Raw genomic sequence first — 57,671 nt, 5'->3', positions numbered from 1 at the left:
AAAAGTCGCGGAGATGAGACGACATCTGATCGCAAAAAGTCGCGGAGATGAGACGAAAAGGAAGAGACTCCACGTTAGGCTCTCATGGAACTTTGTAGAAGCGACCTACGGGCATAGCTATGTTCTCAATTGCTGCTCGAACACTCTTGATGTGTTGGATCGAGTGGTTGCTGAGAATCTGGGTATTCTCTGGGGTATCTGCCAGATACCTTGTGCGTCAATTCTCGAACAGGAGTAGCCATGTCGGCAAACAACGGTGAGGACTTGGTGGCAATGTCGGTGAGGGTCCCGGACGACCCCACAGGCGAGCTCCGCCAGGCCGTCATCGATGAACTGAAGGAGGGCGGCATCCCCGTCCACGTGGCGACCGTCCATGTGACCATCACGCCGGCACCTTCCGGTGAGACGGAGAGCACCGAGTAACGGCGACGCTTCGCAAGATGCTGTTGGCGAGTGGACCAGAAAGATTGGTCCACTCGCCAACAGTCCTTGTCAGCCCCTTTCATGGCATTGTCTCCGCAATCTTTCCTCTGCATACCAACAGCAGCATCCTCCAGAGGTAGAAACGATACCGATAGGCGCACTTGAGAGTGCTCATACCTCTTCTTTACAAGGGCATAACGGAACACGATACTTGTGACGATGAACCTTTCGGCGTCGTTAGTCACCAACAAATGACACCAACATTGTGGATTTCATTACGATGAATACTGCAATACTATCCATACCTTGGGTATGGCTCCAGACTTAAAGTTCTGTTAAAAAGGCAGGGTAGCCGCTTGAAAAGCTATCCTGCCTGCCATCCTTTGGCATTTATATCCCTGTTGCGTTTAGCACTATAGAACGACCAAGAAGGAGCGCAATACCTATGATAAGACCATGCCCTGAATGTGGTGGTCAACGAGTCCGGGTTGCAGTTGGGACACCTACTGATAGAGCTTTGGGGAATGCCCCTCTCGAACTGAAGCAAGAAGAAAGGAAGGTTCCTTTTCTCACCGCCATTAAAGGGGACAAAATCAACTATTCCGGGACCACAGCCCTCACGTGTACGCAGTGTGGATATACGGCTCTTTACGCTACACATCCCCACAAACTCATACCAGATGCGTAACTTCCGTTCTCCGAAATTGACCCAAACATGGACAAACCATGCTCAGCATTCGGTTCCTGCTTCACTGCAGAGAGCAAGCCTTTCGCTCGTCTGACCCCTGCTCCACAGGCGTCACTTCCCGCAGAACGTGCGGTACGCTCTTTTCATCAGGCCAATGCCGCCAAATTCCTGGCGGCATTATAGTCTCGATCCAGTGTCCTTCCACACTCCAGGCAGGCAAAAATCCGATCAGAGAGCATCAGCGCCTCATTGACCCATCCATAACACGAACACGTTTTTGGGGAGGGCTCCTCAAGTAGGCAGAGTAGAAAGTGGTAGGCTCAGGAATGTGGTATATATATTACTACAAGCGTACCCTTTTGCTGAGGGATAAAATCAGCATAACGGTCCTCTGCGCCGCTGAGGTGTGCTGACTCGCTCCCGCTTCCACAGCCTGGCTCCGCTTCTAAGCGTGGAAGACTGGTTGAAGAGAGAAGACGTTGGTGAGCTTGTCGCTACTCAGGAAGTCATGGCATGCGTGTGTGACACCATGCATCTGACGTTGTACTGTTTACCATCTCTCTTTGAAGATGGTGAATGTTCGGCCTGCTTCAAGCAGGAGAAGGAGCAAATCCCTACAAGAAAGAAAACCCATGAAAGGGGTTAGCAATGAGCATTATCTTTGCTCCAGAACTGACAGATTTGTTCAGCGTAGGGCCCGTGTCGATTACGGACATCGATCGCCTACATGGCGACCCCAACATTCCAGTATCCAGGTTGGAGGAGCCGTACGAGTTCTTCTTCTGGAAGGGTTTGTTGAAGGTTGCCTGCCTGAACGGCAGCACAATCAGGATTGTCCTTGGCGCTCGTGCCAATTTGCCGCAGGGCATCGCGCTCGAAGTAGAACGGCTGAGGGCAGATCTGAAGGCGCACAAGAGGCAGGACCAGGCGCTCTACCGTTTGATTGGCATGTCAAAGTCAGCTCAGGGCGGTACACTGGAGCTGCATCTTGTCCTATCCTCGTACGCGGAGCAGATGATTCTCAGGAAGCACTACTGGACCGAGAGAGGCAAGCACCTCGACAGGGACCGGATAACCTCTCACCCAGGTGGGATCGGCACGAACGTGATGCTCCGCACCAAGGACGGGAAGTTCGTCTTCGCGGACTACCCCGATCCTGGTATGCCGCCGGATTCGTTGAGCATTGTCCCGGTGGCGCTTACCAGCGAGGACGTGGATGCGGATGGAATTCCCGACCTCAAGGCTTGCGCTCTGCGCGGGCTTGAAACCAGACTCGGTGTTCCAGCTGAGGCGGTTGAACGCATGGAGCAGGTACTGGTCGGCACGGTCCGCTCAGGTACCTGCGATGTACTACAGGTTGCAGACACCGGACTTACTGGGTCTGAGATCGAGCGACTCCATGCTGTCCTACCAGAGCCGAAGAGGCTGACGCGGCTCCGCATCGTTTCGGGCAATCCGGAAGCGGTTGCCCGGCTCTTCATGACTCGTCTCCCTGGTGGAGGGAGCTACCCATTCCCCACATCGGCGGCGGTTGCTCTGGTTTACCAGGTGCTCGTCGACAAATGGGGCCAGGAAGCGACAGATGCTGCCATCTTGCAACGGAAGACACCAGCGTTCCTGAACGGGACGCAACGCCAGTACGATGAATGGAATAGCTAATCCTTAACGTCAAAGCAGGCCCTCAGAAGATTTCAGGGGGTCTGCTTTGGCGTCAGCGCAATATGCCAGGATCAATTTTCACCCCTGATACGTAAAGGCATAGGAAAATACTGAAACTGATCCGAATCTCGATACATTCTGTTGTTAGAGCAGATAGGTTTCCCAAGCTTGTGCCAGGCGCTTCATTCCCTCTTGAAGTATCTCTTCATTGAGAAGAAAAGGTAAGCGGACATACTGCTGATGAGAAGCATCAACCGAGAATAGCGTTCCTGGACAGATTATCACACCAGAACGGAGCGCAACCTGTGCAAATTCAGGCGCATTGCCGCTTGGTATACGGAGCCACAGAAAATAGCCGCCATCAGGTTGCTGCCAGGTCCAGTCTGGCAACAGAGTTGAGAGTAGCCTCGTCATAACTTGTAATTTATGTTGAAGTTCGTGCCGCCTGTCTTGCCGAATATGATCCATATGCTGGAGAACCTGCAAAGCGAGCGATTGAGAAGGCAGGCCAGAGCCTAAATCGGCTGTTTCTTTGAGATGGACCAGTCGCTCAATAACTGGCTGAGGACCGCGTACCCAGCCTACCCTGAGGCCTGACCAGAAGAGTTTATTGAGCGAGCCAATCGAGAGCACGGTGGCTCTGGTATCAAAAGCTGCGATGGGAGGAAGGCCTTCTTTTTCTAATAAGACGTCCGCGAACGTAAGATCCTCTAACACAGGTAATTTTGCCTCCATTGACAGGTTTGCGATGGCCTGCCGAACGCTGAGGGGCATCATCATACCCGTTGGGTTTTGGAAGGTTGGGGAGACGATCAATAAGCGTGGAGATGCTTCCCGCACCTGCTTGCGGAGTGCCCATCGATTGATACCAGTTGTGTCTATCGTCAGGGGGAGAAGTTGTGCTCGAAGCTGCTGGAGCACATCTATCGTTCCGAAGTAGGTAGGATTTTCGAGCAAGACGCGTTCTCCTCTTTGGAGATAGAGTGTCGCAATCAGCGAGATCGCTTGTTGCGCTCCCGTTGTCACCAGAATCTGTTCTTCTGACGTTGGCAGATTCCAACGGCGATAATAAGAGGCAATAGCCTGGCGCAAAGGGAGCCACCCTTGAGGGGCGTACCCTCGTTGTGACATCAATTGCTCGATATCAGAACCTGAAAGGTGAAAGAGAGAAGCTGGCATTGCTGTAAGAGGGCCAGGAGTGCCTACAGAAAAATCGATGAGTTGCTCTTCTTGTGCTAGAGAAAGATGCCAGGGGGACTTGAATGAAGTAGAAGGAATTGGGGAGGCATACGTTCGTCCAAATGGCAATGAACAGACAAAGGCACCACTTCCCTGCTTGAGCTCAATCCAGCGCCCCTGCTCCAGAAGTCGATAAGCTGAGACTACCGTGCTACGGCTAATTGCAAGCGCCTCAGCCAGCCTACGTTCAGCAGGTAGGCGTGTCCCTGGTGCAATATCCCCGCGCAAAATGAGTGAGTGAAGTGCAGAGGTCAGACGACGATACAATGGTCCCTGCCCCGTTGTCCAGGGGCCAAGTAGATGTACAAGTTGCTGTTTATCCATTCTTCATACCAATTATGTTTGAATTGGATCTATTTTTTCGGTCCATTCCCTTTTATAGTGGATTGCATTTTTTCTGGAGGACATGTCAGAGACCCTACGCCTGAAGGGCGAGGGCTTGTCCCTCGTCGGAAGACGGAGACGAGAGGCCGTCTGAGGGCGGTCCACCAGCCAAGGATGTACCGAGGCTGACAAGGTGTTTCGCAGCAATGTTGCGAGAGGCGTTCACATCAGCATTCACGCTGAACCCACAGACACGAGCCGAGGAAGAGGCTTTGAGAACGGCGATTCTGGCGCGCCTGGTGTCCGCAACGCGAGCAGGTCTGGCTGGTGTGACGAGGGTCCACCTTCACCACACTGATCCCCTTCTCTTGTGCTTTGTAGGTGAGCAAGGTATGAAATTGCGCAAAGCTCCATGAGTGGAGACGGCGTTGCCCTTCTCCCTTGCGCATGCGAGCACGAGCGCGAATGTGCGTCAGGTTCTCAAGCACGATAGTCGAACCAGGAGCGGCATGCTGCACGATGCGTTTGGAGAGGACATGGTCATGGTCTTTGCGTTGCCGAAACAGTTTGCCAGAGAGCCTGCGCAGGTGGCACTTCGCGCTCTTGGTGCCTTTGGCTTGCAATTTGCGACGCAAACGGAAGATGCGGCGCTCTTGCTCTTTCCAGCGCCGCTCCCCCAAGAAGTGGCGAGTGGGGATCACCGCAGGATGGGTGAGACCAAGATCAACGCCAATCACCTCTTCAGAAGGGGAGATAACAGGATCAGGGAGGCTCACCACCACATGCAGCGTATACCTGCCATTGCGAAAACAGAGGTCAGCACTACACACCTTGCCGCCAACATACTTCTGGGCATGGGCGGGAATGGCAAAGGGAAGGTGCACACGCCCCGCGATGGTGGCAAGGCTACAGGTGCGTGTCTCCCACTTGACCCAATAGGAACGAGCATCGTAGCGGATAGGACAGAGACGCGAATGCGGAGCACCTGTTTTGCGCCCCTTGTTGAGTTTTCACGGCTTCAGTGGCTTTGACACGAGCGGCACACACCAGTTGCGATGGCAGATGGGGATGCTGCGCACGCAGATCATAGTAGGTGCGCTTATGCAGCTCACGCTGTTGCTACACCCCGTGTGAAAGCCCTCGTGAGTCACAGCATTGCGCGCAAGCGGTGTGTTGGTGCAACGTCTGCTGCAAAAGGGCCGCTTGCTTATCGGTGGGATGCAGATGTAAAACACGTGTTCTATCCATGCAAGCAGTCTCTCATAGAGAACCTGCTTTGTCAAGGAGATGGGCTTTCCACTGCCCTCTGCACCCAGAGAAAGGAACGCTTCTTTCCTCCCCATGTCTGTAAGGACAGCGGTATCCAGAAGCGGAGATTTTGATGAATTATCCAGCAAGAGCCGAGAATGTGATCATGCAGAGAGGTTCACGGACCATCGGTTGCGTTTCTCCCTTTGTCTTGAAAGTAGAACAAATACACCAGAAAATCACTCCTTTGGCAAGGGGATACCTGTCACTATTTGTCATTCTCTGTCTAGAGAAAAGAAAACTATTTATAACCCCTTCCTCTCTGCAAGTAGAGAGGAAGGGGTGTCTTGTACATCACGTATTAGCAATGGCCCAGAGCGTGCCAGGTTTGCCGGCCTACAATTCCGTCTGAATCAAGACCGTAATAATCTTGGAAGTCAAACACAGCCTGTTGCGTTAGGACACCAAATTGCCCATCTACAGCAAGGGGAAATGGATCGCCATTGCTATTTTCCTTCACCCATTTTTTAAAGCCACTGCTCGGGGTATTATACCAATAATTGAGTGACTGCTGCGCCAGCTTCACAGCTGAGGAAGGATTCTTTTGCCCCCATGCGATTACTGGTAATGGACAAGAATACGAAGGTGACATTGTTGTATTTGGGACGGCATGCGTCGTTGTTTCTTCTGATGTCGCATGAGGATTCATGCTCAGAGTTGAGGCATGTGCTGAATGTGCAGAGGCGAAGGCACTGAATGAAAACAGTGCGGCCAGAAGAAGTGCACCACACAACATCATTTTTACTGCTTTTTGCATCATTGTTCCTCCTTGATTGTGAAACATCAGAACGATCGGGGGTTAAAACAAGTTTCTTGAAGAGTGGACAAGTCTCCCTTTCCGTTGACATCTGTTGCTCTTGCGTTCATCCCTCGTTTCTGCTAGAATTGCTCCTCGTACGGTGAGTTACACCGGAATGTACGCCTGTGGAGATCCTGTAAGACCTGGTAGATCCAGGCAGGTTGTTCGTTGAAGCAGGAACCGAACACCAGATATGGCTTGTCCCTCTTTGGGTAAGTTTCGGATAACGGATGTTCACTCCCAAAGTATAGTAGAAAAGAGCATTATTTCCCAGGACAGAGACCGGACACTTTCCGGCCAGATTTCTTTTTCTCTCTTGTCAGACCTGCTCTCTCTGGATCATTTCCCACGGAAAAGAGCCCATCGAGAAAAAATGGAGAGCCTGCGGTGGGAGTATGTGTGAAGGTGGGTAGATTTTGAGACTCATTAGCCCTTTTGATGAGGATAGCTTGAGGGAGTCATCAAAAAAAACCTCCGAGGTGTGGATGAAAGAGCAAAACTCATGTTCATATGTGGAGGTCTTTTTCATGCTATCACAATATGCAACCATCGCTTTGTCGTCGCAATCTTAGGCATCAACGACACCAATGTCTCAGAAGCTCAACCTGCTTCTTCCTCAATCCTCGCTTTGTATTGAGCGTGCTTGGAAAGAAGAAGGCGGCCTCTGGATTTCTGCTCATGCTTTCCCGCCCGAAGCTCTCTGCCACATTTCCAGCAGGCCGGCCTCCCAATGTATCTATAGTCGGTATCATCGCATGTTTGAGGATCTTCCATAAGGTTCGACAGATTGGCGTGGATGACTTTGGTGCGACACGAAGTTACATGTGTAGCCATAAGGACTCTCGAAAGGAGTATCTTACCTGGAGCCCTGCCTCCAGTGCCCTACCAGCCTGCATTGGAGTGTCCCTTCACACACTATGTCGGCTTGTGCGGTACTAAACATCGACTTGAGGAGCCAACATCCTCATCTCTTTTTCCAGGCTTACACGCTCGCTTACAATCAAGTAATATGTTGCCTGGCAACGCCTTACGCGTGTCTTTCCCCACGTTGCAAAAAAGACTTGCCCCACCCGTGCGTGTTGGATACAGAGTAATCATCACGATCTGATCAGCTCTAGCGGGAAGGGTGCGGCGCGTTTTTGCGTAAGAAACAATGGGGTGATTCTGCTTGCAGAGATATCCTGGGGATACCCACTTCTCGTCTTGCTTGCTCTTCGCATGTAAATTGGAGAAAAAATGCTGTAGGATCAAAATAAGAAAAATTACATCATTCATGCAAATTGACCATTAGGTGGCCGGTTGCTGTCCTCGTAAAAACGTCCTTTTTCTTCTACACTAAAGACATGCAGTGCTTGGAGTCCTGGCTGCTACAGCAGCTAGACCATTTTACTGCTCTCAAGCATAAACAAAACAGAAGTTTTTAAGGAAGGACTCGTCTCACTTGCTAAAAAATTATCAGGTCGGAATCTGGTGTAAACGAGCTGCCTGGATACAACTCGTTCTTCACCTTGTTTACATGATTATACAGTTTTCACTCGTGCTTGTTGGTCGCATTTCCCCCTTGTCATCAGCAGAACTATGGAGTGAGGTTCAAATTCTCATTTCCACAGCAAGCACAACACTCTTCGATTTCTTCATTCTCTATGCAGCAGGTGTGGCCGTTGAGCACCTTGTACCTTCCATACCGAGCGTGAGGACTGATGAAGACGATGAAGACGAAATGTCAGATTAGGGCAAAAAGAAGAGCTGTGGCTGTCGCATGTATTGTTCCCTCATAATGGACACATGGAGAGGCTACTTGGTATTGAGAAGGGATCCTCAAGCACCTCAGTACGACTGACCTGCTGAGATCCACCAAGATATCGACATCTCTTCTTTCCTGGCTTTCCACCTCGGGCCTGTCTGGAGAAGAACCTTTTTACTCCCAAGCGCTTTTGGCGTTGTTTCTTATATGATCTCATTTTGACGCGCCATGAGAGGGAATAGAACAGAGAAAAGGCTGAACGATACAAATGCAACTCTTACCAGTGCTTCTCATTCTCTTGGTATCCCTGATCATTCCACTTGTATGGATATGGTCGTTCTGGATTTTTCGCCAAAATAAGAAGGCAGGAAGCGGAAATACGTTCTCACAAGGACCGCGCTATCGCGATGGGGCCATCACCTACTCACTGTATCGCGGTAGACGCACGAACATAGAGCTTGATCTTCCAACAGGCCATAGCCCTCGCTATGGTCGCCGCCATCCTTCCAAGCAGCACAAGCCCACAAAACCATGGATGAAATAAGGTCCTCTTTGATGATCAACTGTATTTTGGGTTGCCCAAAGATGAATAGCTGAAATCTGTATAAGAGGAAAAACTCATTGCAGGCTTTGCCACAAACAACATTTCTTAGATAAGCACGTTGTGCTACCCGTTCTCTCCATGGTAAATGCCTCGAAATATGGTTCTGGCCCACTCCTGGTGATAAGGTCTTCAATAGACTGCTAACCGTCAAAAACTTGAACACAAACAATGGGAGAGCGCAATACTATAAGCTCATCATTCACCAAATTTGAGACAGAACCCTTTCATCGTAAGACAGGAAAACAGGCAATCAGTGAGGAGATGATGAGTATTTGGTGAGTTATGGATGTGGTCTTTTCCCCTTTTCTGCACTAGTCTTGGGGAGACTGAAAAAACATGCTCTCTTTTGCTATCTCACACAGAGTGAGGCTTGCTTCAAGAAACATCGCACACTCTCATCCCGTTGCCCCCTCTGCGATCGATTCGCGTTCTGGGAGTGATCGAAAAGAGCATCATGACACATGTATTCTCACCAAGAAAGGAATCTCATCTTTGTATGCATATTCAAAAATACCTTTTGTCCTTCCTTCATTGGCGCACCCTGTTGTCTCTCGGCATGTGTCTCCTTGTATTGTGCCTGTCAGCATGTGAAACCAAGAGCAATGTCCCTCAAAGCGCTTCGACGCCAACGGGAACCCATACTTCTCCATCTACTCCTGATACAAGAGGAACGGCATCCCCCAAGCCACTCTCTTTTCAGAGCCAGAACACTGGGGACGGAACGGGTATCCTCTGGTCGCCTGATGGCTCGAAAATCGCCATCTTTGGCTCCAACTTGGACACGCCAAACGTCCTGGAGGTGTGGAATGCTCAGAGCAGAACGCTGGTCTGGAGAACGAGAACTGATCGTACTGATGCTTCCTTTTATCGTGTGAGCTGGTCGCCCGATGGCAAGAAGATCACCGCCGTCGTCGACTTCAATCTTTCCCCCCACGTCCAAACGTGGGATGCCACGACTGGGCATCTCCTCTGGCAAAAGGCGTATCAGCACACTGAACCAGTGCCAGTCGAGATCATTTGGTCTCCTAATGGGAAGCTTCTCGCTGTCAACACCGGAACCCAAACAGCTCCTTCTGGCTGGGGAGTGAGCATCTTTGATGGAGGGACCGGGCATCTGCTCGCCTTTAACGGGAAGCTCTCGAAATTCCCTAATGGGACAAGCATCGCTTGGTCGCCAGATTCTACAACGATCGCTGCAACCAGCGAGAGCGTCTCGCTGTGGAACGTGAGCCGTGGCATGACAACCACCATAGTACCTGCAATAGCTCAACGGCAGAATGCTATTTCCTGGTCGCATGATGGATCAGCAGTGGCCTTCGGATCTCATGGCGTTTTCCGGGTACTCGATGTTGTTACCATGACCACGCGTTGTACGGCGACCTACGCCCCTGGAGATAGCAATCCTATGGGCAGTATTGCGTGGTCAGCCAATGATCAGAGCATCTTCACAGAAAGTGTTGATCTGATGATGATCTTCAATGCCTCCAACTGCACCATACAACGAGCCTCCACCTATAATACTGCCAAAACTACTCTCAGCGCGACCGTAGTGCAATGCTCTCCTGATGCCAAATGGGTTGCTTTTGTAAGTAAGGAGCCGACAGTACGCGTATATGACGTTCCCAAAGGAATTTTTGCCTTGCATTTTGTGGATCCCACTCAGAAGACGGTGGTCAGTATCACCTGGTCCCCCAATAGTCGCTTGCTGGCGTCCATCGATGTTGGCGGCACCATCATGATCTGGGGACTCAAGTAGGAGTTCCGCTACATACGCTCTCGGAAGCGATATGACATTCGATCCTTGTGGCCCAATCAGTTTCCACAAGTCGTAGACCAGCAGGCACGTGTTTCTTGGCATAATGTCTTGCCCTGTGGGTTTCCACATTTTCTGCAGGGATGATTGTCACGTGTACATGCTCCTGACAATGAGGGCCGTATAATGCTGGTTTCATGGGTATTTCCTCTTCCATAGAAGAACCACTACAAGAAGACACATCGAGAACGTGATAGTGCCAAAGAACAGGAAAAAAATATGAACCAATCTCTTGCAAAGGTCCTGGAGAGCTATCCCCGAATTCCTCTGACGCGTTTGCCCACACCACTCCAAGCATTACCATCGCTGAGTGCAAAACTTGGTCCACGCCTCTACATCAAACGGGACGATTTGACCGATCTCACATTTGGGGGAGACAAGCCACGTAAATTAGAATACGAAGTGGCACGTGCACTGGCGCAAAGTGCTGACACTCTTGTGACTTGCGGCAGCTCACAAAGCAACCATGCGCGATTAACGACGGCGGCCGCTCGCAAGGTTGGCATGGATTGCGTCGTGATTCTGAGCCGTGATCAGTATCAGCAGTTGCAGGGCAATCTCCTGACGGTCTACTTGATGGGTGCCCATGTCCATCTCGTTGAGACATTCAATCATTGGGATCTGGAGCCACATGTTCAGAACGTCTGCCAGTCACTACGTGCCCAGGGGAGAAAACCCTATGTCATCCCTGTCAGTGGAACAACTCCGCATAGCTGCCTTGGGTATATCCGTTGTGGGCTTGAGATCGCTCGTCAGATGGAAGAACAAGAGCTCCGGGTAGACGCAATCTATATCCCCTTTGGAACTGGTGGCATCTTTACAGCCTTACTTCTCTCTCTACGAGAACAAGGTATTACCTGTCCTCTTATTGGCATCAGTGTCAATCAACAGCGGGCATCCTGTTATGAAAAGCTGGAAACATGGTGGAAAGCGCTCTGTTCTTTGCTTCATTGTGATCCAGGATGCTCACGTGGTGAATTTGAGATTCATGATGAGTTTATCGGTCGTGAATATGGCGATCCTACAGAAGAGTGCTTAGATGCTCTTCTGCTGATGGGGCAAACTGAGGGCATTCTCCTTGATCCCGTCTACTCAGGTAAAATGATGGCAGGTTTTCTGGCTCACCAAGCCGCAGGACGGTGGTCGGCTGAGCAGCAGATTCTTTTGTTACATTCGGGCGGAGCCCCAGCTCTCTTTGCCTATGCCGACGAACTAGGTAGACATCTCAAGAAACGTGGTGTCGATATACACTCCTAGGAAAACTGAAGGCCTGGATCTCCTGGAATGCGATCTGCGTCTCCTGCGAAACACCTGTCTCATTAAGAAAAGTACAAGCACTCTCACCGTACCTGAAGAGTTCGCCTCGTCTGCCGCATACCTCGCAAATGCACCAGCCCAAATGTGTGCTCTGCCCACGCTTCGGCATTCAATACGATCTTAGTGTACGTTTCCCTATTCTCGCATATCGTAAAATGCAAGTAAAAAGACAGTCCTTCAGACGTGTGGTATCTGAGAGTGTGGCTAGCGCAATTACAGAAGATCGAGCGAGAAAGCCCTGCTCATTGATGGCTGATTCTTATCCACATTTTACAAGAAAGCGAGCGATGCATCCCTGCTCATGGATGGCAGGGATGCATCGCCGTTCCTTGAATGGCTGAGGGGAGGGGCGGATCCTCGCAACGGTGGATGTTTGGGCACTTGACGAGAGGTCGCCATGCTGCTATTCTATGGAACATCTGGTCTAGATACAAAGTGCCATGCACAGGAGAGATGGGAGAATGAAGCGTCAGGCTGCAAACACCCACACACAAACGACCACCATCCGCACCCCCACGTTCCTGCTTGGACTGCCCCTCGTGGTGAACCAGGGGCAGTCCAAGCGCCTGCGCGCCCATCTGGAAGCGGCCCGTCAGCTCTCCAATGCCATCCTCTCCCTGGGACAACAACGTCTGCGCCGTATGCGGGCTGATCCCGCCTGGCAGGAGGCCCGCTCCCTTTCTCGCACCCACAAGGCAGAACGAGCGGCGGCCTTCTCCGCTTTACGCACAGCTCATGGCTTCACCGAAGCCGCCCTGCATCAAGCGGTCAAAGGCTTGCGCGTGGGCTGGATCGCCGAGCACATTGAGGCGGTACTCGCCCAAACGCTGGCGAGCCGCGCCTACCGTACCCTCAATCGTGTCTGCCTCGGCAACGCCAGGCGGGTCCGTTTCAAGAGCCGAGGGAGGGGGTTCTCCAGTATTGAGAACAAGCGCAATGACACTGGTCTGCGCTTTGTCCTGCAGCCACCCGAGAAGGGAAACGCAGGGTTCCTGCTCTGGAACGGGGACCGTCTCCCAGCCCTCATCAATTGGCAGGATGAAGTGGTGGCTCATGGCCTGAGACACCGCATCAAGTACGCCCGCCTCATCCAACGTCCTGCCAGCAGCAAGAGAGCAGCAGGCGCCGATGCAGAGGGCAACCGCTACTGTGTGCAGCTCGTCCTGGAGGGCATCCCACACCGCAAGCCCAAACACACGGTGAGGCAAGGGATCGTTGGCGCTGACCTGGGTCCCTCAACCCTGGCGCTTGTTCCCCAGGAGGGGGAGGCCAGTCTGCAGGTGTTCTGCGCGGAACTGGCTCCTGATGAGAGAGCCATTCGTCGCTTGCAACGGCAGATGGATCGGCAAAGGCGAGCAGGTAATCCGGAGCACTACGACGAGAAGGGACGCATCAGGAAGCAGGGCACCAAGAAGCGACAGTGGAAACAGAGCAAGCGCTCTTTGGCCACCCGACGACGCAAGGCGAGCAAGGAGCGCAAGCTGGCGGCGCATCGTAAGAGCCTGCATGGTCGTAAGGTCCATGAGGTACTGGCACTGGGCAAGACCATCATCCTCGAAAAGATTTCCTACAAGGCATGGCAAAAGCAGTTTGGCAAGGTGCGATCCGTTTCGTCGAAATCGAGAAGATCGAGGGATGACGAGCTCGCGAACACGAGACAACTTGTTGCCTGATGAGAGGTGTAATTCCTCTCTCCTCTGGTGATGAGGAAACAGCATAAACCCTGGAGTAGCGACTGGTCATCAATCTCCAAAGCGGGTTTAAATGAGGATAAGACAGGAGTCTGCCCTGTTGATCTCTTCTAGCAGGCTATTACGGTCAGCAGTTCGTCTAACAAGACGGATGAAACGAATGCATGAAAGAACCATCGTTAACTGTACCAAGCCTACGCAGAATAAGAGGCTTGCCCAAAAAGGGAACATGAACTGGAGAAGGGATTTTTGCCGCTCTTCTCATCACCCAAAGAGTTCATCGGTGGATAGTGCAGACCTACGATAGCGCAAAACAGGTAACAGGAACGGAATAACCAGGTCAAGGCTCTCAAGGGAGGTCGATACCATGAGCAGGTGCCAACCGTATGCCTCTCCTGGCGAGATCGCTTAAAAAGCGAATGCCTGGAGTAACGTCCAGGATATGCTGACGTAAGCGCGGTAGTACAGAAGGAAAAGGCACAAGTACGATGGCAGAGAGGAAAGCATCCAGGATCAAAACCTCAAAGAAGGCCAATGACCCTGAGAGTGAGGCTTGGAGCAGCATTCCCTGGCGCAAGCTAGAGAAACATTGCTTCCGCATCCAAAAGCGCATTTTCCGAGCGAGTCAACAAGGCAACCAAAGAGCAGTACAGAAACTTCAGAAACTGCTGATCAAGTCGGAAGCAGCCCGAACCCTGGCGGTACGAAAGGTGACGCAGGATAATCAGGGAAAAAAGACGGCTGGGATTGACGGAGTAAAATCAGTCAAACCGGCACAAAGACTTGATCTTGTGAAACACATCCATCCTCAACAATGGCCCGAAAAATCGCCCCCCGTCCGAAGAATCCACATTCCGAAACCGGGAAAGCAAGAGAAAAGGCCATTAGGCATTCCCGTTCTCTCGGAGCGAGCGCGACAAATGCTCGTCAAACTTGCCCTTGAACCAGAATGGGAGGCCAAGTTCGAGATCAATAGTTATGGTTTTCGTCCCGGTCGTTCCTGCCATGACGCGATCGATGCAATCTTTATCAGCATCAAACACAAAGGAAAATTTGTGCTAGATGCTGATATTGCAGGTTGTTTTGACAACATCAACCATGAAGAACTGATAAGGAAACTTACGACCTATCCACAACTGACTCAGGCGATCACAACATGGTTAAAAGCGGGTGCGATTGAAAATGAAATGTTTGTGAAAACAGAAGCAGGAACTCCGCAAGGAGGAGTAATTTCTCCATTACTGGCAAATATTGCATTACACGGACTAGAAACGACCATAACAAGCGCATATAAGCCCAAGGAGGGTATTCCTCAAGTCATCCGATATGCTGATGATTTTGTGGTGTTACACCCGACAGAGGAAGGAGTAAAGAAAGCCCAGACACTAGCCATACAGTGGTTACAAACCATAGGGTTAGAGCTAAAACCAAGTAAAACAAAAATCGCCCATACACTCAAAGCACGAGGAGGTCCAGCTGGATTTGACTTTCTGGGCTTCACCATCCGACAATTTCCCGTAGGGAAAACGCACACGGGGAAGAATGGACACGGAAAACCTCTCGGGTTTAAAACCATTATTAAGCCAGAGAAAGAAAAAGTCAAACGACACCTCCGAGACATTCAACAAGTGGTACGATCACTGAAAGGAGCACCACAAGAGAAGCTTATTGCGGAGTTAAATCCTAAAATCGTAGGATGGTCAAGATACTATCAAACGGTGGTCTCGAAAGAGACCTACCAGAAATGCGATCATCTGGTCTACCAAAAACTGCGTTCATGGGCAAAATTCAGGCATCCACACAAGAACACACAATGGAGAACGGAAAAATACTGGAAAACAGTAGGAGAACGCCATTGGGTCTTTGGGAATGGAGAACTCAACCTGAAAAACCACCGCGACACAGTAATCAAAAGGCATGTGAAAGTCAAAGGAGCAGCAAGCCCTTACGATGGAAACTTGGTCTATTGGAGCCAGCGAATAGCAAACCATTCCATGACAAAAGGCAAACTCGCAAAGCTCTTACGAAAACAACAGGGCAAATGTAGGTGGTGTGAACTCATATTTCGAGAGGGTGACCTGATAGAAATTGACCACATCGATTGCAATCACAGCAACGATGTACTGCACAATCTCATGGCAATTCATCGACACTGCCATGACGAAAGACACGCGAGGTTGCAAAAGACGAGCATCAATGACAATGACTGTACAACTGAGGAGCCGTGTGAGGTGAAAATCTCAAGCACGGTTCTGAAGCCGAGCAGAGGAGGTGACTCCTCTGCTTAGGTTAATAGCGTGGGACTGCGAGCACCAGGGATGTTTGTAGCATTTTTGAGGCGCACCGCCGTGCCCCTCTGGGGGTTGCAAGCACGGGCGGCACTCTGGTGGAAGTTCCCACACGCACCACGGCACTGAGCCAGTGGTGTCATGGCTGCGGCACAAAGGTCAAGAAGCCGCTCTCTGAACGATGGCACCAGTGCGAGTGTGGCGTGGGTCCCGTGCAACGTGATCTCTATTCGGCGTTTCTGGCCGCCTATCTTGATCCAGCAGATCCCATTCCCTCGTGTGCCCGATACGCGTGCGTATTGGGAAGGTGCGGAAGCGCGCCTGCGGGCAGCACACGAGTGTCTCATCCAACGTGCGAGAGAGGGGCAGGACCTGCCCCAAAGCTTGGGTCTGACCCGAGCCAGAGCGCGTCTGCCCGAAAGTCGAGGCGAACCACCACAAGAGCCTGCCTTCCTGCTTCGGCAAGGAAGATGGGAAGCGTGGGACGAACGCCTGGAACCCCCGCTGTTTTAGCACACGGGGAGCTTCAGAATTGGATTGGGTGAAAGCAGGTATCTGGTGCCTTATTATGGTTGAGCGTATGACGTCCTTTTCCAGAAAGACTGCTATATTACTGTATAAGGAGAGGGCGGACCCCACCACCCATGCGCCTGAAAAGGACTCGGCATTCCTCCCCGCGCATGAATGCGGGGTCTCCTGCCTCGATTTGATGAAGAGAGGATTCTTTTGTTTTTATGCGAGCAGACCGGATAATCGCAACTCTAAAACAGCAGGCGGACGCGCAAGCCGTTCAAAAGATGGCGAAGTTTGGCGTACAACCAGCCCTGGCTCTGGGTATTTCCATCCCGACCTTGCGCAAGCTGGCAAAAGAACATGGCAAAGATCAGACGCTAGCATTAGCCCTCTGGGATTCGGGTATCCACGAAGCACGAATTCTTGCCTCGATGGTAGCTGAACCACACCGTGTTTCTCCCCAACTCATGGATCGCTGGGCCAACGATTTTGATGCGTGGGATGTCTGCGATCAGGTGTGTGGAAATCTCTTCGATAAAACACCATATGCGTATCAAAAAGCGGCGCAGTGGTGTCATGAGGAGAGAGAATTTGTCAGAAGAGCAGGCTTTGTCATGATGGCTGAGTTGGCAGTCCATGATAAACAAGCCTCTGATGAAGCCTTTATCCCCTTTTTCCCCCTCATCAAGCAGTACGCATGGGATGAGAGAAATTTCGTTAAAAAAGCCGTCAATTGGGCATTACGACAAATAGGCAAACGAAATAAGCACCTTTATGCCATTGCCATAGAATGTGCTCACGAGATTCAGTGTATGGACGGACCTGCCGCACAATGGATAGCCAGGGATGCGCTCAGAGAATTGCTTGCGCGGGCTGACAAGGATTGATATGAGCCGTTTCCTCCTGGAATTGCTCAATTGCCTGTTATAACCGAGATGTGGGGGAGCATGTCGGAGGAAAATCGTGCAATGATATCTCGGCGTATTGGACAGACCCCCTCCGTCGAGATCAGCAACCTCCCCTGGCACGCTTCCTTCTTTGATGGTTTCCACATCCTACCACTTGTAGCCAGCAGAGGTTTTTTATGCAGCACAAACCACACATTTGGGTTCGTCGGCCACCATTATTAATCCAGATTTAACAGCTTATTGGAAGCAAGATTTATAACCGGCCTCGTACCCTCTATGCTCGCCGTATGCATAGCCACGATCATACTCAGTTTGATTTGCGGAACCAAACACTGTTGACGTTGGTGGGTTATATCTTTTGGCCTCACAGTCAGCGACACCCGCCTGGTGGCCTGCCCACTCGCCTTTCAGGTAGATCTCATATAATTTGCCCTGGCTTCCCCCATTGCACACTAGCTTTTAGCGATAAAACATGCTAGTATGACTAGTAACACATTGGTCTGGTTCAACCAGTAGCCTCCGCCGCTGCCCGCTTTCTACGCCGCCACAAACGCGACGAGCGAGCAAGCGCGAGCATGAACCCCTGACGCGATGTGGTGGCACCATGCACAGGAAGCGGTTACAGGAACCCTTCCGCGACCCGTAAGGGAGAGCCATGACCCCTGAGGAACAAGAGGCGCTCGAGGACGCGCAGTACGCGAAGCAGGTCTGGGACGCACTCGGCGACGAGGAGACCCTGGACATCAAATTCAGCGACAACAAGGTCAAGGCGGCGAACAGGGCACTCCGAGAGGTGAACGCTGGCTACCACCTGGTGGTGGTCACCAAGGCGGGGGAACGCACCGTCGCCTTCCACGATGGCGACGGTGGCTGATCGCACCACACATCACTTCAGGCAAGGGCGGCCCCGGAGAGCTCTCTCCGGGGCCGCCCCGCGTTCTCTTCTCCCAAGTCCTTCTCATGTGTGCTACCTGTCTCAAGAGTGGACGAGAAAGTCTTTGTTTGGTGCTTTTCCGCTCAATTTGTCGCCAGAGATTTTTCCGATCCTAAGGCCGCTATAATGATATCTGCTAAACATGATGCAAGTTTTCCATCAGGATCAAGATCGGGATCAAAAACGGTAACTTCTAGCCCTATCGCCAAATTGGTTCTGAGGAGGAGTTTGAGCAGAAGGGTCAGTTCTTCAATTGTCAACCCTCCTGGGGTCGGAGTATCCACTGCTGGCATGAGTGCAGGGTCAAGGACATCAGCATCGAGGTGAATCCAATAGCCCTCAATGGAGCGTTGCTTGAATGTTTCTTGCGCCAGACATGCAACGTGAGCTGGACCTTTCTGCCGAAAGTGTGCAGCGTTAATGGTAGTCATGCCAATTTGTTGGGCTTCCGTCGCATATTCATCATCAGACCGAAAGCCGATGGCTACCACATCGCTGTCCACCACCAGCGGTCCCCATCCCTCCAGATTCGCCAAGGTTGATCCTCCCCGTCCTGTGACCAGAGCTAAATCTTCTCCTGCTGCTCCTCCAAGAGCCTCAGCATTTCCCGGATGGCGAAAGTCGAGGTGACCATCGATGAAGATGAGGCCATAACGGCCGATGCGTCGCAGCGCGAGCATGGGGCCAAGGAGAATGCTGCAATCCCCTCCGAGAACGAGTGGGAATTCCCCTGCCAGACAATGGGGTTGGATCCGATCAGCCAGGCTCTGAGCATAGGTGGCAAGAGCCGAAGCGTTCCGTACAGTTTTGCCATCCCAATCGGGGAGATAGCGGGGAGGAGTGACAACCCCTGCATCGCGGGCACCGAGCCGGGCAAGCAGGCCTTGGTCGCGTAGGGCGCCAGCAAGCTTGTAGACTCCCGGTACGACTCCAGGTTGTGGTGGGCGAAGACCAAGATTAGAAGGGGCATCGAGAACGATAATCGGTTTATGCATCATCAAAATCCTTTCGAGAATGGAAATGAGTCGATATTGTGCTGACCTTTTTATTCGGAAACTTCGAATCAGCAGCCCAATTCTGTTCTGCCTTCGATGAATGACGGCACTATTTCTGTTCCCGCTCTCCTATAAAAGCAGTTATCTCACTCATACAACAACGACAAGCCTTCCTCTGACGTCTTGCTACCTTGAAAGCGCTCATACAAGTCGCCTCATAGTGAGAAACACACAAGGAGCAGATTCTCAGGACTCCTTATGAGTTTCTGTGCTCTCAGTTCTGACACTACCACCCGAAAGCCATTGGACCAACTGTTGTATATTGCCAGTGCTGCTCCATCTCTTTCCTTTCTGGAGTGGACAGGCTTCACTGGAAAAGGTCTCTTAATGCAAGTCACTTGCAAATTTTGAGACAACGCTACCCGATCAGACCCCACCATTCATTGCAAATGACTTGTATTGATCAAAACAAACAGAGCGATTCGTTTGCTGAGATGCATGCCCGTGGTTCTCATGGTGGACATTGGTGTTCGAGAAAGAAACGTTTGCCAGGAAAAGCCCTCGCCTGAACCGAACTCATCCTATCGATTCACCTCAACCGTCAAGACCCATCCCATATAAAGCGAGTAGGGCAACGCAGACAAAATCCCGGGCAAGGTCCAATAGATCCCGCTCTCTTTATTGAGCAACAGCAGGACACCTCCAACGATAAATGGCACTGTGATGAGTTGACTCAGCAGAAGCATGCCAAGTACGCCATACCATGTCTGACCCTCAAAAAAACCATCCTTATGTGCGTGCTTGAACTGATGCATAGTCACAATGCTCATGACGATCCAACAGATCAGGCCGATTCCCCCGATTTCGGCCCCTAGCGCCACCAGCGGCTGCTCAGGGATGAGCATGAATAAGGAGACGATGAGCACCTCTATCAACGTCAGCAGGCTCACCCAGGCTCCTCGTGAGACAACGGTTCTCTCCAGCAACTTTTGTAAATTAATCGAGATGCCGACAAAAATCAGCCCAGCCAGAACCGCCGCCGCCCCTCCCGCAGTCACAAAAAAACTTTCCCACGCTGTCATACGCTACTTTCTCCCATTTTCCTGTGTCTTTTCTCGAACATTGTTCTCCTCCGTATTCCTTCCCTCTTCGTACTCTCTTAAACTTCGTTTGCCAGGTACATGTCTGCGGTGGGAGGAGTAAGGAGTGCAGAGGCACTGACGCCTCGCTGCACTTCCTCTTTTGCTTCCCTTTGACTGAAGTCTGACTGATCACGAGGCAGAGACATGGTTGCTGCTCTTGTCTGTCCTCAACGAGGGGGGATTGGATTTCAGCGATTTCATCACCGCATTCGCGAAGACACGGCGCGGCAGCATGCGCCAGATGATGCTCATCATGACGTTAAACGCCCCAGGAATCGCAAAACTGCGTCCGCGTTCCAGATTCTTGAGGGCGAACGCGACCACTTCGTCCGTTGTCATGGTCGGTCCTGGAGCCGAAGGGTTGCCCGAGGCGTGTATAAAGTTTGTCTTGACCTCGCCAGGACAAAGCGCCATCACGCGGACGCCATCGTCCTTGTACTCAGCCGCTAAGGTCTCTGAGAACGAGAGGACGAAGGATTTGGAGGCCGGATAGACAGCCATATAGGGAATCGACGCAAAGGCTGAGATGGAGGCGAGGTTGATAATAGCCCCCTCACCGCGTGCAGTCATGGCAGGGAGAAAGGCACGGGTCAAGTCAACCACACTCGCCACGTTGACCATGACCTGCGCGTGATGCCGTTGCGAGTCCACGTCTGTAAAATGCCCATAGGAGCCAAAACCCGCATTGTTGATCAACATATCAACCACGAGCCCGCGTGCCTGCACTTCGTGCGCAATCGCGGATGCAGTATACTCCTGACTCAAATCAGCGGGAATAACCTCGGCCCGCACTCCATAGGTGTGGGTGAGCTTCTGCGCGAGTTCGCGGAGGTGTGTTTCGGTGCGTGCGACGAGAATGACATGCATTCCACGCGCTGCCAACGCATGAGCGAAGGCTTCTCCAATGCCCGATGACGCGCCTGTAATCAACGCCATCTTGCCTGCATAAGTGTACATCAATACTCTCCTTGTGGTTTTAGCAGAACGTCTTCCAATGCTCAAGGGATGCTCTTTTTGGTCTTCGTATGGCGCGAAAGTATCATTGCTCCTCCTGGGTTGATGAAAACTCGTCTGCCTCCAGGGAGAGCAAGACGAGGCCAAGACTGCGAATTTTAAGGAGCACCCGGTAGAGTGCCGCTTGATCAACCAATGATCCGTACAGCGCAGTTGTATCAGGACCATGAGGAGCAATCTGAAGATCTTCGAACCATTCTTGCCAGGAGGGGTCCAGGTGTCCTTTGATCCACATGCGATAACGTATCGTGAGCGCCTCCTTCCTTCGTGCGTGGATGCTTGGAGTATAGAGCACAAAGGGGTGAGTTGCCCTCACCTTATGGAATGATTCTGCGTGGGTGAGGGGAAATGGCGAGAGGATCAGGAAGAGGAGAGCAGAGACCAGCGCCGCGCGACCTCGCTGGCTTCGATTCGGTTACGAACACCCAGCTTGCGATAGAGATTCTGGACATGCGTTTTCACGGTATTGACTGAGATCACCAATTCACGCGCAATCTCTGGGTTGGAGCGCCCAGCGACCAGCAAATGGAAGACTCGTTGTTCCTGATCGCTCAGTGGTTCCAGGGACAGCGACTCCCCTCGAAGAGGAGCAGTCTCTTCGGCAGATCGGGTACCAGGCTCCTGGACAAAGGCGCGCAGGAGGGTTCGTACAAAGGCGATCAGGGATGCCTCACGGAGTTCTGGCAGCACTGTTTTGAGCAGGGAGTGCATCGCTGGGCCTTCATCGAGAAAGACACGCTGAAAATTTTCAGGTTGCGCCAGCCTCAACGCCTCTGTAAGAGAGCCTTTGGCCTGTACAGGTTTGTGGCAGGCAACGTGGGCCAGAGCCTCCAGAAGCTGGATTTCCAGCACGCTGCGTCTGCGCCCTTGAGCCCGGGCTTGCTCTTTCCAGGGGATCAACTCGTTCAATACGGTTTCCCCTTTCTGTTGCGCAAGGTGCAAACGCGCGAGGAGCAGTGCTTCCTCTTGTTGTTGCAACAGTGGCAGGCCTTGCTCCTGGTTGAGCGTACGGGGATCAAACGTGTGTTCCTTTTCTTGTGCCCATTGTTCGACCGCCGACAGATCGCGATGTGCCAGTTGCAATCGTGCACGGCAGGTGCGAATCGCTCTCAGAGACCAGGGGAAGCGAGTATGTGTCTCCCAACGCAAAAGGAGATCCAGAGCCTGAGTGGTCTCGCCACACGCTTGCAACAGGCGAGCCTGGATAAGTGCGCCCGATGCCAGAACGTGGATCTCTGCCTCTGGCTTGTCTCGGAGTGCCAGCGCCGCCGACAGATACCGCTGAGTGTTGGAAAGTTCATTGCGTTCATACGAAAGTTGCGCCAGACAATGATACGCCCAGGAAGAGAAGAACGGCTCTGTGCTTCCTGTTTCCAGCAGCAATTGCTGGCGGGAAACCTCCTGATCTTCATCAAGGTGGGTAAGAGCCTGGTGGATGTAGTATTCTGCCCGGCGCAACTCTCCTCGTTCCAGGCAGACCCTACCCAGCCAGAGGGACGCTGCGAACGCGGAGGCAAGCGAATTGAGGCTTCTAAATCTCCTGGACGCTTCGAGAAAGCACTGCCAGGCGAGAGAGACCTCACCTCCAAGTAAGGCTTCGAATCCTTTCAACAGCAGGTGATCAGGATACATAAAACTTCGCTCTGTCAGCAGTGATTGTGCCTGATGTCCCAATGCCAACAGACGCTCGGCATCGTCTTGAAAGAAGGCCAGGTCGGTGTGCAGTTGCAATGCTTCTCCAAGTTGTTCCCACTGCCTGCTTGCCTCGAAGCCTCGCTCTGCCCATTGCAGCAATGACTCGACACGAACCCACAAGCCCAATGAACGGCGATCCGTGGTAAACATGAGCGCGAGCGCATGCTGAAAACAGAGGTCTGGTTGGGCTTGCAGCACCTTCTCCGGCATGCGCCTCAACCAGGAGCGTAGCAGATGATATTCATTGCGAAAGGTGTTGGGAACCAGAAATTGACCGATCAAGGTCGCCGCGCGGGCAAACTCATCGCACTCCAGCGCTGCTTCAATGGCTTCTGGGAGCATGTGCTGGTGTTCATACCACGCACTGGCTTTGCTCCTGAGTGAACGAAGCTCGGCTGCTCCCAGGCGAAGATGTGCTTCATGCTGCATAGCCTGTGCCCAGAGGGCATGATAACGGTACCACTGCCTGTGCTCATCGAGAGGTTGCAGGAAGAGGTTAGCTCGTTCCACCTGTTCGAGCAGGCGAGCACTCTCCTCTTTTCCCCTCACTGCATCGCAAAGCGAGGCACTGAGAGGATTGAGCCAGCTCGTCTGCAACAAAAAGTCTTGCAATTCTGCTGGCAGGCTGGCGAGGATTTCTTCTCGCAGGTAATCGAGCAGGAAGCGCTGGCTCCCACTTAGTGTTCGCACATAGACGGAAGGATCAGGGCTTTTTTTGAGCACGAGGGCGGCGAGTTGGAGTCCGGCAATCCAGCCCTCAGTGCGCGTTTCCAGCAACGCGATATCGGCCTCTGAGAGAATGAGTCCCACACGTTGGGTGAGAAAAGAGTGCGTTTCTTCCCGCGTAAAGCGCAGATCGGTATCGCGGATCTCTTCCAGATGGCCACGCACACGAAGGCGGGCGAGGGGGAGGTCTGGATCGATCCGACTAGCAAGCAAGAGATGCACGTATGGAGGCAGGTGCTCCAACCAGAAGGTCAGGGACGCATGAATCATGGACTCGTCGATCACATGATAGTCATCCAGGATCAGCAGGATGGGCGAGGTGGTTTCAGCATGCTGGTCAGCCAGTTCATTGAGCAAGGTCGTTACACTCAGAGAAAGCGACTCAGGACCGTGCAGGAGGGCGAGCGCACGCGCTCCAATTTCCGGACGACATCGACGAAGTGCTGCAATGATCGAGATCCAGAAGCGCATGGGATCATTGTCCAAGGGTTCCAACGAGAGCCAGGCTACGGCCTCTTGATGGCTGTGGGCCCATGTTGAGAGCAGGGTCGTCTTTCCCCAGCCTGCGGAGGCAGACAGTATGGTCAACGGGCGAGTGAGGGCGCTCTCCAGGATGGAGAGGAGACGTTCCCGGTTGACAAGTGTGGCTGGCAAACGGGGAGGAGCAAGCCTGGTTATCGCCATCATCACGCGTGCCTCGGTGTCGATACGCCCCTGTTCTCCCTGGCTGAAAGGAACGTCTTTCTCAGCAGACTGGCTCTGCAAATAAGGAAGCGGGGAAGACGTGTGGGTGGGTGGTGGAAGCGGTCTCTGTTCGCTTTCCTGCAGCGCCTGTGCTATCTCCTCTAAGCGCTCCAGTGTCAGCGTTGTACTTGTTCCAAGATAGCGCTTTCTGTTCCGGCCAGAGCTGGTGCGATAGGCATACCAGTAGCCAGTCCCACGAGCCCGGAACTCTTTGAGCACGTTCAGGTGCCCATGTTGGCCTTGGAAGGAAAAGGAGGAATGGGTCATTAACCAGGCGCGCCACGCTTCCTCGTTTTCAGGAATGATGAGCTGCGATGGATGGTTTGGAGTATCTAAAAGATAGAGTTGGTGCTCTGCAGACCAGAGCAGCACATGAGCTGGTAGCTTGGGCATAGACTCCTTCCATGTCCACAACGGATCTCCTCCCCAACTCCCCAACATGGGGGGAGTATAGCAGAAGCACGATGCGCCTGCAAGCCTGCGAGTGCTCTCCTTTTCGTATGCATGTATTCTTGCTAGAGTTGCATGCCAATATCTCCACTACAGCAGCAAACATGTCATAGAGGAAATTGCCCTAATCTTCTCTTCTATAACATCTCAGCTTCATTTAATGGAAAATACATAGTGAGGCCAAATCAAACGACAAACATAGCCCAAAAGCGCGAGCGGGCAGGAGAGCCACCTCATGAGAGATGGTCCCCTGCCCGTTCACTTCAGAGCGTTTAACTGGTTGAGTGCAGTGGCTCAGCGATCGAACGTTTCCAACACCCCGATCTGCGTATTGAAGGAGCAAGCGACCGTTATCCGAAACTGACCCAAATATGGACAAGCCATATCTCGCGTTCGGTTCCTGCTTCAACGAACAGCTTGCCTGGATAGACCAGGTCTTACAGGATCTCCACAGGCGTGAATTCCGGTGTAACTCACCGTACAAGAAGGAATTCTAGCAGAAACGAGGGACGAATGCAAGAGCAACATATGTCAATAGAAAGGAATATTTGTCTACTACTCAAGAAACTTGTTTTAACCCCCGGGTAAGCACTGACGAACTCCGTCTGAGCCTCACGAGCGAGGTCGTTACCTACCTGCCTCAGCACCCTCAAGACGTTTGGGCCAGCGAGGTCCCCGAAATCGTCAACCCTGATCGGGCTCGACATCTTCTCGGTTTCAAACGGGTGCTGCCTGCTCCGGCTTTCGACCTTAATGATGGCGATCGCGTGACCTGACTTTCCCTTGTTGTCTCGGGCGAACTGCTGCAGCTCCCGCAGCAATTGCCCTTCCACAGGGAAAGAGAGCATGACATGTCCTCCTGTCGGCGCTCCTATACGGACTAAGAACCTACGATGCGTGATGCACCCGGTTCCCAGAACACTCCCTCGTTGCTCAATATCAGCGACGACGAGTAATCAGGGAATCGGAATTATACGCGCTATAGGACTCATGCCACTTCTTGTATTGCAACTCCTTTCAGAAACACTCTGTTTGGGTGCTATTCTTTTCTTCCGACCCAGGAGCCCCACTGATGCTTGCAGATCGCCAAGATTGCGCTCCAACGGGTCTGACAACCAGGCGCGGCAAAGAAACGATGCACGAATTATTGTGTTGAGTATAGCAGGCAGCCACAGGTGAAGCAAGGGAAAATAGGGAATATACCTCAGATGGATCAATGTACTTCGAAGATCGGGATGAGAAGCGAGATGAACATCCATTTCCCTTGCCCTCTTTCCTCTTGAAAGTGTATAGAGAAAGGCATGGGGCACTTCGACTGAGACGAGCGATGAGCAGACGACGTGCGCCACTTAACCCGTTGCTCGATCCCTCTCAGAGAGAGGAGAAGCTCGGAGGAAATGACTTCTAGGTCACTCAGCCTACCTGGCGGCGAGAGCTAAAGGGGAATTTAGCATGCTGAGAAAGCGGAAAAGTGCGTGAAGACGCTGAAGCCTTGTTCCGCAAGACCCGCTTGATATGGTGAGGGCTGATTGCTCAAACCTTAGCTTCCAGCGATGAAAGCGTACATCTCCCGATGACAGCGTCTCTACTGCGGGACCACTTCCATAGGGTGTCAAAGTCGTCGGCACCTGAACCTTCCGGGGAGTGAGCGATGAGGAATGACTTCACTGAAGGGAGCGTAAGCAGAAAGGGAGGTATCCGAAATGGAGAGCGCCACAACTGGAAGCATACTCACCCTTAGGGGAATCAAGCACTGGAGAGCGAGGTGTTCGGAAACGGACACGCCTCGTTCGGAGGAGGGCCGCGGGAAAAGGGCTGCAACCGCAGTACCTCGCCTGCGGCTTATCCTACTTATTGCCACCTGCTGTGCTGCTGAAGGAGGTTCATCTGGAGAGACAAGCGGCCAACGCATCTCGCGGTTCCTCCTGTCTCCTCCGCGATGTCTCAACGCACTGACACACGAAAAAGAACTACTACGGGGACGAACCAGAACCCGGTCACCTGCCAACTCGCTTGCGAGTCAGCATTGTTTCTCGTTGATGACGACCGATAGACTCAGGCTCCCGGTATAGCACAAAGAGATGGCGCGTCTGCGCGCAAAAAAGCTTGCTGCACCCCAGGGCAATGGGTGCGCCACAACTTTTTGCGCCGAACTCATCAAGAGCAGACAATGGCTTTCAAAGAGATGAGCGATTGTTCGCCCTGTTCGGTGACGTACTCGGTACCCCAGACAGAAATATCTGGGCGCGTAGGAAGCCGTTCGGAGGCTACGACACTTCCGAATTTAGTACCGGACGAGGGTCGGGAGTACCAAGAGGTGTGATGCCAGGAAATGAATACCCAGATTGTGCTAGCAAGAGTCTATACTGCTTGGCAGCAAGAGAGGTCTCTTTCAGCAGCACGAGTTCGCGTCGCAGGACAGCAGAAGCGTGGCAGGTGAAGGAGGCCAGGGAGAGAGGATTGCAGACGTTTGCTCAGATCGCGTGCTGTATGCGGAGAGCGAACAGAGGAAGCAAGAATCCCTCCGAGTGGTCCCCTCGCAACCGCTAGAGGGACACCGACGATGATTCTGGGAGGAATCGTGACTGGAACCGGGAAGAGCGAACTGGACGACTATGCAGCCTGGAATTTCGCAGGAGATTGTTCGATGTTCCTCGACTCTTACGAGCGCGGGGAGTTGTCGGCAGCGGGTCTCAAAGCGATGCTCGAGGGCCGCTACGAGTTGATTTTCGGGAAGTCGGGATATGAGGCAGCCGTTCAGAGGACCGGCAATAAGGGCTTCGCGCCGATCCTCAAGGAAGTGCTCGAGGTGCCCCGCGTCCGCGCGACGACGCTCCTGAATAAGCTCCTGGAGCGGATCGGAGAGTAGTAACACCCAAGACGCACCGGAAGAGGCCGTGGTGGCCTCCTCCGGTGCGTCGCTCCCCTCTTTCTTCACCTCGCGTGTGTGAAGGCCCCTGTGGGTCGCCCGAGGGCTCTGTGTGCGATGGTGCAGCTCTTCTCGCTCTCGCCCTTGCCTTTCCTACGTTCCTGCTTCCTTCTCAACCCTCTTCGAACCCCTCCAATCCGGTGAGAAGTCTCTACCTCTTTCAGCTTCACTCTGCCTCACGCAAAAAAAGACTCTGTTGGCGAATAGCATTGGCGGAGAGAAAGAGAAAGATGGTAAAATCGCTGAAGAAAGGTGAAAAGCCAGCAAGATGGGCAAAATGTGAAGAAGAACGTTCATGTCCCTGCAACCTCAATCACTGCCAGCCATTCCCGAAGAAACCGCTCGCGTCGCCAGAAGCCTCTTTCCAAAGGGGAATCGGTACATGTGGTTACGTGACGAATTGGGTGCACTTTCTCATGACGAGCAGTTCACTTCACTCTCCCCCAATACTGGCCAATTCGCCGAGCAACCGTGGAGGCTAGCTCTGATAAGCATCATTCAATATATGGAGAATTATTCGGATCGTCAGGTAGCTGAGGCGGTGAAAACGCGTATTGATTTCAAATACCTCTTAAGTTTAGAATTGACTGATCCGGGATGTGATTATTCCGTGTTGAGTGAATTTCGTAGCCGTGTCCTCAAAGGTGGCTTAGAAGAGATCTTTCTCACCACTCTTCTCTCGATCTGCCGAGAGCGGGGCTGGTTGAAAGAAAGAGGAAAACAGCGCACGGATTCCACCCATATTGAAGCGGCCATTCGCACCATGAACCGGATCGAGTGTGCTGGAGAAACATTACGAGCCGCCCTCAATAGCCTTGCTGTCGTGGTGCCAGACTGGCTGCGTGCTCACGCTCCACAAGCCTGGTATGATCGCTATGGCCTGCGTATCCAGGATTTTCGCATGCCCAGAGAGACCACCAAACTGCAAGCGCTGGTGGAGCAAATTGGGCAAGATGGATGACAGATAGTGAGCTGGATACGAGAGGCGGATGCTCCCTCTTGGTTGCGAGATATTCCGGCGGTGGAAATTCTGCGGCGCGTCTGGCTCCAACAATTTTGGATTGAGGAGGGTAGGATACGATGGCGCTCAAATGACAACACGCCTCCTTCATCCCTTCTGATCGCTTCCCATATGACACCCAAGCACACCTCAACATCAAACGCTCGACCGTGTGGACTGGGTATAAAACTCATCTGACGGAAACCTATGATGATGTCTCTCCCCACCTGATTCTCCATGTGGAAACGACAGCGGCTACAACACAAGATATGGAAATGACAAGCGTCATTCATCAGAAATTGGAGCGCGCAACAGCTTCTTCCATCAGAACATCTGATGGACACAGGATATGTGGATGGAGAGCATCTCGTGACGTGCCAGAGAAGCTATGGAGTGGAGGTCATTGGACCAGTTGCTGTGAATGGGAGCTGGCAGTCAAAATCTCCAGAAGGATTGGAGAACACGCAATTTCTGATTGATTGGGAAAAGAAGATGGTGACCTGTCCGCAAGGGAAAACAAGCAAGAAATGGACTGTGAAACAAGACAAAACCGTCTCAGATGTCATTCGTGCCCAATGCGAACAAAAAAGATTGTCTGGCTTGTCCGGTTCGTTCACAGTGTACCCGCGCAGCAGTCAATCCACGGCAAATCGTCTTTCGCCAACAGGAACATCATGAAGCTATCCAAGCTGCTCGAAAGCGTCAAACAACGAGAGAATTCAAAGAGCGCTATGCCAAACGATCCGGGATCGAGGGCACCATTTCTCAAGGAGTACGCACTTTCGGTCTTCGGACTTCCCGTTATCTTGGCACAGAAAAAACGCATCTTCAACATGTTCTGATTGCCACGGCTATGAATGTGGCTCGCCTCTTTCAATGGCAAATGGGGCAGACGCCTTCTCAACATCCCATTTCTCGCTTTGCTGCCCTTGCTCTTTAAACCATTCGCCAACAGAGTCAAAAAATGTGTCGCACCCCAGGGCAATGGGTGCGCCACAACTTTTTGCAACCAGTGAGCACATCAGGATGGTTCGAGCTTGCTTTCGTCCAACAGTCCTTCTATACTAAGTGGACGAGTATTTCGGTTGTCACCATCGAAGGACGTGAGTTTGCGGCTTGCGCGCAGGCTTAAAGGTGACCGGGTTGGTTCATCCCCGCTGGTTTCCCGCGTGTGTCTTGATCGTTGAGACCTCGCGGAGGACACAGGCGCACCAGGAGAGGACAGTAGTCATACCTCTCACAAGATGAACCCCTTCAACATGCGCTCCCAGAGGCATGAAGAAAGAGAGACCACCGATTGCTCAGTGTCAGTACGTCCCAGTTCTGTCCGTCCAACTCAAAGGAGGAGATCGCGATGAGCGATCGCCAGGAAGTTGCACGATACGTCCGCGAACTTGCCGGGAGCCCCCTTGCCACGCAGGCTGCGACCCTGCTTCGGTTGGTGAGCATGCCGAACATCGCCGAAGAGGAAATCAAGCTCCTCGCCCAGTTGCTGGTCGAGTCCCTGACCGGCAACAATGCGATCGAGATGCTCATCAGCGCGTTGGCGCCCATGTGGGACAACCCGCAGGTCGAGGAACTCGTCAAGCAGATGATCGTGGCCATGCCCGAGGATCGAGCCGAGCGGCTCTTCCAGGCGATGGATGCGAGGATGCCCTTCGGCCTGCGAGTGCTGCGGGCGCGGAACCGGAGCTAGCGACCATGGGCGGAGCGGCTTCACGCCGACCATTTCCGCTCAGTCTTCGCTGAGTAAGACACTGTGCAAGAGGAGCGTGAGCGGACTCGCGACGTGCATACGCCAATCTGGCGCGTGCATGGCGCGGTCCGCTCGCGTTTTTTGATTCAGACGATTTGGGCTTGACGCTCACGATAGGTTCGTTGGCGTCATCAACCAGAACAGTACTCTCTGTTGTCCTCCGCGTCGATCTTTGTGTGACAGACTATCGTCGCATCTTTCCTATTGCCCGAACAAGCTCGACGCAAAAACGTGTGGCGCACCCCAGGGCAATCGTCACAGAATCACGAGCTGACCAAACCGTTGACATGCAGAAGATGGACGCACCTCTCTCATGTCTATGCTCGTCGAAGCAACAAGCTCCCTCATGCTACTTTTGCGATGCATGTTGCTGGAAGAATGTAGTCACAACCTGCTGGGTCTGCGCTGCATCAGGACTCAGCCAGAAACCAAGATGATCCTCATTGACCATCCAGTAGTGCTGCGCACCCGGAATGTGCGAAGCCGCGTAGACGCCGTCAGCAAAGGGCACATCGCCGTCCAGAGTGCCATGAACAATCAGGCTCGGTATTGTAATCTTCTCAAAAGGAAACGACTGCATCGCCAGCGATTGCGCTGCATCATTGTTGGTGCCCACCGTGCGTTGCTCATAGGGAAAAGTAGTATTGAAAAATGCCTCGAAGAGTTGCCGCATATGCGGCGTCTGCATGATGTAGGAGACACGCTGTGCTTTCTGCTCGCTGGAAAAGTGCGCAGTTTCGTCCAGAGTCCCAGCCACAACGGACTGCAGCGAGATCTGTGCTGTCAATTTTGCCAGTTTCTGTCCAATGGTATTGAGAAAAGCTGTCCGGAGTCCTGAGCCACCAAAGTTCCCCCGGGCTTGGGCCGGCTCACGTTGTCTATCGCTACTAGCCCCCAGACCCTCTGTGGGTAGCGCTCTGCGAACGCATAGGCCACAGGGCCAGCGGCTGAAGCTGATAGGATGCCTACCTTCTTGATCTTGAGTGTGTCGAGCAGGGCAGCGAACAGATCAGCCTGCTCCTCCAACGTTTTACCGCTTGAAAGCGGGGTACCCAGGTAGCCTGGTCGCGAAGGACTCAAGATTCTGAACTCCTTCTCTTGCAGAAAGCTGGCAAACAGTCGGCCCTGGTCAGCTCCTCCGAGTCCGGCATGCAGCGAGAGCACAACTGGTCCCTGTGTTCCATACAGGTCATATTGCACCGGGCCACGGACCGTGGTCACGGTTCGCAGATTGAGCTGGACGCCAGGCAAGAGGGCCTGGTGTGGACCGACTTCAAATCCTCCGTCCCATAGGAGCAGCCCAAGAAGAAAAAGCGTTGGAGCGCCTACCAGAATGCTTACCCCAACAAGAATGATCGTTTTCAAGGGCCGCCTTACCGCCCGCTGTGTGTCCTTCTTTTTTATGTCTCTCATGTTTCGGTTGTTCTGCTCCTCCTCATCATGTGACGAGGACGACCACGTTCACGCCGCCTCGTCAGAGAAGCATATCCTTTCTGTGTAAACTGGAGAAGCAGAAGGCCTTACCTGGCTCTCAGGTGTGGCCGTATTTTGTCTCCAGCTTGTTCTATTTGCTAGAATCACTGTACCTGGGTCCGACGGGACAGACAAGAACGCAATTTTATGTAACCGAGATTAACCCGCATCTCCTTGAGGAGGACGTCAAACAGATGCCAAGAGCGAAGAAGACCGCGATCTGCCCACTCGGAGGAGCAGGGGTTGGCGGCAAATGGATGTTCTGGATCATGTATCACTTACTCGCTACTCCCAGACGGTTTAGCGAATTGCAGCGGCTTCTCCCCAAAGCGAGTCGGCAGATGCTCACGCTGCAATTGCGACAGTTAGAGCGGATGGGGATGATTCATCGGCAGGTCTATGTCCAGATGCCCCCAAAGGTGGAATACTCGCTGACGATGATGGGACACAGTCAGGAACCGATCCTGAGGCACCTGGAGGCGTGGAATAAGTGGTATGGCGCGCAGATGGGCCAGGAGCAAGACTGGTTAACGAAGCTGGGAGGGCGATGGAAGGTCTGGATACTTCATCATTTATTTCGCGGAAACAAGAGCTTTGGCGAACTACAGCAGCTTCTTACACCGATCAGTAATCGGGTGTTAGCGCTGCAATTGCGGGAGCTGGAACAGATGGGGCTCCTGCATCGTCACGTCGCTGAACAAGGTTCTCCAAAGACACAATACATCTTAACCGAACTGGGACAACAGTCCCAGCCGCTCTGTCGCCAGCTCTATGCCTGGGGGAAATGGACCAGCGAGCAGATTGGCGTGGAGTTTGATTGGCCGGTGAGTCACCAGACCCCGTAGCGAAAGCGAGGGGCTTGCACCTCACCTCCCTCACCCCCAAGGGATCAGAGGTGGACGCAAGAGGACGGGTGACAGGTCGCTTCACCCAAGCGATACTCCCTTTGGGGGAGTCGCCCCACACGGAAGAGGAAACACAGGTTGAGCGAGCGTACAGGGCGTTGGCCCTCATGCCAGTCCGTGCATGATATGCATCGTGCGAGCAGGGAAGCCTCTTTTACCACAATCAGTTTCTCATACACTTCGCTCCATACTCATGTATAGATGTATGCTCTCACAAAGCGGACACCACCGAAAGCGGGAAGTTCCCCACTCTCTCCACCCAAAGAGAGGAGCACCTTCGCAGACCAATGGCTCTCCACTGCAGGCGAAATGTCTCACGAATGTCACTCAATGACCTGGGCAAACCAGTCTTCTTCTTGTATCCTTTTAGGAGGGGCTATGCTTTTATGCATAATGTAGTGCTATTTACATGTTTTTCTGTTTGTACACCAATGAAAGGAAGCCGCCTGAATGACCAAGCACCAGCAACCCCAGCACCTCCCCTCCTCCCCGCCTCTGGGCCTGCAGAAAGGGTGGGGATCCTCTCGGCTGGCCCTGCTCTCTCAGACTTCCATCATCACAGCCTCTCGTGGCCAGCCGAGCGCTGACGCGCTGTTGCGCTGTTGCGGACAGACTCCTGCCGACACGAACCTGCTGCTCTCGTCGCCTCCTATACCTGGGGCTGTCCCCATAAGGGAGACTCTACCGGCAGCAGAGGCGGCATCTGACTCTTCCTCCCTCTCTCAAGCCCTGCTTCCCATGCTGGCACCCAAGCTTCAGGTTCCTCGGCTCCCTCCCTCTCTCCTGCCACGTCCACGCCTGTTCAAACGGCTGGAGAGCGGACTCTCTGGCAAACTCACTCTCATCTCGGCCCCAGCTGGCTACGGCAAGACCACCTTGGTAAGCCACTGGATCGCCCAGCGGCAGCAGCTCCAGGAGCCGTTGCCTTTTGCCTGGCTCTCCCTGGACCCAGACGACAATGATCCGATCCGTTTCTGGCACTACGTCACCATAGCCTGCCAGCCCTTGTTGGCCGAGCGTGGTCACGCTGCCCTGACAAGACTCTGCCCACAAGCTTCCTTTGCCTCCTCTTCCCTGGAATTAGCGCTCAGGACGCTGCTCAATGACCTGGCGACGCTGCCGCACCAGAGCACACTGATCCTGAATGATTATCAGGTGATCAGTCATCTGCAGATCCACTCGACCTTGACCTTTGTCCTGGATCACCTGCCAAGGACGATCCACCTGATCCTCCTCACCCACGGAGATCCTCCGCTTCCTCTCGCGCGGTGGCGGGCGCACGGTGAGCTTAGTGAGTTGCGTGCTGACGACTTGCGTTTCACGGCGGAAGAGACGACCACCACACTCTCGCAAGCGCTGTCCTATGAGCCATCACCGCAGAGTATCAGCAGCCTTGATAGCCACCTGCAAGGTTGGGTGGCCGGGCTCCACTTCCTCACGCTCGTACTCCAGAGATGCCGGAGCAGGGAGCAGGTCGAGTATATCCTCTCCACCTGCTCCGGTCGCCACCGCCCCCTGCTGGAATTCTTCGTGACCGAGGTGCTCTGCAGGCAGCCGGAAGAAGTACAGCGCTTTGTGCTGCAGACGAGTATCCTCAATCGTTTCTCCAGCTCTCTGTACAATGCCGTCACTGAGCGCCAGGATGGCAAGTACCTGCTGACTACCGTGGAGCAGGCCGGGCTGTTCCTGCAAGCGCTCGATGACTCACAGCAGTGGTATCGCTATCATCCACTCTTCGCGCAGGCCATGCGCACCGAGGCGCACCACCGCTTCGGGGAAGCCGCTCTGCATGCGTGGTCTGCAAGAGCCAGCCGCTGGTATGAGCGGCAGCGCATGCTCGCCGATGCAGTAGAAATGGCCTTACAGGCCCAGGAGTTTGAACGGGTCGCGACCCTCATTGAACAGCAGCTCACCCCGCATTACGAGGATCAAGAGAACAACGAGTCACCTCTCCTGGGGAACTTGATCAGTGCTTTACCCGAGCAGGTAGTTAGGCAACATCCTCGCCTGTGTGTGCACATAGCCTGGCGCTTGTTGTTCTCCAGGGTAGAACATCCCGCGAGCCGTCCTACGACCCTGGACCAGATCGAGCGCCTACTCACGTGGGCACAAGAGGGCTGGCAGACGCTGGACGAGCCCTGTGGACGTGGGGTGATTCTGGTGGTCCGAGCGCTGGTCGCCGAGGAACAAGGAGCGCTGGAGAGCGCAGAACAATTCGCTAGAGCAGCGCTGGACTGCTACTCAGAGCTGGAGGAGTCCTGGCGTGGCTTGTGTTGGCTCATCCTGGGAAGGCAGGCGCTACTCTGCGGGCGGGTGCTAGTGGCCAACGAGCACTTGCAGCAAGCGTGGACTTGCTTTCAGAGGGCAGAGCACCAACAAGGGAGGCATGCAACGCAGCTCGCCCTGGCAGAGGTCTGCCTGCAGCAAGGGAATTTACGGCAGGCTGCCGAGCACTACCGAGTGGTCCTTGCCACTGCTGGAGAGGAGCCCTTGACGGCTGGAAAGGCGCATCTTGGCCTGGCACGACTCTCCTATGCGTGGAATGCTTTGAAGCAGGCAGAGCAAGAGGTAGAGGTGGCGCTCGCCGTGGGCCTGCAACAGGCTGACGAGCACCTCGAGGGCCAGGCAAGCCTGCTGCTGACTCAGATCCAACAAGCACAGGGACAGATGGCTGCCGCTCAGCAACGGCTTCATGCCTTGATAGCTCGCTTGCCCAAATCAGGCTTGCCTGCTCGTCTCCTGCATCGGCAGATGCAGGCCCAACAGGCCCAGTTCAGCCTGGCAGTTGGAGACCTACTCACCGCCGAGCGCTGGCGGCTTTGGCACAGCAGGCAGCAGGAGCCCCTGCCCCGCTTGCAGCAGGAACAAGAAGAGCTCATCGCTGCCCACCTCCTGCTCGCACAAGGGAAGCCGGAAGAGGCTCTTGGCTTGCTGCAAGCCAGCCAGAAGGAGGCGCAGCAGATGGGACGAACGCGCAGCCACCTACAAATCCTGCTGCTGCAGGCGCTGGCGTACTTTGTCCTCCAGCGTCGTCCCCGCGCTATTTCCCTGCTACGCCAGGCCCTCTGCCTGGCACAGCGCGAAGGCGAACGGCGCCTCTTTTTGGATGAAGGGGAGCCGATGCAGATCCTGCTGCGCACAGGTCTGACGGCGCTCGACGGGAGCCTTACCCAACCCGGTGTGTACACGCAGCCACCTGCTGAGCAGCAGGCGGCAGGCACCAACTGGTGGTCAGTGGCCACGCTCCACAGTAACCTGCTCAGCCCGCAAGAACAGCGGGTGCTGGCTCTGCTGCTAACAGGGTGTTCCAACCCCGAGATTGCCCAGATGCTGGTGGTCTCTATCAACACGGTCAAAACCCAGGTTCGTAGCATCTACCAGAAGCTGAACGTGAACAGCCGACAGCAGGTGCGTCAGCTCCTGGGCCGATGGAACCTAGTTGCAAGGGAAGACCTCTGGCAAACTTCCCCATTCATTGACGAGAACAATGGACCCTTTGGTAGTCAGCAGTTGTTTGTAGCAGAGATATTGACAAACACCAGGGCGTCGGTCAAGTAATTAAGCCTGTCAGTATGTAATGCTGATGTATGGAGTCCAGGACAGGCTGATAAGAGTTGTTCACATAGCGCTCTCAGACGCTCAAAGGGGGCGATGAGGAACGAAAGAGGAGCAATCTTTGTGTATACCGCTATTGCAGGGCTCACGTGGAAATGCAAACAAAGCTCCTCTCAGAGAAGAGAGCCACATGACAAGAGGCTAGCCAGACGCTGCTGTGATGGAGCTCACAGCTTTATTGTCGCGCATGGTGTGTATGTTTACCTCGAGTACGCTGTGGAGAAAACGCGTGCGGGAGCCCCAGACGAGATGGGAAGACTCTTTTGTCCTTCCGAAATACACACCATGGGCGGTTTGCCGTAGGTGACGCGCCTTCTAAAGGCGGAAAGCATCTGCACGAGAGGAGCTCGGAGGAACATACCATGAGAGAACCGATGGATCGAAACAGCCACAACCCGGCGATGTCAGCGGGACCGGTCAAGGAAGGCAAGCTCCCACGACGACGGGTGCTGCTGGGCCTGGCGGGTCTCACGATAGCAGGCATGGGAGGAGCCTGGTGGTTCAGCACTCGCTCTGCCTCCCCCCCGCCTCGGCCGACCCTCTTGCACACGTACCAGTGGCAGACTGAGGCTCACGATGTGCTTGGGATTGCCTGGTCCCCTGATGGGACGCGCCTGACGGCAGCAAAAATGCCCTCAACGGCTGGAGATGTGGCCACACAGACGTGGAATGTCGCTGATGGCCATCTGATCTTCACCTTGAAAGAGCCGATTATGATCTACTCACTCTCCTGGTCCCCTGATGGTACACGTCTGGCGGTAGCGTGTAGCGATGATGAGGTAAAGGTGTGCAATGGCGCTGATGGCCGTCTGATCTCTACCTTGAGAACCAGTGCCAGACAAGACTCGTATCATGAGGTCATCTGGCTTGCTGATGGCAAGCGTCTGGCTTCGGTGGGCCGTGATCAGTACGACAACATGGATCGGGGGCCCGCCGTACGAGTGTGGGATACAGCTACCGGCCGCCTGCTCTCCACTGTCGTTTTCGGCACCACCACCTGGAGTCCACTTGTCTTGTCTCCTGATGGCAAGTATCTTGCTTCCTTCGATGAGACGAGCTCTTCCCGAATGTTCAGGTATGGGATACCTCCAATGGTCACTTAATCTCTGCCTTCAATGGTCACTTAGTCTCTCCCTTGCAAGGGCAGACGAACACCAGAGAGGCAAGCATTGCCTGGTCTGCTGACGGGAAGCGTCTGGCCACAGCCTGCCCGGACGGAACTGTACGGGTGTGGAATCCCATCGATGGACGCTTGCTCTCCACCTATAGGGGATATCCTGAGGAGTCGTCTTACTATGCGTATACGGTCGCCTGGTCGCCTTCTGGCGAGCAGCTTGCCTCCTTTCATGCGACTCATCATGAGAACCAGATTGAGCTCCTTTCCAATGTCCAGGTGTGGGATGCTCGTACTGGACACCATATCTGCTCCACTCCCCTGGATGCGAAAAGCCATAGTGTACCAGCGATGGCCTGGTCTGCTGATGGCAAGCGCCTGGCTGTGAACAACGATCAAGGGGAGATAGTAGTGTGGGGCATCCGTTCTCCGAAACTTACCCATATATAGACAAGCTATACACAATGTTCGGTTCCTGCTTCAGCGCAGAGAGCAAGCCTTTCGCTCGTCTTCCACCTGCTCCAGAGGCGTCACTTCCCGCAGAATGTGCGGTACTCCATTCCTCGAGATGCCAACGCTGCTAAGTTTCTAGCAGCGTTGGCATCTCGATCCTGCACGTTTCCACACTCCAGGCAGACAAAGACCCGATCCGACAGGGTGAGCGCCTCATTGACCCAACCACAACACGAACAGGTTTTTGAGGAGGGTTCCCAGCGCGATGCCAGCACCACCTGCACCCCTGCCTGTTCGGCTTTGTAGAGGATCTGCCGCTTGAACTCGTACATGCCCACATCCGCAATCGCTCGAGCCAACCTGCGATTCTTGAGCATGCCTGCAATATGCAAATCCTCGAGCACGATCACACACGGCCGCTCTTGATCAGGCGCGGGTTCTCGCCACGATCTGAGCGGTCGCCTGGTGCAAGGCATCTTTGCGCACATTGGCGATCCGGGCATGCATCCCTGCCATCCATGAGCAGGGCTTTCTCGCTCGGATTCTTGTAAGCAATCAGCACGAAGCATGAGCACTGATACAGATGTACCTGGGCAAACCTCTCACCATCAAGATTCTTTCATCGATGTCTTGTAAACTGGAGAGAGCAAAAGAGAGGCTCGGCCTGAATTGTCATCAAAACCTCCGCCTCTGGATACCTCTACCCTTCAAGGCTGACACTTACACACAAATATGTGATCTTGAGAAAGAACAGGGAAACAATGCGCCACAGGTGCCTCATTTTTTCCCACGCGAAGGGTGACACTCCTTGGGTGAAAACATCGCTTATCTCGCCAAGCCGAAAGCACATCAGTATGCATCGAGGGCGTTTTTTTTCTTGATGAGTTTTTCTTCAAGAGTCACAAGGTACTTTTCGGGCGATTGACGGAAGCGGTATTGCATGCGCCGTGCTTCGTGACCATAGTTTAATTCGCTGCGCAAGGTACGCCATTGGGTGAAATCGGTCGGACAAAGCTCTGGTCCAGAAAAAGCACGCAGACGGGAAGCGACAGAGGCTACTATGCGAACAGCACCACGTACGACCAAGCCTGGTGACGCCTGCTTTCGCCCAGTCGCTCGCCGCTCGTGATAGCGTGCTGAGCCAAGATACTGCTCCAACTCATTGTTGGTACATGGGAGATCGGGAATATCATAGCAGTGAAAGAGGCCGGGCCAATAGCTGGCGGTAACTTTGCGAAATGTCGAGAGCATTGTAGCAAGGGCTTCAGATGAGGTGGGAACTTGCTTCATCTCGGCCAAGAGGTCTTCATAGGTCTGACACACCTCAGTTGCCGCCTGTTTGTCATCATTTGTGAGGATATGAGCAGCGCGGTGGATCCATGCATATCCCAGTTTGACATCTAACCAGAGTGCGGCTGTCTGGGTGAGTCCTTTCGTTAAAAAACACTGCATGCGTTCTAACTCACACAGCAAGCCCCTTTTTCAGAGACCCGTGTGAGTGAAGCAACAATGGCAGACAGACGTTCATGAAGCTTGAGACCAGGAGCTGCTAATGGAGGTCTCCCATCATCGGTAAGGGCACTTCGGACTGCCTGACAATAGCCACGGATCGCTTGAGCCTCCTCATCTGTTCGTTTTTCGATGGCCCGCTCAATGGGACGAACTCCACGCAGATGCTTTTTCAACTCTTTCTTGACGTTCCGATCTGCCTCATACACAGGTTTTGCGGCTTCGCGCAGGTAATGGAAGTGGCATAACTGATGGGGCACTCCATTCGCAAGGCGGCTCGCACTGCCTTGCGAATGGAGTACTGACCATCTGAGATCACCCCACGGATGGAAACGTCAAGCGTCTGTTGCACCTCTTGTAAGAGCTTCGCAAGATCGGCTTCACATGCACTTAACAAGCTTCGAGCCAGGAGCACTTCCTCAGGGAGGTAGTCACGCAACACCCAGAGGACTTCATGACCCACATCTGGTTGTAATCCGTCGATGGCAAGAATCACCTGTCCTTGCTCTTTCAAGCGTTTGCGTAACCGTTGATGGTCAGCCAGATGCAGCGTCACTAATTCTTCATAGCGCTGGAGCAAATGCGTGACCGTCCGTTCGGCGATACAGACGCCCCGATCACAGAGGGCCTGGTGGATTTCAGGAATGCTTCTGTGAGAAGCATATCGCAAGGTGCCAATGAGCGCAATCACATCGAGACCGAACTCCCCATGAGGCAACGCCCAACGGCCTTCCTCTTCTGGTCGATGCGGCCGATGATACCAGGAACACTCTTGGTTGTGACACCGACGAACATGCAGCGTGAGACGGTAGATCCCGTTCAAGGTGGTAATGGTGCGGTGGGTGTGGTAAACGACCCACATGGTTTGGCCGCACCCACTGCATTGCACACGGTATGGCATGAGTGTCTGTTCCGCTGTCGCAGCAGCGCGACATGTTCTCCTTGGCATACGATCCTCCCTTTTGCCTCCTCTCATTTCTCCGATATCTGCGAGGAGGCAAAGGCTGGCAGCGAACCGGCCTCACCCGTTCCTGCTCAGGCGGGCATCGGAGAAACATTCGTAGGTGGGTCTCTCCGTGTTTTTGTGAGTGATCAAATGCCCATCGCAAGAGCAGTTGCAAAGAACGCTTGATATCCTTTATGGCTCCTGCTGCTCCAAGTAGGCAGGTAAACGGACCTCGAACAGATTTTTCCATCCTTGAGCAAAGACGTGGATCGCATAGGGTCTGATGATCCCTGTTGCTCGATGGGTGACCTTGAGCAAGGTGGCTGTCCCTTGAGCAACGAGTTCAAACCGCAGCAGCCCTTGAGCCGGTTTATCCATCCCAAGATGCCCTTCGATTTCTAGTACCTTGTCCTTTTCGACAGTGGTGACCATCCCAAAGACGGTGCCATTTCCATGGCCCCAATCTTCGTACAAACGCTTTCCAAGTTCTACTTCTAATATGACTTTTCCTCGTTTGACTGTAGAGTACTCTTTATCCCACCAGGCGTCGATCTCCTGGGTGAGTGCTTTGAAAACGCGTGCGGGGGTGAAGTTGAGTGGAACTTCCAGTTCAATATGCATCAACTCAATCTTCGGGGTGGTCACGCTTTCTTCTGGCATGCTGATGCTCCTTCTTTTCACGGTCGCGATGACGGTTTCTTTTCTCTGTGGGTGAACAGGTTCGTTTTCCCTCCCACCACACAGAACTCTAGCAGAGAAACGGCGAGGCGTCTTGAAAAAACGCGACAAGGAAAGCTTGCTGTGGTATGATGGATCTTGTTCTTGAGCGTGATCATCTTTCGTATCACAGATGGCACAGCGAAAGATGGGCGAAGGATCGATATTTTGAGGTGAACGACGAGACCATCTGACGGAAGTTTATCTAGATGCAGAGAACCACTCAACATGGAAGAGCGACAATTTCAACTGACATGTTATCAATCAGCAAGGGATCTTGCTCACTTTGTGGAGCATTATTGGATCGTCACCTGGGATTTTCGGGGGCAAGGAGCCTACCTCGCCGAGATCTTGCCTCATCCACGTGTCCACCTGGTCATCGCGAAAGATCAATCACGCGTCTTCGGGGTGGTGAAAGGGGCGTTCTCGTATCGCTATGAAGAGAGCAGTTGCGTCTTTGGGGTCAGATTCAAACCTGGAGCCGTGTATCCCCTGCTGCATATGCCCCTTGCTCAGTTCACCAATACTTCTCTCAGCATCAAAGAAACCCTTGGCATTGAGGATGCCGTGCTGGAAAAGGCTTTGCTCTTGCAGGAAGACAAAGCGGCAATGATCGAGTATATAGAACACTTTCTGCGGAAAGGGCTTCCAGAGCGAGATGAGCACGAAAAGGTGATTCAGCAGATTCTTGATCATATCGTGACCAATCGTGAGATTAGCCGGGTAGAAGACCTCGTCAGTCGGTTCAACCTCAGCAAAAGAACGTTGCAGCGACTCTTCCATCAATATGTCGGCGTGAGTCCAAAGTGGGTCATCCAACACTATCGACTCCACGAAGTCGCAAGACGCCTGACCGAGGGCGATGGTGTGGAGTGGTCACAACTAGCATTAGATTTGGGCTATTGTGACCAGGCTCATTTCAGCAGGGCATTCAAAGCCACAGTGGGAAAAGCTCCAGCGGCATACGCAAAAACGGTAGGAGCAGATTCCTCTGCCTCTTCCACCTGCGTCATCCTTCACAAAGTGGATGAGGTGTGACTGGGAAGCAGCAGAACCTCACCCATCCATTGCCCGATGCTATGGGTACAGAAAAGGCTTTATTTGAGCTTTGGCATGGTGCCTGTTTTCCTCTTCTTTATTTTCTTTCCCCAAATTGTTCCAGCAAAGTTTGCCACCATTGTTTTTTGACACCTTTCCCTTGCATGATGTTGAGGATCTTTTGCAAACATGCATAGTTGTGTGTAAGTGACAGCCTTCAAACGTGGGGTATCTGACATACTCAAGAGTTTTGCAAGAGTGGGAGAAGGCTAAAGGCGAGACCTTGCCATCTGCTATCACCATTTTCCAAACGTTGGCGATTGTTTCTGGCAATCTTCCCGAAGAGTTGAAGTGCAGTACGGTCATCCAACCTGGAAATAGCACTGTCGAGATGTTCCGAGAGCAGTTCGGACAGCAAGACGCGAGCCGTCTCGTGATCCCAAAAAGCCGCATTCAGTTCGCCGTTCCCGAAAAGCGAATAGCGATGCAGGTTGCACGAGCCAACGGTGCCCCATTCTCCATCAACAAGCATGAGTTTTGCGTGAATCCAGACCGGGTTCCGCTTGCCATCGGAGCTTTGTCCTGCAAGGCCCGCTAAGGTGAAATTGTCGAAGGTGGCAAGATTCGCCAATATTTCAGGGATGGTTTCTTCTGCTGGCACCACTGCGACCATTTCCACCCCACGCAGCAACGCCTGGTGCAAGCACTCGATGATTTCCGGAACGACGATAGACTGATTCTCGATATAAATGGAGCGGCGGGCCGCACGTATCGCCGCACAATACTGATCGAAATTCGAGTGTTCGCCAGTTTCAATTTGGTAAACGACTCCCAAAGGCGTGGCATGTCCGTTGGAATATCGACCACCATGGATCGTTCGTTGAATTTGAACGATGGCGTTTCCTTTTCGGTCGGGGACGTTTGTCGGAAACGGGAGATCGGATTCGCTGCCTTCGCCCCATCGACCATCGGCCAGATGTCGCTCACTTGCCTCATTCCAGCGCTGGGCGAAGTTGTGGTGGATGTCAACCGCTGAAGGTCCCGCCAGTTCTACATACACATCATGGTTGTGCCCTTTCCCATGATGGCCGGGAGCAACCACGGAATGGGGGTTGAGATTAATTCCTCCAAGAAACACGGTCTCCGTTTCAGTCCCTGCATCAATCAACCAACTTTTCTGATGCTGACAGTATCCAGGCTGGGCTCGATCCCAGCGGATGAGAATAGACGAAGCGCTTGTTCGAAGCTTATCAAACTGTTCGGGTGCCCCCCAGAACGCATTCGTTTTCCAGGCTTCCGTTTCAGGGTCAGGACGCCAGAAGATGATGCGAACATCGACACCCCTTTCGGCTGCGCGATTCAGGACGTCGAGCGGTGTGCCTCTTCCGTCTGGCATCTGACACGCTGCCCACAGGAACGTGACCGTTGCCCAAACGCTGTGCGAGGCCGCTTCAATCGCCTCGCAAACGCGGCGGAATGCAGGCTCCCCGTCGATGAGCGGTCGAATGACGTTGCCGGAACGGATGGGGTATGACGCTGTGGAAGCGTGAGGGATGGCGAAATCGCTCGCATTCAAATCTCTTCTCACTCGCTCTCACCTCCAATCACATCCCAGTCCAAATCACTGCCGGTGCAATCATCGGTCTCTCTGCCTCTCACGAGCGATAGATGAAGCGTTCTCAATAGCCAATCAACCTGGGATGAAAAACGCAATTCACAACTCGCATATGGAGTATACCAGATGGAGAGCGCTTTTCCCACGTACATCTGTACCAGTGCTCGTGCTTCGTGCTGATTGCTCACTCGTCGCCCTAAAACCTACTCGCTCGTCATGCTTATTACCAACTGTCGCCGAAGGCACTGCGGTAAAAGAAGGGCAGAAGCCTTTCTTTTACCGCAGTGGCACAACCGCTATTGCAGCCGTTCTTATGGACGGCAAGCACCGCCGTTTCCAGTATTCATAGCTCTTGGTTTTCTGCTCACTTTGCGCTGACCACAGATGTCAAACATCATACGGCGGTCTGCCCCTCTCCTGGCGGGTTAATCGGCGAGCCTTGGTGGTATAGAGAGGTGCTACGAACGTGAAAATTCCCCGCATACACCGAGGCAAGAGCTTCAGGTGCTGATAGTCGATTCCTCCAAAGGGAGGCTGAGGATCGTACTGAATCAACCACTGCACCGTATGCGCCGTTTCCTCGTTCCTCAGCCGAGACACCAGATAGAGTGCCATATCGACGCCCGCCGAGACCCCGGCAGCACTCACAATATTGCCATTGACCGTCCAGCGTTTCTGAACGTATCGCGCCCCCAGATCCTTGAGGTAGCGCGGAAAAGACCAATGCGTGGTTACCTCACGCCCCTCTAGGAGTCCCACCGCTGCCAGCAATAGCGCCCCCGTGCAGACCGAGATGATCCATTGGGCATGTTGTGCCGCACTCCGGATATACTGGCGGATGGCTGGATTGCTCATCGCCTGCAAGGTTGGTGTAGTACCGCCCGGGACGAAGAAGACATCGGGATGAGGCAGGTCGGCAAAGGTACAGTTGGGCACCATCCGCACTCCGATATCAGTCATGACTGGACCCGCTTGCTCGGCAACCACGATGAGTCGAAACTCCGGGGCGATTCGGTGCAATGCGGAGAACACCTGCAATGGGCCAACCAGATCAAAGACGGTCAGGCCTGGATAGAGGAGAAAGGCAATATCCTGGACAGTGTCCTGTCTGTCTGGACGCCGATTCATCAGCGGTGTGAGTATGGCTCGCTGCTGATCGAAGCTGGTCCAGTCGAGCCTGCCGAAAGGTGGGTGCGGATCATACTCGATCATCAGTTGCCCGAACTGCGCGGTTGCCTGGTTCGTGAGTTGCGCGCCCAAATGTAGAGCCATATCAACTGCCCCTGAGGCTCCGGCTGTCGTCGTGAACTTGCCATCTGTGACCGTGTTAGAGGTCTCTGTTGCCTGATAGCGGACGTTATAGGCCTGCAAGCGATCCGCATAGGCCCAATGCGTCGTGGCTAGGCGTCCTTCGAGCAGTCCGGCGGCGGCCAGCAACAGCGAACCAGTACTCGTCGCAGCTACCCAGGAGGCACACTCTCCGGCACCCCGCACATAGGAGATCAGGTTCGTATCCTCCAATGCCAAAAGCGTGTCTGCTCCTCCACCAATCACGACCAGTGCGTCTGGACGTGCAACGTCTGCGAAGGTCTTCTGGGGAAGAATTGACAGAGGGGTATCCGTGGGAATCTCTTCGATCCGCTCTCCCACTACCACCAACTCATAGTCAACCCCCAGTTTCAGGGGTGATCCCTCCTGTGCCAGGATTATGCCCAGCAAGGTACGGCTGCCCACGAATTCTAGCAGGGATATGCCCGGATAGACTACGAAGGCAAGCGTTTTCTTCGTCATCTGGTTCTTTCTTCCTTTCGTTTTGCATGAGCCAACGAAACTCCGAGCGTATCGCTCACCTGATCTCACTCACTGCATGCTTTCGTCTCGCACCTACATCGTTGTAGCCTTTATACGAGCATGAAGCACTATGCCCACTACCGTCAGCACCACTGCGCTCATCAATAGCACGAACGCATTCAACGTGTCAGCATCAGGCGCGATGAGCGGTTGCGCCCGTAGCGCTTGCCATACGAGCAATCCCACCACTCCCAGATACCCTACACTCGCCGTCCAGACCAGCGCCACCCGGTGACTATCGCTCAACACCTTTGAGCGGCGCAAAAACAGCCACCAGAAGAGTGGTAACACCTGCAACGCATGCAATCCAACAAAGTGAGGAATACGCAAATCTCCGCCCTCCGTACTCCATCCAACAAACGGCAAGCCTGGCCCCCCATCGGTAACACCAATACTATGAGCACCAATGGCTACAAGACGTCCTTCAGTTCGCGATAGCTCCAATTGCTGCGGAGTCGGTCCCCTTGTCATCAAAAACGCCACCGCCATGCCCACCAGGGTAATGACCATACTCAGCCGCAGTGTCCAGGTAAAAGCGGGATCTGACTGACGCTGGAGCAACAGCAGAACGGCAGCGACTATACCCATGACAAATACCAGCGCGATAAAACCCGCCATAATCAGGAAAAGGGTTCTATCCAGTGGCGTGCTATTATTGAAATGGCTGGTTGTCCCCCGTATAACCTGCCCAACAATAATCACGATCTCAACCGTCAGAAAGACCCCGGTCGCATTCGCCACCATGCGTACCAACCGTGTATGACCTTGAATAAAACTGAGCAACCACAGGAGTGTGAAGCTATAGATACTGATTGAGAGGGCAAATTTGGCTGGTTTTACCCATGCTGGCATTCCTGTGATAATCCTGTGATCAAAGACAATGCCTCCTAACGCTGCCAGCAGTACCAGTACATTCGCTGCTCCTACCAGGATCAAGAGTGGATAAAGCGCGAAACTCTCTTTGACGAAATGAAGCAAGCGAAATCGCGTTGTCTCACCGCGTGACTGAGAAGATGTTGTATCAAACACTGCGTATTTCTCCTTGTACTACTCTAGATTCATCGTTCCATTGGTGCTTGAGAGACTTTCTCTGACTGCTCGTTGGCATCAATGATGCTGGACACCGCGCTAGGACTGCGGGGATGGTGTGAATGTCGGTGGCTGACCAATGCTACAGTAGTGTAGACTTGCCAGTTGCCATGCTTCTTGTTGTTGGACAAAGACCAGGGTTGTGCGTAACTGAGCCTTTACATTCTGTCCACGAACGAGTGAGTTCTGGACGTGGCGACCAGTCAGGATAGCTACCCCACTGTACAGGTGGACCTGAACCTCATCCAGGTCCAACGTCTCGTACTTCAGCTCACCAGACTGATGCCGCCCAAGCCACTGTTGCTTGTGTAAGAGAAAACCGAGTGGTCCTATTCCGACGAAGTCATCGGTGAGGGTTTTCTCAATAAAGGCTGTGTCTCCGCGCAACTCAGCGGCTGTCCAGGTGACTGCCAGGCCTATAATCTCTTGTTCCGTTTGCTGTCTGTTCATGAAATAACTCATTTCTTTCTCGCTTGAATACTGTTGCTCCGATGAGGTCTATTCCTCTCGCAGAGAATCGATAGTTCCGCTACTGCCTCAAAGGCGATAGTGGCCCCAGTTGTTGCCGATGAGCTCTGTCTTAATGTGCATAGTAATGCCGCTCGTCTGAACGTGCCTATGTATGGTCGTCCTGAAAGAAACAGAGTGGGCTTTCTGTGTTCATAGTTCTGCAATGGCTGGAATGACCTCACGGCCAATAATCTCTAGAGGCTTGATCTGGTAGACATGTGGGACTGCTCCCAGGACCGTCTCAATGCCCATGGCGGACAGGTCTTGCAATTGCTTGATCAGTTCACCAACCCTGGAACCATCCTCGCCCACGTCGAAGGCAAACGCGCAGGTCTTCTCAATCGCATGGTAATCTCGACCTTCGGCCTCACAATGCTGGCGCAGGGCCTCCAACTTTTTGGGAATATCCGGGCCGGGACGTAGATTACAGGCATTGGCATACCGCGCAACCAGGCGTAAGGTCTTCTGCTCTCCACTGCCTGCAATCAGGATTGGCGGGTGAGGCCGGCTGAGACTCTGCGGCAGGTTGAGCGGGCGCCCAATATGATAGTGCTTCCCCTCGTATGGGCGTTCGTCTCCACACTCCCCCTGCCACATACGCAGGCAGATCTGGAGCATCTCCTCTAGCCGCTCGTAGCGCTCTTTGACGGGAGGAAAGGGAAGCCCGGACGCGCGAGCCTCCTCTTCGTAATCGCCTGCTCCAATACCCAACCAGGCTCTCCCGCCGGAAAGCACATCCAATGTTGTAACCGCCTTTGCCAGCAAGACCGGTTGCCAGTATGGAGATGCTGTCGCCAGAGCGAGCAACTTCATCTGGCTGGTGTACGCACAAAGGTAGGCCAGGGTCGGATAGGCAGCGGGCATTTCTCGCTCTGGCCCGCTCAGATGATGGCTTTGCCACACATGATCTGGCACGCTGATGTACTCAAATCCGCTGGCCTCTGCGGTCCGGGCGATCTGGGCCAGCGTGGAACCAATCTGGTGTGCTTCTACTGGCCAGTGAAAATCATAGAGATGTAGTCCTAGTTTCATGGCCTCCTCCTCTTTCCTTAGAAGTAGATTTCCTGCTGATTTCTTCTGTCTCAATCCTCAAGCCACTGCTGAATGACCTCTTTGCCAGGATGAATATTGATCATCTTGAGCGGACCCTTCCCTGAATTGATGAACTTGTGGGAAACGTGAGCTGGCCCGATCACAACATGCTCTGCCTCTACCTCTATAGAGGTATCACCAAGGATAAACGTTGCCTGACCTTCCTGCACGACAAAGATCTCTTCATAGGGATGAACGTGCAGGCGAGGACCCTGTCCGGGTTGAGCCTGCACCCAGAAAAATGAGATGGGAACGTCTCCATACGCATTTCCCTGAAATAGGTGTCCTGGACCCAGTTGCTCTCTGGATATGACGTAATCCATGTGTTTCTCCTCTTTACGCAGTAGAAGGTGTGACGTGATTGCCGTTCTGAGTATATCTTCAACCAGGAGGAGTTAGCATCACCCAAAAAGGATGATTGTTACGGAATAATCCAGGGGAGAGTCGCGAGGGCATAAAATTGATGGGGGAGAGTCGCAAAAAATGGGTTAGTCACACATACAGCAAGATAAAGACGACTTCCTCGCTAGTCTCACTAGAGCATCGGTCGAGAAATCAAGCGGCGTCTTGAAGATCAGTTTGAACCGATTGGGAACGAGCCAGGACATGCAAATTGTAGACGACAGCGCAACGGTGTAGATCGAAGAGATTCTTGCGCAGTCCACGATAGCGGGCGCGTCGCCCTTGCCATCGATCGACATGGGCCAGGGTATGCTCGACAGCTACTCGTTTGCACAGCTTGATACGTCCTTGCACAGTCTATTGGCGCTCGCGTAACTCGATGAACAAAGCCTCATCAGGATGGATGCTCACACTCCGACCTTTGGCACTGGTGGTGCATAGTTCTTTTAAGGGGCATTGCGCGCAGGTTTCTTCTTCGGGGAAATGAACCACGCCACCGGGCACAAAGGGCATCTCCTGTGCATTGGGACACCGAATTATCTGCCGTTCCCAATCCAAGGTAAAGGTCTGCTTGGCAAAGCGTTTGCTCTCACGCACCGGCCAGGCTTTGAAATACACCTCCAGATCGTTGTTTCGCTCCCGCACCAAATGGCTGCTTAAATAGGCCCGGTCGATGTGCAGTTCCTTTAAACGGACTTCTTGCTGCTCCAGATCTTCGCTGATGGCTTTCGTTACGCTGGCTTCAGGAATATTGGCTGGTGTAATTCCCACCGCGCGGATGAGATTCGTGTCCAGATTATACAGCACATGGCGTTTGTACCCATCCACCAAAACGCTGCGACTTTTGCGTCCATGACGTATCTCGGAGTCTTCAACGCTGATGCGCCGTTTTTTTGCCACCCCTTTGATCAGACTCGTTTTTCCTTTCTCATCCACTTGCACATCTTTTGCTTTCACCTGGCGAGCAATCGAGAGAGACGGCTGAGCCAAGAGCGCATCTTCCTGTTGCAAGGTCTGCACCCAGGTCTCCGCTGCTTGCAACGCATTCAGGACCAAGGTGAGTGCCTCATCTTTCTCAATTTGTCGGTCCCAATCGCGATCCAACGCCGCTTTCAGGCTGCTCCCACACACCAACTCGGCCTCCGAATCGTGCGCCACTTCCGCCAATTCCCTCCCCTGCCGGTTAGCCACCACGCGCATCACCTTTCTGAGTGCATGACCTACCAAATTATAGGTATCTTCCACTCGTCCAGCTCCCCACAAGGGACTGCTATCGAGCGCTGCCCATAAAGCTCGTGGCCCAAATGCCTGAGATTGACGAGCAATCTCAACGGTGCGTTCAATGAGCCGTCGGTCCATTTGCCCCTCAATCAATCGATGGCGAAAGGCCACAAGCGTTCCTTTGCTGAAAGGCGCCTCCTGTGCATCTAAGCAGTCCAGGACCAACTGCCAACGTCAATCCATGACAGTGGCTTCAATGACCTCATCATCCGAGACGCCTGTATATGCCTCCAAGATGAGCGCCAGCGCTAGCATTGCTGGGGCAACTGGTGGGTGTCCTCGCTTGGCATCCCGATACAGATGTGCCAATTCGTGCTGAAAGGCTTCATTAAATAGTTCATGTCGAAACTTTCGCAAAAACACAAACAACCTGGCCTTCCGAATTCTCTTGACAATCCACTCTTCTTGCGTGGATAACTCGACTGATGGCTGCCAAAGCGATGGTTGCATCTTTCTCTTCCCGCCTTTCGACATTTTTCTTGAGCTAACCATCTCCCATGTGCTCTGTCAATCTCATCCAGGCTCTCTTCTGGAGACACGAGACATCTGTTTCACTACACTCAACGCTCGGATGAGGATCTTTGCAAGGCTTTTGCGGTAGCTCTCGGCAGATAAAGATAGGCGCTTTCGCCTTGGTTCATGCGCACCTCCACAAAGTCTCCGCTCAGAAAATCTTTGGCGAACAGCGTAAGGTGAGCGGAAAAGGTTTCTGGCACCTGCGAAGCCGCCGGTGCCAGATGCCAGGTAAAGTGCTCGTTCCTGAAGTCGAAAGCAATGCTGATGCCTGGCTTCTCTTCGTCGTTCGTACACCACACCTGCTGCGGGTTCCATTCACCACGTGTCAGCTGAGCCAAGTCCCTGATCGCGCCCTCGTAGTAATCACTGCCATTTCTTGAGGCCAGCAGGCTGTTCTCGGTCCAGAGGGAGCGGACCATGACATGACCTGGCAACCACGCTTCGAGCAATGACGGGCTGCTTGCGCCGCAGATCTGCCGAGCAAATGGCACATCCACGAGCCACCCTAGGCGTTGCACTTCCGCAAAGACGTGCATCAACAGTGGATGATCGAGTTCTGGCTCCTCGTTCAGCATCGCTAGAAATGCCACTTCCGTGGCGATCTCCTTAGGCAGGTAAAGGTGACAGGCACATTGATCGCTTGTGGGGAGATTCACGAAAACTCCAGGTAAATGTTGTTGCGCAAGTGCTCCGATTCGTTCATAGAATTCGCAACTCACCCAATCTGACTCCTGTTGAAATGTCCAGCTGATATGCTGATCGTAAAAATCAAAGGCCACGTTTGCCTGCAAGCCGTCCCAGTCCGCCTGGGCGTTCTGGAGGGGCCATTCTCCATCTGTTGCCTCGGCAAACTCGTTAAGCAGCCTGATCAGGTCATCTTCCTCGTAAAGATATTCCGCATCGTAATAGAGAAATCGGCGCAGGTCGGAATGCTCTGAATACAAGAGCGAGCCTACTTCGGAAATGAGAGACGTGTCTTCCTCCGGCCCTTGTATCTCCTCTTCCGTTACCTCTGTGAGCAGATTGGCGTTGCTTAGAAGCTCAAGGACCCGATGAACAATCTGGGATGGCATTACGCGCACTCCTTTTTCTTTCCCTTTTCCAGGGAGACACGGCAAAAGCGGCAACCATGCCCTTTTATCTTATCGTCTGGGAACAGGCGGTTGTGAGTGCTATGCCTGAAAGTCTTATGCCAGGAGCTTCACCATATTCTATTCTACGTTCAGGGGAAGGCTTGGAGGGCTAAAACAAGTTTCTTGAAGAGTGGACAAGTATCCCTTTCCGTTGACATCTGTTGCTCTTGCGTTCGTCCCTCGTTTCTGCTAGAATTGCTCCTCGTACGGTGAGTGACACCGGAATGTACGCCTGTGGAGATCCTGTAAGACCTGGTAGATCCAGGCAGGTTGTTCGTTGAAGCAGGAACCGAACGCCAGATAGGGCTTGTCCCTCTTTGGGTCAGTTTCGGATAACGGTTCTGATCGATCCATTTTCAATTACTTGACTGGCGCTCTAGCACGAGTAAGAACGGTCTCGATCGTCACGGATCATTTTCGTTCTTGGATGGTTTGGCCCCAGGCGTTGTTCACAGATGGCCTGTGCTCGTTGATACAGTGGCTCAGCTTGCTTGCCCTTGCCTTGATCCCGATACATAGATGCCAGATCGTGGAGCGTGAAAGCAGTATGTGGGTGGTCGGGTCCCAACTGCTGTTCGAAAATGGCCAATGTTTGTTGATACAATGCTTCTGCTTGTTGGTACTTGCCTTGATCCCGATACGCATTTGCCAGGCCGCCAAGCGTTTCAGCGACCCCGGGTGCGTTGGTCCCAGATGTTGCTCACGAATGCGTCGTGCCTGTTGGTACAATGACAAGGCCTGCTCGTACTTCTCTTGATCTCGATAGACGTTCGCAAGATTGTTGAGCGTAAGAGCGGTATCTGGATGCTCAGACCCCAATTGCTGTTCGCGAATGCGTAATACCTGTGAGTATAATTGCTCTGCCTGTTGATCTTTTCCTTGCTCTCTGTACGTGGCCGCAAGATTGTTGAGTGTAAGAGCGGTATCTGGATGCTCAGGCCCCAATTGCTGTTCGCGAATGCGTAATGCCCGTACATACAAGACTTCAGCGGCATCATATCTTCCCTGGGACCAGTACAAGTTTGCCAGATTGATGAGGGTAGTAGCGATTTCGAGATGAGTTGGTCCAAGCTGTTGTTCTTCAATACCTAATATTTGTTGGTACAGTGGTTCCGCTGCATCATACTTCCCCTGGGCCCAGTAGAGGAGTGCCAGATTATTGAGCGTTTGAGCTGTCTCGAGATGGTTGGGGCCAAAATGGAGTTCCTTCAACCTGAGGGCTCGGTGGAGTAGCGACTCGGCGTCTGCATACTTTCCTTGTCTCCAAAACAGTTGTGCCCGTCTTTGCAGACGCGGAATCAGGACGGTCTGATCGAGATCGTGTTGCTGCTCTCCCAGCGTCATGGCTTGCTCAAGCAGCGGTTCAGCCTCTTGATAGCGCCCACGTGCCATCAGATATCCCCCAGCCTTGAAGAAGAGTTCAGCGGCCTCAGCGAGAGTGCTGCTAGAAGGCTCGATGAGCGAGAAGCAGGCCAGCGCCTGTGCCAGCAGTCGCTCACATTGTGCCCAGGTCTCAAATGTTCCATCGGGAAAGGCAGCGTTGACCAGACGCACGATACACTCGCTCCACAGCCGCCTCTGGTCTGGCTCCATCTGGTCAGCGAGCACGGCTTGCACCAGCCGATGCAGCGAGAGCGTCTTGGTCTCCGGCGAACGGGTGACCAGCGAGGCGCTGCGCAAGGCGGCCAGGGCGAGATCAAACTGGTAGGGGTTAGCCACCAGAGCCTCCAGGGCTGGTCCCAGCGGCGATGCTCCCGCACGGAAGAGTTCCTCGGGGATGGCTTCGGGATGCAAGAGGGCGCACAACTGTAGCAGTTCACCTGCGGCTGGATGCTGCCGACCGATGTGATAGACCGAGAGGCGCAAGGTGGTACTCACCGAAGCAGGGTGAGTTCCCGCATGCCCGCCCCGCCGAGCTAAGATCTGCTTGCGTTGGCGACGATAGCGCTCCAGGTAGTCAGCGACCCGACAGCCCGTTTCTTCGATGTAGGCTCCGGCCTGGTCTATGGCCAGAGGCAACCCTTCTAGCAGCGTGACCAGCTCGCTGGCCCCAACGGTGGCAGAGGTCTCCAACGGCACCGCTTCTGAAGGTGCTGTGCCGCTTCGGAGGCTGGCACGAGCCAACAACAAGGAGACCGCCTCCTGTGGGCTCATAGGGGGGAGTTCCATCGCTTCGGCGAGCAGCCCGAGGGCCTGCTGACGAGTGGTCAGCAGCAGAGCGCCCTGGTGTCGGGATGGCAAGATCGTCTCCAGCCGATCGAAATCCTCCACATTATCAGCGATGAGCAACCAGTCTTTCTCAGTGGCCAGCCAGCGCTGCACGGCCCCAACGACCTGGGCTTGCTCGGCGACCTGACGTTCGGGCAGTTGCACCTGCTCAGCAATAGACTGCACGCTTCTCATCAGACTCTCGGCAGTTTCGGCGGCCAGCCAGAAGACGGCACGATACTGCCAGGCGTGGCGGTGGGCATACTCGATGGCGACCTGGGTTTTGCCAATGCCTCCCAGTCCACAGAGGGCCACGGCTGGCGGTGGCGCAGATGATGGGTGAGCCGTAAGCTTATGATTCAGGGTCTGCAAGATCTCCTCGCGCCCGGTGAAGAAGGGGTGGCGTGGATAGGGAACGGTCCATAGCAGTGGGGAAGGTGCAGACGGCTGGATTTCAAGCTCCTTCAAGAACTCCTCAAGACTCAGGCCGAAAAAGCTGCTGAGCTGCTGTTGGGCAAAGGAGCGAGGGATCGCCAGATCTTGTTCCCAGCGGGTGATGGTTCGGCGGGAACCCCCCAGGGCTTCCGCCAGTTCCTCCTGGGTCAATCGTCGTCGCTGTCTCTCCTCACGCAAGCGTTGCCCAAAACTCATAGGCTAGTCCTGCCTTTCCTCACGCTGCCTTATCCCCTTGTATGCATCGTACTCATAGAGGTATCCGCACATCACAAACAGTTTCTCTTGAGTCAGAGGAGTATCTTAACAATTCAATATATATCGATGTAGAAAAGTATTCTACCATAAAACGAACAAAATGGGAAGTGGGAGATCCCAAAGAACAGGGCCTTCCTACGCAAGTTGTTTGTCTTTGCAGGGGCTATGAGACTCGCCTTACATCATCATGGCCGTCTCGAAGAGACATCGCCTTTCCAATGCTTCTTGCGTCCACCCGCTTCGGCCCCTTACCCTCTTGAGCGCCGTAGGCGCGAAAGTACGCTTGACAAGGGATCCCCTTAGAACAGGAAGGGAAGGAGTTGGGGTGAACCCCTTTTCGTACGCCAATACGCGACCAGGGGCTGAAACGGTCGCTGTCGGGGAAGTCAACAACGCTATAGCCATGATAGGGACCGTTTTCAGGTAGCAGATCCCCAAAGTCAGAGGCGTAACGCCTATCAATCTCTGCACGCGTGAAACTTACTCTATCATTAATGTTGAGCTTCAGGGTGGAGTAACTCCGTTGCTCATGCATATCCCACCTCTCGCTTTGATCTTCTTTGGAAATGTAGGCGTCGTCCTCGTTCGCATAGAGGATAGAGGAGTGCCTACTTCCCGTGCTCTGCAGCAATCTTGCATTTGCTCAAGCTTGCCCTGGCCCACCTCCGACTCCCCCCACTGTCGTATTCACAACGCTCCACCGCCACTGCCAGAACAACGGCTGAGTAATGGTTTCGAATGATATTACGCATGCTGGTAATTGACCTGAATGTTCGACGCAAATTAAGCGTAGGCAAGTCCGGTGTCGAACTTTCGGGTCAAAAAACTTTGCGCTCAATGTTCGACACCATTTCTACATCTTAGAGTATTTTACAATAACAGCGTGTTTTTTATCAGAAAAGGTGTGGAACAAATTTCCATTTGTTCCCTGGCATCTTCCACCTCTGGAGCGGCATGAGCCACAGAGCTTCCGGCTGGATCGAACCTTGAAGGCCAAATTCGATCATTGGAGTGCATTCCGTCGAACATTCAGGTCAATTACCACATGCCAACTGATAACAGTTTTGGTAAATGACTTGAAATGTGGTCACGTTTTGCCCTCAAACCGGCACTTTTGCCCTGAATGGTAAGCAGCATAATCACTGATTCCCTGAGGAATCGCCTCAGAGCTGGATGCAGTGCTATCGTTTTTGTCAATTTAGGTAGTTCATATGCCGCCGCAGACGAACAACTCTGTGCTTTGAGCCACTTGCTTGTGTTACACTAAAAGGCGATACTGTCTCTAAGGACAGAGGCGCGTTTTTGTCTTGCAAGAACCAAAGACACAAGGAGTGAAACTCATGGTCAATCAGGAACATGCTGCTATTCTCAAACAGGGAGTCGGTGCATGGAATACCTGGAGAGAGCAGAATCCATCAATTCTCCCAGACCTCACTGGAGCCAACCTCGAAGGAGCCCACCTCAGTTTCGCCAACCTTAGTGAAGCCGACCTCGAAGGAGCCATGCTCACCGGAGCCAACCTCTCCTATGCCAACCTCTACGGAGCCAACCTCACACAAGCCGACCTCGAAGGAGCCATGCTCACCGGAGCCGATCTCTATTATGCCGACCTCGAAGGAGCCAACCTCACTGGAGCCAACCTCACACAAGCCGACCTCGAAGGAGCCATGCTCACCGGAGCCAACCTCTTCGATGCCAACTTCGCTGAAGCCGACCTCACAGAAACCAATTTCCAAGGAGCCAACACGACAAAACCCCTAGACCTCTAAGGGAGGTTCGAAGGATGTTCTTCTCAGGCATCCCTCCTCCTGCCGACGCCAACCGATCGTTGCTCTGTGCTTCCTTCCACCAGCAGACTTTCCAACATCCCTATTCTCCCGATGAGACACGTCTTGCTCCTTTCAGCCGTATCGTGAATTTACAGTTGTCAGACATCATGATCCGCTTCTGAAGCCATATACTCAGATGATGGATCACGACTGCTCACCATTCGGATCTGGTCCACTCTTGGTGATTCAGCTCGCTTGCTTGGGGCTCGAACTGGACAAAGGGGTTGTGCCAGTATAGAATACGGCGTGGAAGACGCTGCTCTTTCGAGAACACTTCTTAAGAGGAGGCCCTATGCCCGATGCAACTGCTCACCAGTTGATCCTTACCTATGTTCAAGGGTGGATAACAGCAGATCGAGAACAAATTTTGAGCACGCTCGATCCCGACTGCGTGATCATTGAATCCTACGGACCAACCTACAGAGGCAGTGACATGATCGCTCGATGGATTGATTCCTGGTTTGCTCCAGGGAACGTTGTCACGCGATGGGACATCGCTTCCTTCTTTGCCACGGATAAAACCTGTTTCTTTGAATGGAACTTTGAATGTCGGCATGAGGGTGGCCCGGGCGGATTTGAGGGAGCATCCCTGGCACAGGTGAGCCAAGGGAAAATCATTCATCTTCGAGAATATGCCATGACGGCACCCCGGTACGAGTGGAAGGGGTGATCTCCGGCTTCGCGCGTTACAGCGCATGGAGCACTCGCTGGCGTAATAAAGGAAATTCAGCTCTCCCGAACATCATCCGCTTGATCAGCTTGAGCTTATTGACTTTCCCTTCGACCAAACCATTTAAACGAACTGTCAACTACACCTAATAACACGAATGGTGAGCATTCCTTTACCATCACCCATCCCTTTCATCCTCTCAGTGGTCATAGCTTCCCTCTGCTCTCGCAGAGCCGCGCCTGGGGAGAAGAGCGCGTCTTCTTTACAGATCCGCAGACACATCAGGTCCGC

The 57,671-nt window shown here is 53.3% G+C and carries 43 protein-coding genes and 7 pseudogenes (1 of these 50 only partly in view); 23 read left to right on the top strand and 27 right to left on the bottom strand.

The window, feature by feature from the left end:
* Positions 1–240: 240 nt before the first annotated feature.
* Entirely contained in the window at positions 241–423 is a 183-nt protein-coding gene (locus tag K3T82_RS43750) for a hypothetical protein (protein WP_220199742.1), read from the top strand.
* A 445-nt stretch (positions 424–868) separates the two neighbouring features.
* On the top strand, positions 869–1,111 hold the full coding sequence (locus tag K3T82_RS43745) for a DnaJ-like cysteine-rich domain-containing protein (RefSeq protein WP_220199741.1): 243 nt from the start codon (positions 869–871) through the stop codon (positions 1,109–1,111).
* 146 nt (positions 1,112–1,257) lie between these two features.
* Here the strand turns inward: K3T82_RS43745 and K3T82_RS50715 are convergent.
* Positions 1,258–1,383: pseudogene (locus K3T82_RS50715) on the bottom strand (zinc ribbon domain-containing protein); the annotation flags it as partial.
* Between the two features lie 376 nt (positions 1,384–1,759).
* Between K3T82_RS50715 and K3T82_RS43735 the strand changes: the two are divergent.
* Positions 1,760–2,770, top strand: a complete 1,011-nt coding sequence (locus K3T82_RS43735) for a hypothetical protein (protein WP_220199740.1) — start codon at positions 1,760–1,762, stop codon at positions 2,768–2,770.
* Between the two features lie 144 nt (positions 2,771–2,914).
* Here the strand turns inward: K3T82_RS43735 and K3T82_RS43730 are convergent, their stop codons facing one another.
* From K3T82_RS43730 to K3T82_RS43720, 3 genes are all read right to left on the bottom strand, one after another.
* On the bottom strand, positions 2,915–4,333 hold the full coding sequence (locus tag K3T82_RS43730; RefSeq protein WP_220199739.1) for an aminotransferase-like domain-containing protein: 1,419 nt from the start codon (positions 4,331–4,333) through the stop codon (positions 2,915–2,917).
* Positions 4,334–4,560: 227 nt separating this feature from the next.
* On the bottom strand, positions 4,561–5,217 hold the full coding sequence (locus K3T82_RS43725; protein WP_220199738.1) for an RNA-guided endonuclease InsQ/TnpB family protein: 657 nt from the start codon (positions 5,215–5,217) through the stop codon (positions 4,561–4,563).
* A gap of 725 nt (positions 5,218–5,942) precedes the next feature.
* The gene (locus tag K3T82_RS43720; protein ID WP_220199737.1) at positions 5,943–6,401 is read right to left on the bottom strand and encodes a peptidoglycan-binding domain-containing protein; all 459 of its coding nucleotides are present in this window, start codon (positions 6,399–6,401) and stop codon (positions 5,943–5,945) included.
* 2,883 nt (positions 6,402–9,284) lie between these two features.
* Between K3T82_RS43720 and K3T82_RS43715 the strand changes: the two genes are divergently transcribed.
* The 3 genes and pseudogenes from K3T82_RS43715 to K3T82_RS43705 all read left to right on the top strand — a co-directional run.
* Positions 9,285–10,544, top strand: a complete 1,260-nt coding sequence (locus K3T82_RS43715; protein ID WP_220199736.1) for a WD40 repeat domain-containing protein — start codon at positions 9,285–9,287, stop codon at positions 10,542–10,544.
* Between the two features lie 276 nt (positions 10,545–10,820).
* Entirely contained in the window at positions 10,821–11,858 is a 1,038-nt protein-coding gene (locus K3T82_RS43710) for a 1-aminocyclopropane-1-carboxylate deaminase/D-cysteine desulfhydrase (RefSeq protein WP_220199735.1), read from the top strand.
* A 521-nt stretch (positions 11,859–12,379) separates the two neighbouring features.
* Positions 12,380–13,516: pseudogene (locus K3T82_RS43705) on the top strand (nuclease/transposase family protein); the annotation flags it as partial.
* Between the two features lie 442 nt (positions 13,517–13,958).
* Here the strand turns inward: K3T82_RS43705 and K3T82_RS43700 are convergent.
* Positions 13,959–14,210: a hypothetical protein gene (locus K3T82_RS43700; RefSeq protein WP_220197514.1), complete on the bottom strand. Its 252-nt coding sequence runs from the start codon at positions 14,208–14,210 to the stop codon at positions 13,959–13,961.
* Here K3T82_RS43700 and ltrA point away from each other — a divergent pair.
* From ltrA to K3T82_RS43680, 4 genes and pseudogenes are all read left to right on the top strand, one after another.
* The gene (gene ltrA, locus K3T82_RS43695; RefSeq protein WP_220196912.1) at positions 14,098–15,897 is read left to right on the top strand and encodes a group II intron reverse transcriptase/maturase; all 1,800 of its coding nucleotides are present in this window, start codon (positions 14,098–14,100) and stop codon (positions 15,895–15,897) included. The two genes, K3T82_RS43700 and ltrA, sit on opposite strands and share 113 nt — an antisense overlap.
* Positions 15,898–15,903: 6 nt before the next feature.
* Positions 15,904–16,410 (top strand): annotated as a pseudogene (locus tag K3T82_RS43690) (AAA family ATPase); the annotation flags it as partial.
* A 221-nt stretch (positions 16,411–16,631) separates the two neighbouring features.
* Complete coding sequence (locus K3T82_RS43685; protein WP_220199734.1) at positions 16,632–17,297, top strand: DNA alkylation repair protein; 666 nt, start codon at positions 16,632–16,634, stop codon at positions 17,295–17,297.
* A 676-nt stretch (positions 17,298–17,973) separates the two neighbouring features.
* Positions 17,974–18,192 carry a hypothetical protein gene (locus tag K3T82_RS43680; RefSeq protein WP_220199733.1) on the top strand — a complete coding sequence of 73 codons (219 nt, stop codon included), beginning with the start codon at positions 17,974–17,976 and terminating at the stop codon, positions 18,190–18,192.
* A 143-nt stretch (positions 18,193–18,335) separates the two neighbouring features.
* Here the strand turns inward: K3T82_RS43680 and K3T82_RS43675 are convergent, their stop codons facing one another.
* The 5 genes from K3T82_RS43675 to K3T82_RS43655 form a co-directional block, all read right to left on the bottom strand.
* Positions 18,336–19,250, bottom strand: coding sequence for an arginase family protein (locus K3T82_RS43675; RefSeq protein ID WP_220199732.1), 915 nt, complete (start codon positions 19,248–19,250; stop codon positions 18,336–18,338).
* A gap of 578 nt (positions 19,251–19,828) precedes the next feature.
* A complete protein-coding gene (locus tag K3T82_RS43670) occupies positions 19,829–20,329 on the bottom strand; it encodes a hypothetical protein (RefSeq protein WP_220199731.1) in 501 nt (166 codons plus the stop codon).
* A 189-nt stretch (positions 20,330–20,518) separates the two neighbouring features.
* The gene (locus K3T82_RS43665; RefSeq protein ID WP_220199730.1) at positions 20,519–21,346 is read right to left on the bottom strand and encodes an SDR family NAD(P)-dependent oxidoreductase; all 828 of its coding nucleotides are present in this window, start codon (positions 21,344–21,346) and stop codon (positions 20,519–20,521) included.
* Positions 21,347–21,428: 82 nt separating this feature from the next.
* Positions 21,429–21,719: a hypothetical protein gene (locus K3T82_RS43660; protein WP_307811394.1), complete on the bottom strand. Its 291-nt coding sequence runs from the start codon at positions 21,717–21,719 to the stop codon at positions 21,429–21,431.
* Between the two features lie 44 nt (positions 21,720–21,763).
* Positions 21,764–24,961, bottom strand: coding sequence for a winged helix-turn-helix domain-containing protein (locus K3T82_RS43655; protein ID WP_220199729.1), 3,198 nt, complete (start codon positions 24,959–24,961; stop codon positions 21,764–21,766).
* Between the two features lie 605 nt (positions 24,962–25,566).
* Here K3T82_RS43655 and K3T82_RS43650 point away from each other — a divergent pair.
* The 4 genes and pseudogenes from K3T82_RS43650 to K3T82_RS43630 all read left to right on the top strand — a co-directional run bounded on the left by K3T82_RS43650 (position 25,567) and on the right by K3T82_RS43630 (position 30,643).
* Positions 25,567–25,794: a hypothetical protein gene (locus K3T82_RS43650; protein ID WP_220199728.1), complete on the top strand. Its 228-nt coding sequence runs from the start codon at positions 25,567–25,569 to the stop codon at positions 25,792–25,794.
* 1,787 nt (positions 25,795–27,581) lie between these two features.
* Entirely contained in the window at positions 27,582–27,887 is a 306-nt protein-coding gene (locus tag K3T82_RS43645; protein ID WP_220199727.1) for a hypothetical protein, read from the top strand.
* 355 nt (positions 27,888–28,242) lie between these two features.
* Positions 28,243–29,887, top strand: a pseudogene (locus tag K3T82_RS50710) (IS1182 family transposase).
* 414 nt (positions 29,888–30,301) lie between these two features.
* A complete protein-coding gene (locus K3T82_RS43630) occupies positions 30,302–30,643 on the top strand; it encodes a hypothetical protein (RefSeq protein WP_220199724.1) in 342 nt (113 codons plus the stop codon).
* A gap of 409 nt (positions 30,644–31,052) precedes the next feature.
* Here the strand turns inward: K3T82_RS43630 and K3T82_RS43625 are convergent, their stop codons facing one another.
* Together K3T82_RS43625 and K3T82_RS43620 are read right to left on the bottom strand one after the other, a co-directional pair.
* Positions 31,053–31,490: an alpha/beta fold hydrolase gene (locus K3T82_RS43625; protein WP_220199723.1), complete on the bottom strand. Its 438-nt coding sequence runs from the start codon at positions 31,488–31,490 to the stop codon at positions 31,053–31,055.
* Positions 31,487–32,116 carry an alpha/beta fold hydrolase gene (locus tag K3T82_RS43620; protein WP_220199722.1) on the bottom strand — a complete coding sequence of 210 codons (630 nt, stop codon included), beginning with the start codon at positions 32,114–32,116 and terminating at the stop codon, positions 31,487–31,489. Before K3T82_RS43620 ends, K3T82_RS43625 begins: the two co-directional genes overlap by 4 nt.
* 254 nt (positions 32,117–32,370) lie before the next feature.
* On the opposite strand from K3T82_RS43620, the gene K3T82_RS43615 reads away from it, so the two are divergent.
* The 4 genes from K3T82_RS43615 (at position 32,371) to K3T82_RS43600 (ending at position 38,260) form a co-directional block, all read left to right on the top strand.
* The gene (locus tag K3T82_RS43615; protein WP_220199721.1) at positions 32,371–33,021 is read left to right on the top strand and encodes a winged helix-turn-helix transcriptional regulator; all 651 of its coding nucleotides are present in this window, start codon (positions 32,371–32,373) and stop codon (positions 33,019–33,021) included.
* 510 nt (positions 33,022–33,531) lie between these two features.
* Positions 33,532–36,639, top strand: coding sequence for a winged helix-turn-helix domain-containing protein (locus tag K3T82_RS43610; RefSeq protein WP_220199720.1), 3,108 nt, complete (start codon positions 33,532–33,534; stop codon positions 36,637–36,639).
* Positions 36,640–37,058: 419 nt separating this feature from the next.
* The gene (locus K3T82_RS43605) at positions 37,059–37,799 is read left to right on the top strand and encodes a WD40 repeat domain-containing protein (protein WP_220199719.1); all 741 of its coding nucleotides are present in this window, start codon (positions 37,059–37,061) and stop codon (positions 37,797–37,799) included.
* On the top strand, positions 37,799–38,260 hold the full coding sequence (locus K3T82_RS43600; RefSeq protein WP_268886743.1) for a WD40 repeat domain-containing protein: 462 nt from the start codon (positions 37,799–37,801) through the stop codon (positions 38,258–38,260). Before K3T82_RS43605 ends, K3T82_RS43600 begins: the two co-directional genes overlap by 1 nt.
* A gap of 80 nt (positions 38,261–38,340) precedes the next feature.
* On the opposite strand, the gene K3T82_RS43595 is transcribed toward K3T82_RS43600, so the two are convergent.
* The 3 genes and pseudogenes from K3T82_RS43595 to K3T82_RS43585 form a co-directional block, all read right to left on the bottom strand.
* Positions 38,341–38,673, bottom strand: a complete 333-nt coding sequence (locus tag K3T82_RS43595; protein WP_220199717.1) for an RNA-guided endonuclease InsQ/TnpB family protein — start codon at positions 38,671–38,673, stop codon at positions 38,341–38,343.
* 439 nt (positions 38,674–39,112) lie between these two features.
* Positions 39,113–40,634, bottom strand: a pseudogene (locus K3T82_RS43590) (ISNCY family transposase).
* A 276-nt stretch (positions 40,635–40,910) separates the two neighbouring features.
* The gene (locus K3T82_RS43585; RefSeq protein WP_220199716.1) at positions 40,911–41,378 is read right to left on the bottom strand and encodes an SRPBCC family protein; all 468 of its coding nucleotides are present in this window, start codon (positions 41,376–41,378) and stop codon (positions 40,911–40,913) included.
* A 285-nt stretch (positions 41,379–41,663) separates the two neighbouring features.
* Here K3T82_RS43585 and K3T82_RS43580 point away from each other — a divergent pair, with 285 nt between their 5' ends.
* Positions 41,664–42,473, top strand: a complete 810-nt coding sequence (locus K3T82_RS43580; protein WP_220199715.1) for a helix-turn-helix domain-containing protein — start codon at positions 41,664–41,666, stop codon at positions 42,471–42,473.
* A gap of 241 nt (positions 42,474–42,714) precedes the next feature.
* On the opposite strand, the gene K3T82_RS43575 is transcribed toward K3T82_RS43580, so the two are convergent.
* The 12 genes and pseudogenes from K3T82_RS43575 to K3T82_RS43530 form a co-directional block, all read right to left on the bottom strand.
* The gene (locus tag K3T82_RS43575) at positions 42,715–43,887 is read right to left on the bottom strand and encodes a phospholipase D-like domain-containing protein (protein WP_236031923.1); all 1,173 of its coding nucleotides are present in this window, start codon (positions 43,885–43,887) and stop codon (positions 42,715–42,717) included.
* Entirely contained in the window at positions 43,833–44,045 is a 213-nt protein-coding gene (locus K3T82_RS48755) for a hypothetical protein (RefSeq protein ID WP_236031929.1), read from the bottom strand. The genes K3T82_RS43575 and K3T82_RS48755 overlap by 55 nt, the downstream gene beginning before the upstream one ends.
* Before the next feature lie 430 nt (positions 44,046–44,475).
* Positions 44,476–45,879 (bottom strand): DJ-1/PfpI family protein, encoded by a 1,404-nt coding sequence (locus K3T82_RS43570; RefSeq protein WP_220199713.1) that lies wholly within the window; start codon positions 45,877–45,879, stop codon positions 44,476–44,478.
* A gap of 93 nt (positions 45,880–45,972) precedes the next feature.
* Entirely contained in the window at positions 45,973–46,968 is a 996-nt protein-coding gene (locus K3T82_RS43565; RefSeq protein WP_220199712.1) for a hypothetical protein, read from the bottom strand.
* Between the two features lie 99 nt (positions 46,969–47,067).
* The gene (locus K3T82_RS43560) at positions 47,068–47,478 is read right to left on the bottom strand and encodes a nuclear transport factor 2 family protein (RefSeq protein ID WP_220199711.1); all 411 of its coding nucleotides are present in this window, start codon (positions 47,476–47,478) and stop codon (positions 47,068–47,070) included.
* Between the two features lie 210 nt (positions 47,479–47,688).
* Entirely contained in the window at positions 47,689–48,570 is an 882-nt protein-coding gene (locus K3T82_RS43555) for an LLM class F420-dependent oxidoreductase (RefSeq protein ID WP_220199710.1), read from the bottom strand.
* A gap of 50 nt (positions 48,571–48,620) precedes the next feature.
* Positions 48,621–48,953, bottom strand: a complete 333-nt coding sequence (locus K3T82_RS43550; RefSeq protein ID WP_220199709.1) for a cupin domain-containing protein — start codon at positions 48,951–48,953, stop codon at positions 48,621–48,623.
* A 232-nt stretch (positions 48,954–49,185) separates the two neighbouring features.
* A pseudogene (locus tag K3T82_RS43545) lies at positions 49,186–50,763 on the bottom strand (IS1182 family transposase).
* 110 nt (positions 50,764–50,873) lie between these two features.
* Entirely contained in the window at positions 50,874–51,902 is a 1,029-nt protein-coding gene (locus K3T82_RS43540) for a hypothetical protein (protein ID WP_220199708.1), read from the bottom strand.
* 436 nt (positions 51,903–52,338) lie between these two features.
* Positions 52,339–52,614, bottom strand: coding sequence for a tetratricopeptide repeat protein (locus K3T82_RS48750; protein WP_236031922.1), 276 nt, complete (start codon positions 52,612–52,614; stop codon positions 52,339–52,341).
* 26 nt (positions 52,615–52,640) lie between these two features.
* A pseudogene (gene fxsT, locus K3T82_RS43535) lies at positions 52,641–54,821 on the bottom strand (FxSxx-COOH system tetratricopeptide repeat protein); the annotation flags it as partial.
* 223 nt (positions 54,822–55,044) lie between these two features.
* Complete coding sequence (locus K3T82_RS43530) at positions 55,045–55,416, bottom strand: hypothetical protein (RefSeq protein ID WP_220199706.1); 372 nt, start codon at positions 55,414–55,416, stop codon at positions 55,045–55,047.
* 805 nt (positions 55,417–56,221) lie between these two features.
* Here K3T82_RS43530 and K3T82_RS43525 point away from each other — a divergent pair.
* The 4 genes from K3T82_RS43525 to K3T82_RS50705 form a co-directional block, all read left to right on the top strand.
* Entirely contained in the window at positions 56,222–56,650 is a 429-nt protein-coding gene (locus tag K3T82_RS43525) for a pentapeptide repeat-containing protein (RefSeq protein ID WP_220199705.1), read from the top strand.
* 14 nt (positions 56,651–56,664) lie between these two features.
* Positions 56,665–56,832 (top strand): hypothetical protein, encoded by a 168-nt coding sequence (locus K3T82_RS43520; protein ID WP_220199704.1) that lies wholly within the window; start codon positions 56,665–56,667, stop codon positions 56,830–56,832.
* Between the two features lie 170 nt (positions 56,833–57,002).
* Positions 57,003–57,380 carry a nuclear transport factor 2 family protein gene (locus K3T82_RS43515; RefSeq protein ID WP_220199703.1) on the top strand — a complete coding sequence of 126 codons (378 nt, stop codon included), beginning with the start codon at positions 57,003–57,005 and terminating at the stop codon, positions 57,378–57,380.
* A 132-nt stretch (positions 57,381–57,512) separates the two neighbouring features.
* Positions 57,513–57,671, top strand: the 5' portion of a protein-coding gene (locus K3T82_RS50705) for a DUF5372 family protein (RefSeq protein WP_220198350.1). It continues 138 nt past the right edge of the window; 159 of the gene's 297 nt are visible here — the first part of the coding sequence; its start codon is at positions 57,513–57,515; its stop codon lies off the right edge, out of view.

Source organism: Ktedonospora formicarum, from assembly GCF_016587355.1.
Lineage (GTDB): Bacteria > Chloroflexota > Ktedonobacteria > Ktedonobacterales > Ktedonobacteraceae > Ktedonobacter > Ktedonobacter formicarum.
The sequence above is the reverse complement of the archived record's forward strand: the minus strand, read 5'-3'. Positions and strand labels throughout refer to the sequence as shown.

What these genes read in the sequence shown, in the direction of transcription:
- K3T82_RS43720 (WP_220199737.1), bottom strand. Translation starts at nt 6,401, where the DNA reads ATGATGCAAAAAGCAGTAAAAATGATGTTGTGTGGTGCACTTCTTCTG.
- K3T82_RS48755 (WP_236031929.1), bottom strand. Translation starts at nt 44,045, where the DNA reads ATGCGAGCGATTTCGCCATCCCTCACGCTTCCACAGCGTCATACCCCA.
- K3T82_RS43680 (WP_220199733.1), top strand. Translation starts at nt 17,974, where the DNA reads ATGACCCCTGAGGAACAAGAGGCGCTCGAGGACGCGCAGTACGCGAAG.
- K3T82_RS43615 (WP_220199721.1), top strand. Translation starts at nt 32,371, where the DNA reads ATGCCAAGAGCGAAGAAGACCGCGATCTGCCCACTCGGAGGAGCAGGG.
- K3T82_RS43730 (WP_220199739.1), bottom strand. Translation starts at nt 4,333, where the DNA reads ATGGATAAACAGCAACTTGTACATCTACTTGGCCCCTGGACAACGGGG.
- K3T82_RS43710 (WP_220199735.1), top strand. Translation starts at nt 10,821, where the DNA reads ATGAACCAATCTCTTGCAAAGGTCCTGGAGAGCTATCCCCGAATTCCT.
- K3T82_RS43655 (WP_220199729.1), bottom strand. Translation starts at nt 24,961, where the DNA reads ATGCCCAAGCTACCAGCTCATGTGCTGCTCTGGTCTGCAGAGCACCAA.
- K3T82_RS43520 (WP_220199704.1), top strand. Translation starts at nt 56,665, where the DNA reads ATGTTCTTCTCAGGCATCCCTCCTCCTGCCGACGCCAACCGATCGTTG.
- K3T82_RS43745 (WP_220199741.1), top strand. Translation starts at nt 869, where the DNA reads ATGATAAGACCATGCCCTGAATGTGGTGGTCAACGAGTCCGGGTTGCA.
- K3T82_RS43715 (WP_220199736.1), top strand. Translation starts at nt 9,285, where the DNA reads ATGCATATTCAAAAATACCTTTTGTCCTTCCTTCATTGGCGCACCCTG.
- K3T82_RS43580 (WP_220199715.1), top strand. Translation starts at nt 41,664, where the DNA reads ATGGAAGAGCGACAATTTCAACTGACATGTTATCAATCAGCAAGGGAT.
- K3T82_RS43675 (WP_220199732.1), bottom strand. Translation starts at nt 19,250, where the DNA reads ATGATGCATAAACCGATTATCGTTCTCGATGCCCCTTCTAATCTTGGT.
- K3T82_RS43570 (WP_220199713.1), bottom strand. Translation starts at nt 45,879, where the DNA reads ATGACGAAGAAAACGCTTGCCTTCGTAGTCTATCCGGGCATATCCCTG.
- K3T82_RS43550 (WP_220199709.1), bottom strand. Translation starts at nt 48,953, where the DNA reads ATGGATTACGTCATATCCAGAGAGCAACTGGGTCCAGGACACCTATTT.
- K3T82_RS43620 (WP_220199722.1), bottom strand. Translation starts at nt 32,116, where the DNA reads ATGAGAGACATAAAAAAGAAGGACACACAGCGGGCGGTAAGGCGGCCC.
- K3T82_RS43670 (WP_220199731.1), bottom strand. Translation starts at nt 20,329, where the DNA reads ATGACAGCGTGGGAAAGTTTTTTTGTGACTGCGGGAGGGGCGGCGGCG.
- K3T82_RS43525 (WP_220199705.1), top strand. Translation starts at nt 56,222, where the DNA reads ATGGTCAATCAGGAACATGCTGCTATTCTCAAACAGGGAGTCGGTGCA.
- K3T82_RS43585 (WP_220199716.1), bottom strand. Translation starts at nt 41,378, where the DNA reads ATGCCAGAAGAAAGCGTGACCACCCCGAAGATTGAGTTGATGCATATT.
- K3T82_RS43665 (WP_220199730.1), bottom strand. Translation starts at nt 21,346, where the DNA reads ATGTACACTTATGCAGGCAAGATGGCGTTGATTACAGGCGCGTCATCG.
- K3T82_RS43540 (WP_220199708.1), bottom strand. Translation starts at nt 51,902, where the DNA reads ATGCCATCCCAGATTGTTCATCGGGTCCTTGAGCTTCTAAGCAACGCC.
- K3T82_RS43530 (WP_220199706.1), bottom strand. Translation starts at nt 55,416, where the DNA reads ATGCATGAGCAACGGAGTTACTCCACCCTGAAGCTCAACATTAATGAT.
- K3T82_RS43610 (WP_220199720.1), top strand. Translation starts at nt 33,532, where the DNA reads ATGACCAAGCACCAGCAACCCCAGCACCTCCCCTCCTCCCCGCCTCTG.
- K3T82_RS43605 (WP_220199719.1), top strand. Translation starts at nt 37,059, where the DNA reads ATGAGAGAACCGATGGATCGAAACAGCCACAACCCGGCGATGTCAGCG.
- K3T82_RS43645 (WP_220199727.1), top strand. Translation starts at nt 27,582, where the DNA reads ATGATTCTGGGAGGAATCGTGACTGGAACCGGGAAGAGCGAACTGGAC.
- K3T82_RS43560 (WP_220199711.1), bottom strand. Translation starts at nt 47,478, where the DNA reads ATGAACAGACAGCAAACGGAACAAGAGATTATAGGCCTGGCAGTCACC.
- K3T82_RS43515 (WP_220199703.1), top strand. Translation starts at nt 57,003, where the DNA reads ATGCCCGATGCAACTGCTCACCAGTTGATCCTTACCTATGTTCAAGGG.
- K3T82_RS43735 (WP_220199740.1), top strand. Translation starts at nt 1,760, where the DNA reads ATGAGCATTATCTTTGCTCCAGAACTGACAGATTTGTTCAGCGTAGGG.
- K3T82_RS43555 (WP_220199710.1), bottom strand. Translation starts at nt 48,570, where the DNA reads ATGAAACTAGGACTACATCTCTATGATTTTCACTGGCCAGTAGAAGCA.
- ltrA (WP_220196912.1), top strand. Translation starts at nt 14,098, where the DNA reads ATGGCAGAGAGGAAAGCATCCAGGATCAAAACCTCAAAGAAGGCCAAT.
- K3T82_RS43700 (WP_220197514.1), bottom strand. Translation starts at nt 14,210, where the DNA reads ATGCGGAAGCAATGTTTCTCTAGCTTGCGCCAGGGAATGCTGCTCCAA.
- K3T82_RS43750 (WP_220199742.1), top strand. Translation starts at nt 241, where the DNA reads ATGTCGGCAAACAACGGTGAGGACTTGGTGGCAATGTCGGTGAGGGTC.
- K3T82_RS43685 (WP_220199734.1), top strand. Translation starts at nt 16,632, where the DNA reads ATGCGAGCAGACCGGATAATCGCAACTCTAAAACAGCAGGCGGACGCG.
- K3T82_RS43630 (WP_220199724.1), top strand. Translation starts at nt 30,302, where the DNA reads ATGAGCGATCGCCAGGAAGTTGCACGATACGTCCGCGAACTTGCCGGG.